The 55,375-nt window shown below is 75.1% G+C and carries 55 protein-coding genes, 1 tRNA gene and 1 other RNA gene; 33 read left to right on the forward strand and 24 right to left on the reverse strand.

The features are described from left to right. From GSF02_RS18590 to GSF02_RS08725, 6 genes are all read right to left on the reverse strand, one after another. The coding region (locus GSF02_RS18590; RefSeq protein ID WP_201308854.1) for a choice-of-anchor G family protein at nucleotides 1-2,061 on the reverse strand (2,061 nt) is incomplete at its 3' end. Between the two features lie 293 nt (nucleotides 2,062-2,354). Continuing rightward, nucleotides 2,355-3,599: a beta-ketoacyl-ACP synthase II gene (fabF, locus tag GSF02_RS08705; protein WP_159794785.1), complete on the reverse strand. Its 1,245-nt coding sequence runs from the start codon at nucleotides 3,597-3,599 to the stop codon at nucleotides 2,355-2,357. A gap of 164 nt (nucleotides 3,600-3,763) precedes the next feature. Further along, nucleotides 3,764-4,012, reverse strand: a complete 249-nt coding sequence (locus GSF02_RS08710) for an acyl carrier protein (protein ID WP_159794787.1) — start codon at nucleotides 4,010-4,012, stop codon at nucleotides 3,764-3,766. Between the two features lie 95 nt (nucleotides 4,013-4,107). Continuing rightward, the gene (locus tag GSF02_RS08715) at nucleotides 4,108-5,112 is read right to left on the reverse strand and encodes a beta-ketoacyl-ACP synthase III (RefSeq protein WP_159794789.1); all 1,005 of its coding nucleotides are present in this window, start codon (nucleotides 5,110-5,112) and stop codon (nucleotides 4,108-4,110) included. Between the two features lie 44 nt (nucleotides 5,113-5,156). After that, the gene (locus GSF02_RS08720; protein ID WP_159794791.1) at nucleotides 5,157-6,125 is read right to left on the reverse strand and encodes an ACP S-malonyltransferase; all 969 of its coding nucleotides are present in this window, start codon (nucleotides 6,123-6,125) and stop codon (nucleotides 5,157-5,159) included. Nucleotides 6,126-6,217: 92 nt separating this feature from the next. Beyond that, nucleotides 6,218-7,438 (reverse strand): PucR family transcriptional regulator, encoded by a 1,221-nt coding sequence (locus tag GSF02_RS08725; protein ID WP_159794793.1) that lies wholly within the window; start codon nucleotides 7,436-7,438, stop codon nucleotides 6,218-6,220. Between the two features lie 160 nt (nucleotides 7,439-7,598). On the opposite strand from GSF02_RS08725, the gene GSF02_RS08730 reads away from it, so the two are divergent. Further along, nucleotides 7,599-8,327: a hypothetical protein gene (locus tag GSF02_RS08730; RefSeq protein WP_159794795.1), complete on the forward strand. Its 729-nt coding sequence runs from the start codon at nucleotides 7,599-7,601 to the stop codon at nucleotides 8,325-8,327. Between the two features lie 106 nt (nucleotides 8,328-8,433). On the opposite strand, the gene aceE is transcribed toward GSF02_RS08730, so the two are convergent. Further along, nucleotides 8,434-11,184: a pyruvate dehydrogenase (acetyl-transferring), homodimeric type gene (gene aceE, locus GSF02_RS08735; RefSeq protein WP_159794797.1), complete on the reverse strand. Its 2,751-nt coding sequence runs from the start codon at nucleotides 11,182-11,184 to the stop codon at nucleotides 8,434-8,436. Nucleotides 11,185-11,635: 451 nt separating this feature from the next. On the opposite strand from aceE, the gene GSF02_RS08740 reads away from it, so the two are divergent. The 4 genes from GSF02_RS08740 (at nucleotide 11,636) to GSF02_RS08755 (ending at nucleotide 13,389) form a co-directional block, all read left to right on the forward strand. Next, nucleotides 11,636-12,046, forward strand: coding sequence for a DUF3052 domain-containing protein (locus tag GSF02_RS08740; RefSeq protein WP_159794799.1), 411 nt, complete (start codon nucleotides 11,636-11,638; stop codon nucleotides 12,044-12,046). A gap of 28 nt (nucleotides 12,047-12,074) precedes the next feature. After that, nucleotides 12,075-12,560, forward strand: coding sequence for a peroxiredoxin (locus tag GSF02_RS08745; RefSeq protein WP_159794801.1), 486 nt, complete (start codon nucleotides 12,075-12,077; stop codon nucleotides 12,558-12,560). Between the two features lie 92 nt (nucleotides 12,561-12,652). Beyond that, a tRNA-Val gene (locus tag GSF02_RS08750) sits at nucleotides 12,653-12,729 on the forward strand. A gap of 303 nt (nucleotides 12,730-13,032) precedes the next feature. Continuing rightward, nucleotides 13,033-13,389, forward strand: coding sequence for a hypothetical protein (locus tag GSF02_RS08755; protein WP_159794803.1), 357 nt, complete (start codon nucleotides 13,033-13,035; stop codon nucleotides 13,387-13,389). Between the two features lie 124 nt (nucleotides 13,390-13,513). Here GSF02_RS08755 and GSF02_RS08760 read toward each other — a convergent pair whose 3' ends face one another. Continuing rightward, complete coding sequence (locus GSF02_RS08760; RefSeq protein WP_159794805.1) at nucleotides 13,514-13,936, reverse strand: hypothetical protein; 423 nt, start codon at nucleotides 13,934-13,936, stop codon at nucleotides 13,514-13,516. 646 nt (nucleotides 13,937-14,582) lie between these two features. On the opposite strand from GSF02_RS08760, the gene GSF02_RS08765 reads away from it, so the two are divergent. Beyond that, nucleotides 14,583-15,299, forward strand: a complete 717-nt coding sequence (locus GSF02_RS08765; RefSeq protein ID WP_159794807.1) for a GAF and ANTAR domain-containing protein — start codon at nucleotides 14,583-14,585, stop codon at nucleotides 15,297-15,299. Nucleotides 15,300-15,301: 2 nt separating this feature from the next. Then, the gene (locus GSF02_RS08770; protein ID WP_159794809.1) at nucleotides 15,302-16,786 is read left to right on the forward strand and encodes a PP2C family protein-serine/threonine phosphatase; all 1,485 of its coding nucleotides are present in this window, start codon (nucleotides 15,302-15,304) and stop codon (nucleotides 16,784-16,786) included. A gap of 22 nt (nucleotides 16,787-16,808) precedes the next feature. Here the strand turns inward: GSF02_RS08770 and GSF02_RS08775 are convergent, their stop codons facing one another. Then, nucleotides 16,809-17,387 (reverse strand): mycothiol transferase, encoded by a 579-nt coding sequence (locus tag GSF02_RS08775; RefSeq protein WP_159794811.1) that lies wholly within the window; start codon nucleotides 17,385-17,387, stop codon nucleotides 16,809-16,811. A 119-nt stretch (nucleotides 17,388-17,506) separates the two neighbouring features. Between GSF02_RS08775 and GSF02_RS08780 the strand changes: the two genes are divergently transcribed. Then, nucleotides 17,507-18,034, forward strand: a complete 528-nt coding sequence (locus tag GSF02_RS08780; RefSeq protein ID WP_159794813.1) for a YcxB family protein — start codon at nucleotides 17,507-17,509, stop codon at nucleotides 18,032-18,034. A 28-nt stretch (nucleotides 18,035-18,062) separates the two neighbouring features. Beyond that, nucleotides 18,063-18,707, forward strand: a complete 645-nt coding sequence (locus tag GSF02_RS08785) for an SDR family oxidoreductase (RefSeq protein WP_159794815.1) — start codon at nucleotides 18,063-18,065, stop codon at nucleotides 18,705-18,707. 24 nt (nucleotides 18,708-18,731) lie between these two features. Here GSF02_RS08785 and GSF02_RS08790 read toward each other — a convergent pair whose 3' ends face one another. Together GSF02_RS08790 and GSF02_RS08795 are read right to left on the reverse strand one after the other, a co-directional pair. Beyond that, nucleotides 18,732-19,331, reverse strand: a complete 600-nt coding sequence (locus GSF02_RS08790) for an NADPH-dependent FMN reductase (RefSeq protein WP_159794817.1) — start codon at nucleotides 19,329-19,331, stop codon at nucleotides 18,732-18,734. A gap of 95 nt (nucleotides 19,332-19,426) precedes the next feature. Further along, nucleotides 19,427-20,557, reverse strand: coding sequence for an FUSC family protein (locus GSF02_RS08795; RefSeq protein ID WP_159794819.1), 1,131 nt, complete (start codon nucleotides 20,555-20,557; stop codon nucleotides 19,427-19,429). Between the two features lie 82 nt (nucleotides 20,558-20,639). Between GSF02_RS08795 and GSF02_RS08800 the strand changes: the two genes are divergently transcribed. The 7 genes from GSF02_RS08800 (at nucleotide 20,640) to GSF02_RS08830 (ending at nucleotide 26,936) form a co-directional block, all read left to right on the forward strand. Then, nucleotides 20,640-22,514, forward strand: coding sequence for a bifunctional 3'-5' exonuclease/DNA polymerase (locus GSF02_RS08800; RefSeq protein WP_235915462.1), 1,875 nt, complete (start codon nucleotides 20,640-20,642; stop codon nucleotides 22,512-22,514). A 92-nt stretch (nucleotides 22,515-22,606) separates the two neighbouring features. Next, entirely contained in the window at nucleotides 22,607-22,855 is a 249-nt protein-coding gene (locus tag GSF02_RS08805) for a hypothetical protein (protein WP_159794821.1), read from the forward strand. 14 nt (nucleotides 22,856-22,869) lie between these two features. Further along, nucleotides 22,870-23,442: a M23 family metallopeptidase gene (locus GSF02_RS19150; RefSeq protein ID WP_408003879.1), complete on the forward strand. Its 573-nt coding sequence runs from the start codon at nucleotides 22,870-22,872 to the stop codon at nucleotides 23,440-23,442. Next, nucleotides 23,364-23,933, forward strand: coding sequence for an NADPH-dependent FMN reductase (locus GSF02_RS08815; RefSeq protein ID WP_159794825.1), 570 nt, complete (start codon nucleotides 23,364-23,366; stop codon nucleotides 23,931-23,933). The genes GSF02_RS19150 and GSF02_RS08815 overlap by 79 nt, the downstream gene beginning before the upstream one ends. A 66-nt stretch (nucleotides 23,934-23,999) precedes the next feature. Continuing rightward, nucleotides 24,000-24,935: a Nif3-like dinuclear metal center hexameric protein gene (locus tag GSF02_RS08820; RefSeq protein WP_159794827.1), complete on the forward strand. Its 936-nt coding sequence runs from the start codon at nucleotides 24,000-24,002 to the stop codon at nucleotides 24,933-24,935. Between the two features lie 61 nt (nucleotides 24,936-24,996). Beyond that, a complete protein-coding gene (locus GSF02_RS08825; RefSeq protein ID WP_159794829.1) occupies nucleotides 24,997-25,743 on the forward strand; it encodes a zinc ribbon domain-containing protein in 747 nt (248 codons plus the stop codon). Further along, nucleotides 25,743-26,936, forward strand: a complete 1,194-nt coding sequence (locus GSF02_RS08830; protein WP_159794831.1) for a bifunctional RNase H/acid phosphatase — start codon at nucleotides 25,743-25,745, stop codon at nucleotides 26,934-26,936. The genes GSF02_RS08825 and GSF02_RS08830 overlap by 1 nt, the downstream gene beginning before the upstream one ends. Before the next feature lie 2 nt (nucleotides 26,937-26,938). Here the strand turns inward: GSF02_RS08830 and GSF02_RS08835 are convergent, their stop codons facing one another. Beyond that, nucleotides 26,939-27,772: a YaaA family protein gene (locus tag GSF02_RS08835; protein ID WP_159794833.1), complete on the reverse strand. Its 834-nt coding sequence runs from the start codon at nucleotides 27,770-27,772 to the stop codon at nucleotides 26,939-26,941. Nucleotides 27,773-27,825: 53 nt separating this feature from the next. Continuing rightward, nucleotides 27,826-29,268, reverse strand: a complete 1,443-nt coding sequence (locus GSF02_RS08840) for an MFS transporter (protein WP_235915463.1) — start codon at nucleotides 29,266-29,268, stop codon at nucleotides 27,826-27,828. A 109-nt stretch (nucleotides 29,269-29,377) separates the two neighbouring features. Here GSF02_RS08840 and rnpB point away from each other — a divergent pair. The 3 genes from rnpB (at nucleotide 29,378) to GSF02_RS08855 (ending at nucleotide 31,926) form a co-directional block, all read left to right on the forward strand. Beyond that, nucleotides 29,378-29,776, forward strand: an RNA gene (rnpB, locus tag GSF02_RS08845) — RNase P RNA component class A. Between the two features lie 54 nt (nucleotides 29,777-29,830). Beyond that, nucleotides 29,831-31,360: a carboxylesterase/lipase family protein gene (locus tag GSF02_RS08850; protein ID WP_159794835.1), complete on the forward strand. Its 1,530-nt coding sequence runs from the start codon at nucleotides 29,831-29,833 to the stop codon at nucleotides 31,358-31,360. A 206-nt stretch (nucleotides 31,361-31,566) separates the two neighbouring features. Then, the gene (locus tag GSF02_RS08855) at nucleotides 31,567-31,926 is read left to right on the forward strand and encodes an STAS domain-containing protein (RefSeq protein WP_159794837.1); all 360 of its coding nucleotides are present in this window, start codon (nucleotides 31,567-31,569) and stop codon (nucleotides 31,924-31,926) included. 31 nt (nucleotides 31,927-31,957) lie between these two features. On the opposite strand, the gene ppgK is transcribed toward GSF02_RS08855, so the two are convergent. Continuing rightward, nucleotides 31,958-32,743: a polyphosphate--glucose phosphotransferase gene (gene ppgK, locus GSF02_RS08860; RefSeq protein ID WP_159794839.1), complete on the reverse strand. Its 786-nt coding sequence runs from the start codon at nucleotides 32,741-32,743 to the stop codon at nucleotides 31,958-31,960. 27 nt (nucleotides 32,744-32,770) lie between these two features. Here ppgK and GSF02_RS08865 point away from each other — a divergent pair, with 27 nt between their 5' ends. From GSF02_RS08865 to GSF02_RS08875, 3 genes are all read left to right on the forward strand, one after another. Next, nucleotides 32,771-32,971 (forward strand): SPOR domain-containing protein, encoded by a 201-nt coding sequence (locus GSF02_RS08865; RefSeq protein ID WP_408003877.1) that lies wholly within the window; start codon nucleotides 32,771-32,773, stop codon nucleotides 32,969-32,971. An 86-nt stretch (nucleotides 32,972-33,057) separates the two neighbouring features. Continuing rightward, nucleotides 33,058-34,395: a type I glutamate--ammonia ligase gene (glnA, locus tag GSF02_RS08870; protein ID WP_159794841.1), complete on the forward strand. Its 1,338-nt coding sequence runs from the start codon at nucleotides 33,058-33,060 to the stop codon at nucleotides 34,393-34,395. A gap of 65 nt (nucleotides 34,396-34,460) precedes the next feature. Beyond that, nucleotides 34,461-37,619: a bifunctional [glutamine synthetase] adenylyltransferase/[glutamine synthetase]-adenylyl-L-tyrosine phosphorylase gene (locus GSF02_RS08875; protein ID WP_235915464.1), complete on the forward strand. Its 3,159-nt coding sequence runs from the start codon at nucleotides 34,461-34,463 to the stop codon at nucleotides 37,617-37,619. Nucleotides 37,620-37,629: 10 nt separating this feature from the next. Here the strand turns inward: GSF02_RS08875 and GSF02_RS08880 are convergent, their stop codons facing one another. From GSF02_RS08880 to GSF02_RS08895, 4 genes are all read right to left on the reverse strand, one after another. Beyond that, entirely contained in the window at nucleotides 37,630-37,917 is a 288-nt protein-coding gene (locus GSF02_RS08880; protein WP_159794843.1) for a hypothetical protein, read from the reverse strand. Further along, complete coding sequence (locus GSF02_RS08885) at nucleotides 37,914-38,318, reverse strand: DUF1622 domain-containing protein (protein WP_159794845.1); 405 nt, start codon at nucleotides 38,316-38,318, stop codon at nucleotides 37,914-37,916. Before GSF02_RS08885 ends, GSF02_RS08880 begins: the two co-directional genes overlap by 4 nt. Before the next feature lie 63 nt (nucleotides 38,319-38,381). Then, nucleotides 38,382-39,677 (reverse strand): alpha/beta hydrolase family protein, encoded by a 1,296-nt coding sequence (locus tag GSF02_RS08890; protein ID WP_159794847.1) that lies wholly within the window; start codon nucleotides 39,675-39,677, stop codon nucleotides 38,382-38,384. A 46-nt stretch (nucleotides 39,678-39,723) separates the two neighbouring features. Further along, complete coding sequence (locus GSF02_RS08895; RefSeq protein WP_159794849.1) at nucleotides 39,724-40,359, reverse strand: TMEM175 family protein; 636 nt, start codon at nucleotides 40,357-40,359, stop codon at nucleotides 39,724-39,726. Nucleotides 40,360-40,454: 95 nt separating this feature from the next. On the opposite strand from GSF02_RS08895, the gene GSF02_RS08900 reads away from it, so the two are divergent. Continuing rightward, nucleotides 40,455-40,958 (forward strand): metallophosphoesterase family protein, encoded by a 504-nt coding sequence (locus GSF02_RS08900; protein WP_159794851.1) that lies wholly within the window; start codon nucleotides 40,455-40,457, stop codon nucleotides 40,956-40,958. Between the two features lie 18 nt (nucleotides 40,959-40,976). Here the strand turns inward: GSF02_RS08900 and GSF02_RS08905 are convergent, their stop codons facing one another. Beyond that, nucleotides 40,977-41,768 (reverse strand): hypothetical protein, encoded by a 792-nt coding sequence (locus GSF02_RS08905; RefSeq protein WP_159794853.1) that lies wholly within the window; start codon nucleotides 41,766-41,768, stop codon nucleotides 40,977-40,979. 209 nt (nucleotides 41,769-41,977) lie between these two features. Here GSF02_RS08905 and GSF02_RS08910 point away from each other — a divergent pair, with 209 nt between their 5' ends. Together GSF02_RS08910 and GSF02_RS08915 are read left to right on the forward strand one after the other, a co-directional pair. Next, nucleotides 41,978-42,394 carry a PadR family transcriptional regulator gene (locus tag GSF02_RS08910; protein ID WP_159794855.1) on the forward strand — a complete coding sequence of 139 codons (417 nt, stop codon included), beginning with the start codon at nucleotides 41,978-41,980 and terminating at the stop codon, nucleotides 42,392-42,394. Then, nucleotides 42,391-43,440 (forward strand): hypothetical protein, encoded by a 1,050-nt coding sequence (locus tag GSF02_RS08915; RefSeq protein ID WP_159794857.1) that lies wholly within the window; start codon nucleotides 42,391-42,393, stop codon nucleotides 43,438-43,440. Before GSF02_RS08910 ends, GSF02_RS08915 begins: the two co-directional genes overlap by 4 nt. A 25-nt stretch (nucleotides 43,441-43,465) precedes the next feature. On the opposite strand, the gene GSF02_RS08920 is transcribed toward GSF02_RS08915, so the two are convergent. After that, nucleotides 43,466-44,164: a hypothetical protein gene (locus GSF02_RS08920; RefSeq protein WP_159794859.1), complete on the reverse strand. Its 699-nt coding sequence runs from the start codon at nucleotides 44,162-44,164 to the stop codon at nucleotides 43,466-43,468. Between the two features lie 324 nt (nucleotides 44,165-44,488). Here GSF02_RS08920 and GSF02_RS08925 point away from each other — a divergent pair, with 324 nt between their 5' ends. From GSF02_RS08925 to GSF02_RS08950, 6 genes are all read left to right on the forward strand, one after another. After that, complete coding sequence (locus GSF02_RS08925; protein WP_159794861.1) at nucleotides 44,489-45,370, forward strand: helix-turn-helix transcriptional regulator; 882 nt, start codon at nucleotides 44,489-44,491, stop codon at nucleotides 45,368-45,370. Between the two features lie 219 nt (nucleotides 45,371-45,589). Beyond that, the gene (locus tag GSF02_RS08930) at nucleotides 45,590-45,781 is read left to right on the forward strand and encodes a hypothetical protein (protein ID WP_159794862.1); all 192 of its coding nucleotides are present in this window, start codon (nucleotides 45,590-45,592) and stop codon (nucleotides 45,779-45,781) included. Further along, the gene (locus tag GSF02_RS08935) at nucleotides 45,778-46,161 is read left to right on the forward strand and encodes a DUF2255 family protein (RefSeq protein WP_159794864.1); all 384 of its coding nucleotides are present in this window, start codon (nucleotides 45,778-45,780) and stop codon (nucleotides 46,159-46,161) included. Before GSF02_RS08930 ends, GSF02_RS08935 begins: the two co-directional genes overlap by 4 nt. Nucleotides 46,162-46,189: 28 nt before the next feature. Further along, entirely contained in the window at nucleotides 46,190-47,176 is a 987-nt protein-coding gene (locus tag GSF02_RS08940; RefSeq protein WP_159794866.1) for an aldo/keto reductase, read from the forward strand. A gap of 51 nt (nucleotides 47,177-47,227) precedes the next feature. Continuing rightward, nucleotides 47,228-47,560, forward strand: coding sequence for a carboxymuconolactone decarboxylase family protein (locus GSF02_RS08945; RefSeq protein WP_159794868.1), 333 nt, complete (start codon nucleotides 47,228-47,230; stop codon nucleotides 47,558-47,560). A gap of 69 nt (nucleotides 47,561-47,629) precedes the next feature. After that, complete coding sequence (locus tag GSF02_RS08950) at nucleotides 47,630-47,836, forward strand: hypothetical protein (RefSeq protein WP_159794870.1); 207 nt, start codon at nucleotides 47,630-47,632, stop codon at nucleotides 47,834-47,836. Between the two features lie 244 nt (nucleotides 47,837-48,080). Here GSF02_RS08950 and GSF02_RS08955 read toward each other — a convergent pair whose 3' ends face one another. Continuing rightward, the gene (locus tag GSF02_RS08955) at nucleotides 48,081-48,770 is read right to left on the reverse strand and encodes a flavin reductase family protein (RefSeq protein ID WP_159794872.1); all 690 of its coding nucleotides are present in this window, start codon (nucleotides 48,768-48,770) and stop codon (nucleotides 48,081-48,083) included. 459 nt (nucleotides 48,771-49,229) lie between these two features. Between GSF02_RS08955 and GSF02_RS08960 the strand changes: the two genes are divergently transcribed. Next, the gene (locus GSF02_RS08960; protein WP_159794874.1) at nucleotides 49,230-50,009 is read left to right on the forward strand and encodes a hypothetical protein; all 780 of its coding nucleotides are present in this window, start codon (nucleotides 49,230-49,232) and stop codon (nucleotides 50,007-50,009) included. Between the two features lie 209 nt (nucleotides 50,010-50,218). On the opposite strand, the gene GSF02_RS08965 is transcribed toward GSF02_RS08960, so the two are convergent. The 3 genes from GSF02_RS08965 to glnA (GSF02_RS08975) form a co-directional block, all read right to left on the reverse strand. Beyond that, nucleotides 50,219-51,298 carry an NAD(P)/FAD-dependent oxidoreductase gene (locus tag GSF02_RS08965; RefSeq protein ID WP_159794876.1) on the reverse strand — a complete coding sequence of 360 codons (1,080 nt, stop codon included), beginning with the start codon at nucleotides 51,296-51,298 and terminating at the stop codon, nucleotides 50,219-50,221. Nucleotides 51,299-51,512: 214 nt separating this feature from the next. Then, nucleotides 51,513-52,904, reverse strand: a complete 1,392-nt coding sequence (locus tag GSF02_RS08970; protein ID WP_159794878.1) for a DNA polymerase IV — start codon at nucleotides 52,902-52,904, stop codon at nucleotides 51,513-51,515. A 191-nt stretch (nucleotides 52,905-53,095) separates the two neighbouring features. After that, nucleotides 53,096-54,520, reverse strand: coding sequence for a type I glutamate--ammonia ligase (gene glnA / locus GSF02_RS08975; RefSeq protein WP_159794880.1), 1,425 nt, complete (start codon nucleotides 54,518-54,520; stop codon nucleotides 53,096-53,098). 233 nt (nucleotides 54,521-54,753) lie between these two features. Between glnA (GSF02_RS08975) and GSF02_RS08980 the strand changes: the two genes are divergently transcribed. Then, nucleotides 54,754-55,209 carry an RDD family protein gene (locus tag GSF02_RS08980; RefSeq protein WP_159794882.1) on the forward strand — a complete coding sequence of 152 codons (456 nt, stop codon included), beginning with the start codon at nucleotides 54,754-54,756 and terminating at the stop codon, nucleotides 55,207-55,209. Nucleotides 55,210-55,375 lie beyond the last annotated feature (166 nt).

The following is a 55,375-nucleotide window of genomic DNA, read 5'->3' on the forward strand; positions in this document are numbered from 1 at the left end:
GATGCTGCCCGTCAGATCGCCGTCCTCGGCGTCGCTCGCGGTGACGCCGGCGAGCGGGTCGAACGCGGCGCCCTGGGGCACCTCGGCGTCGTCCGCGCCGGTGATGACCGGGGCGGCGTCGTCCGGCTCGGGGTCGCTGCCCCCGTCGCCGGGGTCGCTGCCCCCGTCGCCGGGGTCGCTGCCGGTGGTCTCGGTGACGGTGACGGTGCGGGTGACGGTGGTGGTCTGGCCGGCGGTGTCGGTGACGGTGTAGGTCAGCTCGTAGGTGCCGGGCGTGGTGGTGTCGACGGTGCCGCCGACCTCGATGCTGCCCGTCAGATCGCCGTCCTCGGCGTCGCTCGCGGTGACGCCGGCGAGCGGGTCGAACGCGGCGCCCTGGGGCACCTCGGCGTCGTCCGCGCCGGTGATGACCGGGGCGGCGTCGTCCGGCGCGGGCGCGGCGAGCGGCTGCACCCGGACCGACGAGGTGGCCAGGGGGACGTCGACGGCGTCGATCGCCGGGAGCACCGTGACCCTGAGCGCCGTGACGCTGAACGTCTCGCCCGGCGCCGGGTCCGGGTTCGGCTGGCTGTTGACCGTCAGGCTCAGGATCTGGGAGAGGACACCCTCGAGGACCGGGTCCAGGGTGGTGAGCACGCTGCGGACGGCGCCGCCGAGGACGTCGTCGACGACCGTGCCGCCGGCGGAGAGGACCGGCGAGAGCGCCCCGCCGATCGCGGGCACGAGCTCGGTCAGCAGCGGCTCCGTCACGGCACCGACGATGTCGTCGGTGGGGATCGACAGGCCGAGGAGGCGGATCGACCCGCTCACGTCGACCTCGGGCTCCGTCCCGGTCTGGCCCAGAAAGTCCCCGAGCGTGCCGTGCAGGCTCACCGCGACGTCGCTGCTGACGAGCCCGATGCCGCCGAGGAGCCGCACGGTGGGCGTGAGCGACACGTCGACTGTGGTGTTGCGCAGGGCGGTGTCGACGGCGGCGGTGGTTCGGTCGACGAGCTCGCCGAGGAGCTCGGCGATCGTGTCGGTGATCCGGGTGATCTCGGAGGCGGTCAGCAGCTCGGTGTTCGGCGCCAGGCCGTTGAGATCACCGCCGTGGAGCATCGCCAGGTCGACGGTGATGTCGCCGCTGGCGAGGTCGATGCTGACGAGCCCGTTCTCGCTCACGAGCGGGGTGGCGAGCAGCTCGTCGCTGACCGCGCTGAGGTCGACGGTCGCGGTCAGGCGCGGGGAGCCGAGGTCGAGCGCCACCAGGCCGAGAACGTCGACCGAGACCACGTCCAGCGTGCCGAGGGTCTGCTGGACAGCGCCGTTCGGCCCGAGCAGGCCCCCGACCGTGGACTCCACCTCGTCCGTGGTCGCGCCCAGCGTGTCGGCGAGGGTGCCCACGAGCGGGCTCGAGACCTTCAGGTCCGCGCCGGCGACGACGTAGTCGCTGCTCGTTCCGGTCGCGGTCGTCTGGGTCGCGGAGGACGCGAGCGCGCCGAGCCCGAGGCTGACCTCGTCGACGACCTGGTCGGTGAGCCCGGCCACCCCGAGGCGGTCGAGCAGCGCGGTGGCGTCGAGCCGAGCGAGGTCGGTGCCCGGGTGGTCCCGGACGGCGCCGAGGTTGATCGCGCCGTCGTCGGTCACGGCACCCGATGCGGCCGTGGCGTTGTCGCCGTCGGGCGCGTGGGCGTACCCGTTGAGGAGACCGGCGCCGGCGGCCGGCCCCAGGTCGAGCAGCCCGGCGTTGGTGCCGTCGCCGATCACGGGGATGCCGAGGGTGCCGAGCCCGACGCCGACGAGCCGCTCCAGCAGCCCGACGTCGATGCTCGCCGTGTCGGCCTCGGGCGACCCGATCGAGGCGGACCGGGCGCCGACGAGCTCGGCGAGGCTCAGGCCCAGCAGGTCCGCGTCGAGGAACTCGGCGGTCGCCCGCGCCTCCTCCTGCGGCGCTCCGTCGGCGGCGCTCGCTCCGCCGACCGAGGCGGTGACGGCGACCGCCGCCGCTCCGGCGGCCGCGACCGCTCGCTTCGCCCACAGGCGCGCCCCCAGGCGCGCGCGGACGGACTTCCGTTCTGACATGCGTTCCCCCCACACGACGTCACGCCGGAGGGAAGGGCGTACCGCCCCGCCCCCGGCCCGCCCGCACACCCGCGGGCGAGCGCCCAGGGTGGGGGAGCCGGTGCGGCGTCGCCGGGGGATGCGTGCGCGAGCGGCCAGAAATTCACCCCGCGATTCACCTCAACTTCGAGGCGAACCGGACGAAAAGGGGAAACGAAGAATACCCATCACCCGGCGACCGGCGCGCGCCTCCGGGAACGCACCGAGCCCCCCGGACGGGACGTCCGGGGGGCTCGGGGGAGCGGTGCGGCGGCTCAGGCGCTGGCCACGACCAGCGCCACGTTGTGGCCGCCGAAGCCGAAGGAGTTGTTGACCGCGACGATGTCGCCGTCGGGCAGCTTCTCCGGCGTGTTGCGCACGAGCGGCACCTGCAGCTCCGGGTCGGGGTTGTCGACGTTGATCGTCGGCGGGGCGAGGCGCTCCTGGACCGCCTTGACCGCGAAGAGCGTCTCCAGCGCGCCGGCGCCGCCCAGCAGGTGCCCGGTCATCGACTTGGTGGCCGACAGCTGCACGTGGTCGGCCTCGGCCCCGAGCAGGGTACGGATCGACTTGGTCTCGGTGAGGTCGCCGACCTTGGTCGAGGTGGCGTGGGCGTTGACGTGCACGACGTCGGCCCCGGTCACCTGGGCGTCCTCGAGCGCGCGGCGCATCGCGGCGACCTGGCCCTTGCCCTCGGGGTCGGGGGAGGTGATGTGGTACGCGTCGGACGACAGGCCGACGCCGGCGATCTTGGCGTAGACGCGGGCGCCGCGGGCGGCGGCGTGCTCGGCCGACTCCAGCACCAGCACGGCCGCGCCCTCGCCGATCACGAAGCCGTCGCGGTCGACGTCGTACGGGCGCGAGGCGCGCTGCGGGTCGTCGTTGCGCAGCGACAGCGTGCGCGAGGCGGCGAACGCGGCGATCGGCATCGGGTGGATGGTCGCCTCCGTGCCGCCGGCCACGACGACGTCGGCCCGGCCGGTGCGGATCATGTCGACGGCGTAGCCAATGGCCTCCGCACCGGACGCGCACGCCGAGACGAGCGCGTGCGCGCCGGCCTGGGCGCCGAGCTCGAGCGACACGTACGCGACGGGGGAGTTCGGCATGAGCATCGGCACCGTCATCGGCAGCATGCGCCGGGCGCCGCGCTCCTTGAGGGTGTCCCAGCCGTCCAGCGTGGTCCAGATGCCGCCGATGCCCGAGGACACGACCGCGCCGAGCCGCTCGCCGTCGACCTCGGGGGAGCCGGCGTCGGCCCACGCCTCGCGCGCCGCGACCATCGCGTACTGCGTGGACGGGTCCATGCGCTTGATCTCCGGCCGGGAGAGCACCTCGGAGGGGGCGACCTTGATGGTCGCCGCGAACGTCACGGGCAGCTCGTACTTCTCGGCCCAGTCGTTGTCGAGGGTGCGCGCACCCGACTCGCCCGCCAGCGCCGCTGCCCAGGTGGAGGGCGCGTCGCCGCCCAGGGGCGTGGTGGCGCCGAGTCCGGTGACGACGACGTCGCGTGCTGCGGTCATGAGACTGCTCCCGTGGTCGAAGGAAGGTGAGGGTGCGTCAGCGGCGGGCGGGCGTGCGGCGCCGCGCGGAGAGCGCGACGGCGGCGGGCCGGGGTCACCGGCCCTGCCGCCGTCGGCGTGCCCGCGCGAGTGGATGCCGCACGGGCCGTGCGTGAGGCGAGGGCTCAGCCCTGGGCGCCGGCGATGAACTTCACGGCGTCGCCGACGGTCGTGAGGTTCTTGACCTCCTCGTCGGGGATGCGGACGCCGAACTTGTCCTCCGCGTGGGTCACGATCGTCATCATCGACAGCGAGTCGATGTCGAGGTCGTCGGTGAACGACTTCTCGGGCACGACGGCGTCGGTGGGCAGACCGGTCTCCTCGGCGACGATCTCGGCGAGGCCCTCGAGGATCTCCTGCTCGGTGTTAGCCATGATGTTCCTTCTCTTCGGTGGGTCCGGAGCCGTCGGCACCGGGACGGGCGGGTGGGCGGCCGGCCGGGAGGGCCGGGCCGCCCGCGGGGGCGAGACTACGGCAGCACGACGACCTGGGCGGCGTACACCAGACCGGCCCCGAAGCCGATCTGCAGGGCGATGTCGCCGGACTTCGCCTGGCCCTCGGCGAGCAGGCGCTCGGCGGCCAGCGGCACGGACGCGGCCGACGTGTTGCCCGTCTCGGCGATGTCGCGGCCCACGACGACGTCGTCGCGCAGGCCGAGCTGCTTGATCATCTGGTCGATGATCCGCATGTTCGCCTGGTGCGGGACGAACACGTCGATGTCCTCGGGCTTCACGCCCGCGGCGGCCATCGCCTGCTGGGCGAACTGGCCCACCTGGAAGCTCGCCCACTTGAACACGGTCGGGCCGTCCTGGCGCAGCGTCGGCCAGCCCAGCGAGGGGTCCTCGCGCAGCTCGGACCAGGAGTGCGTCTGGCGGATGGTCGTGGCCTTGGAGCCGTCGGAGCCCCAGACGGTCGGGCCGATGCCGGGGAAGTCGGACGGGCCGACCACCGCGGCGCCGGCGCCGTCGCCCAGCAGGAACGAGATCGAGCGGTCGGTCGGGTCGATGAAGTCCGACAGCTTCTCGGCGCCGACCACCAGCACGTGGCGCGCGACGCCGGAGCGCACGAGCGCGTCGGCCTGGCCGACGGCGTAGCAGTAGCCGGCGCAGGCGGCCGAGACGTCGTAGGCGGCGGCGGGGTTCGCGCCGATGCGGTCGGCGAGGATGGCCGCGGCCGACGGCGTCTGGGCGAAGTAGGTGACGGTCGAGACGATGACCGCGTCGACGTCGGCCGGCGCGATGCCGGCGGCGGCGAGGGCCTTGACCGAGGCGGCCTCGGCGAGGTCGAGCACGTCGCGGTCGGCGCCCGCGCGGCGGCGGGTGACGATGCCCGTGCGCTGGCGGATCCACTCGTCGGACGAGTCGATCGGCCCGGCGATGTCGTCGTTGGTGACGACGTTCTCGCCGCGCTCGGCGCCCAGGCCGAGGATGCGCGAGTACCGGACGGGCTCGGCCTGCTGGAGGCGGACGGTCATGCGGAGGGTCTCCTGTCGTGTCGAGACGGCGCGGCGGCGCGGGCTCAGCGGGCGGCGGCGTCGGAGTGCCGGGCGACGAGGTCGCGCGCGGCCTCGACGTCGTCCGGCGACTTCACGGCCACCAGCTCCACGCCCTTGAGCGCGCGCTTGGCCAGGCCGGTGAGCACGCCGCCGGGGGCGAGCTCGAGGATCGCGGTGACGCCGCGCGCCGCGAGCGTCTCCATGCACAGGTCCCAGCGCACCGGGGCGGTGACCTGGGCGGCGAGGCGGCCCAGCACGTCGGCGGCGGCGCCGTGGCCGTGCTCGCCGGCCTCGCGGGAGCCGTACTCGGCGCCGTCGGCGTTCGACAGCAGCGGCAGGCGCGGGTCGGCCGCGGGCCAGGCGGTGGCGACCGGCTCGAAGACCTCGCGCGCGGGGTCCATGAAGGGCGTGTGGAAGGCGCCGGCGACCTGCAGCGGGATGACGCGGGCGCGCGCCGGCGGGTTCTCCGCCAGCTTGGCGAGGTTCTCCAGCGCGCCGGCGGCCACGGTCTGGCCGCCGCCGTTGACGTTGGCCGGCCACAGCCCGGCGGCCTCGATCGCCGCGAGCACCTCGGCGGGGTCGCCGCCGACGACGGCGCTCATGCCCGACGGCGCGGCGGCCGCGGCGTCGCCCATGGCGCGGGCGCGGCGCGAGACCAGCCCCACGGCGTCGGCGTCGTCGAGGACGCCCGCGACGGCGGCCGCGGCGAGCTCACCGACGGAGTGGCCGGCGGTCACGTCGACCACCGCGGCGGCGTCCCGCCCGTCGAGGATCACGCGCAGCGCCACCAGTGACGAGGCGACGATGAGCGGCTGGGCGACCGCGGTGTCCCGGATCGTGTCGGCGTCCGACGTCGTGCCGTGGGCGACGAGGTCGGTGCCGGCGGCCTGGGACCAGGCGGCGAGGTGGTCAGCGACGCCCGGCAGGTCGAGCCAGGGCGCGAGCATCCCGGGGGTCTGAGAGCCCTGTCCAGGGCAGACGACGGCGAGCACGGGTCCACGGTGTCATGCCGCCCCGGCCGTGAGCCGTGGCGACCCGCACCATCCTCCCTCGGGGCGGTTGTGGGATTCCGACAAGGCGCGGGTTAGCGCCGCGACTCGAGCTGCCCGAGCGCCAGGGCCACCTGGAGCACGAAGGACTCGCGGGCGTCGAGCGGGTCCCACCCGGTGATCTCGGAGACCTTGCGCAGGCGGTAGCGCACGGTGTTGGGGTGGACGTAGAGGCGGCGGGCGGCGGCCTCGAGGGAACGACCCGTGCCGAGGTAGGCGGACAGGGTCTCCAGGACGGCGCCCGACGCCTCGCGCAGCGGCTCGTACGCCTGCGCCACCAGCGTGCGCCGGGCGCTCTCGTCGCCGGTCAGGACGCGCTCGGGCAGCAGGTCGTCGGCCATCACCGGGCGCGGCGCCTGCGGCCAGGCCGGCGCCGCGGCGAGCCCGGCCAGCGCCGCCGCCGCGGAGCGGGACGCCTCGGCCACGCTCGGCACCACCGCGCCGATCACCACGGGTCCCGGCCCGAACCGGCCGAGCAGGCCGGTCGCCGCCGCGACCAGGTCGCCCTCGCCGCCGAGCAGCAGCACGAGCCGGTCGCCGTGGATGCCCACCAGGGCGTCGCCGGCCGCGCGGCGCGCGACGCGGCGCAGGTCGGCGGTGCGCACGTCGTCCAGGCCCGACGTGGCCTCGCCGACCACGACGAGGGCCTTGCCGCGCCCGCTCCAGCCCAGCGCCGACACGCGCGAGCGCACGGAGTCGTCGCCGTCGCCGCGCACGAGCGCGTCCACGACCAGGGCCTCCAGCCGCGCGTCCCACGCGCCGCGGACCTCGGCGGCGCGCGCGTAGACCTCGGCGGCCGAGAACGCGACCTCCCGCGAGTAGCGCAGCACGGCCTCGCGCAGCTCCCGCTCGGTGCCGGGCGCGGCGATCTGGTCGGAGTGCGTCTCGACGACGTCGACGACGATCCGCACCAGCTGCAGCGTGTGCTGCAGGGAGATCGACCGGGTCAGCTCCGGCGGCGCGGCGGCGAACATCTCGCCGACGCCGTGCGGGGGCGCCGAGGGGTCGGCGAACCAGGAGACGAACGCCTTGATGCCGGCCTGGGCGACGAGCCCGACGTACGAGCGGTCCTCGGCGGGCAGCTCGCGGTACCAGGACAGCTTCTCGTCGAGGTGGCGCAGGGCCGCGGCGGCGAGGAAGCCGGTGCCCTCCCGGATCCGCTGGACGGTGGCGGCGCGGTCGTCGGCGCGTGTGTCCGGGGTGCGCGGGCTGCCGGGGGAGGCGCCCGAGGTGGCGGGCTCGGTGGAGGTCGGCACCCGACGAGGATACGTGCGCACCGCCGCGTGCGCCGTCGCCGGTTGTCGAGAGTCCACAAAGCCCGGTGCGGGGACCGGCGCACCCCGCCGACGTGCGGGGCCACATGTGCGCCGAGGCGCGCGCCTGCCGGGGTCACGGCTTTGTGGTTATGGTCGGGGCATGGCTCTGATGCCCCGGCTCCGTCACCTTCTCCGTCGGCCCTTCTCCGCCTCCACCGTGGGAGCGCGGCGGCCGACGTCGGCGGCGCGGCGCCTGGGCGACACCGTGCACGAGGACGCGCTGCGCGCGATGCTCGTCGACGACCCGAACGACGTGCGGGCCTTCCAGGCCCTCGCCGAGATCGTCCGCCGCCGGGCCGCGGAGCCCGCCCAGGAGGACCCGCTGACGGCCGCGGACGAGGAGACGGTGGCCGAGCAGCGCGAGCGCGCCGCCGACCTCGCCGTCTGGTCGCTCGCCGAGGAGCTCGCCGGGCACCCGCGCGGCTGGTACCCCCTGCTGGAGCTGGGCCGCCTGTCCCTGCAGTCCGACCCGGACGGCGCGGTGCGCCGGCTCGCGACCGCCGCCGAGCGCGACCCTCAGGGGCGGGCGCTCGCCGAGGGGCTGGAGATTTTGCGCGAGGCGGGCATGCCCGTCGAGGCGCTCGGCCTCGGCGTCGGGCACTGGCGGGCGCGCGAGCACACCCCCGAGGTGGGCCGCCACCTCGTCCTGGCCGCGCTCGAGGCCGGCCGGCCGTTCGACGCCCGGCAGCACCTCGCGAGCCTGGACCTGTACCCCGACGCCGAGGCCGTCGCGCGGATCAAGGCGGAGCTGCGCCCGGTGATGGAGGCGTACGAGGCGGGCGACGCCGCGGTGACCGCCTCGCCGTCCGACGCCGACCCGCGCCCGTAGGGACACCCGAAGCACGACGGCGGCCGGCCACCCCGCGAGGGGTGACCGGCCGCCGTCGTGCTGCGCGGGCCGGGTCAGGCCGTCGGCACCGTCGTCGGCACCGCCGTCAGCTCTCGCCGCCGGCGTTGCCGGACGTGCCGGCGTTGACGTCGAGCAGGCGGTACTTCTCGATCGCCTTGGCCACGACGTCGGCCGGGACCTCGCCGCGGCGGGCGAGGACCTGCAGCGTCTTGACGACCATCGACGGGCCGTCGATGAGGAAGTGGCGGCGGGCGGCGGCGCGGGTGTCGGAGAACCCGAAGCCGTCGGCGCCGAGCACCTCGTAGTCGCCCGGGACCCACTTGCGGATCTGGTCGGGGACCAGGTGGTCGTAGTCGCTGGTGGCCACGAACGGGCCCTGCGCGCCCGAGAGCTTCTCGGTCACGTACGGCGTGCGCGCCGGGGCGGTCGGGTCGACGAACACCGCCTTCTCCGCCTCGAGCGCGTCGCGGCGCAGCTCGTTCCAGCTCGTCACCGACCACACGTCGGCCGCCACGCCCCAGTCCTCCTTGAGCAGCTGCTGCGCCTCGAGCGCCCACGGCACGCCCACGCCGGAGGCGAGGAGCTGCGCCTTGGGGCCCTCGACGTCGGACGTCGCGATGCGGTGGATGCCGCGCAGGATGCCCTCGACGTCGACGTCCTCCGGCTCCGCCGGCTGGACCATCGGCTCGTTGTACACCGTGAGGTAGTACATGACGTTCTGGTCGCGGCCGTCCGAGCCGTCGCCGTACATGCGCTCGATGCCGTCGCGCACGATGTGGCGGATCTCGTAGCCGTAGGCCGGGTCGTACTGGACGAACGCCGTGTTGGTGCCCGCCAGCAGCGGCGAGTGGCCGTCGGCGTGCTGCAGGCCCTCACCCGTGAGGGTGGTGCGCCCGGCGGTCGCGCCGATGACGAAGCCGCGCGCCATCTGGTCGCCGGCAGCCCAGAACTGGTCGCCGGTCCGCTGGAACCCGAACATCGAGTAGAAGATGTACACGGGCACCATGGCCTCGCCGTGCGTGGCGTACGCCGTGCCGACGGCCTGGAACGCGGCGGCGGAGCCGGCCTCGTTGATGCCCGTGTGCATGATCTGCCCGGACTCGGACTCCTTGTAGCTCAGCATCAGCTCGCGGTCGACCGCGAGGTAGTGCTGGCCCTGGGTGTTGAAGATCTTCGCGCTCGGGAAGATCGAGTCCAGGCCGAACGTGCGCGCCTCGTCCGGGATGATCGGCACGATGCGCTTGCCGAACTCCTTGTCCTTGATGAGGTCCTTGAGCAGGCGGACGAACGCCATGGTGGTGGCGACCTCCTGCGTGCCCGAGCCCTTCTTGAGCAGCTCGTAGGACTTCTCCTGCGGCAGGGTCAGGGCCTTGGCCGCGTTGCCGCGGCGCTCCGGCACGAACCCGCCGAGGTTGCGGCGGCGCTCCAGCATGTACTGGATCGCCGGGTCGTCGGCCCCGGGGTGGAAGTACGGCGGCTGGTACGGGTCGGCGTCGATCTGCTCGTCGGAGATCGGGATGTGCAGGGAGTCGCGCAGGGCCTTGAGCTCGTCGGCCTTGAGCTTCTTCATCTGGTGGGTGGCGTTGCGCCCGGCGAAGCCGGCGCCCAGGCCGTAGCCCTTGACGGTCTGCGCGAGGATCACGGTCGGCTGGCCCTCGTGGGCGCGGGCCGCCGAGTACGCCGCGTAGATCTTGCGGTAGTCGTGGCCACCGCGCTTCATGTTCCAGATGTCCTCGTCGGTCATGTTCTCGACGAGCGCCTTGGTGCGCGGGTCGCGACCGAAGAAGTGCTCGCGGATGAACGCGCCCGACTCCGCCCGGTAGGTCTGGTAGTCGCCGTCGGGCGTGCTGCTCATCAGGTTGACCAGCGCGTGGTCCTTGTCCGCGTTGAGCAGGGCGTCCCACTCGCGACCCCAGATCACCTTGATGACGTTCCAGCCGGCGCCCTTGAACTGGGCCTCCAGCTCCTGGATGATCTGGCCGTTGCCGCGCACGGGGCCGTCGAGGCGCTGCAGGTTGCAGTTCACGACGAACGTCAGGTTGTCGAGCTTCTGGTGCGCCGCGAGCTGCAGCATGCCGCGCGACTCGGGCTCGTCCATCTCGCCGTCGCCGAGGAACGCCCAGACGTCCTGCTGGCTGGTGTCCTTGATGCCGCGGTTGTGCAGGTACTTGTTGGTCCACGCCTGGTAGATCGCCGACGCCGGGCCGAGGCCCATGGAGACGGTCGGGAACTCCCAGAAGTCCGGCATGAGGCGCGGGTGCGGGTAGGACGGCAGGCCGCCGCCCGCGTGCGACTTCTCCTGGCGGAACCCGTCGAGCTGCTCGGCGCTGAGCCGGCCCTCGAGGAAGGCGCGGGCGTACATGCCGGGGGAGGAGTGGCCCTGGAAGTAGACCTGGTCGCCGCCGCCCGGGTGGCTCTTGCCGCGGAAGAAGTGGTTGAGGCCCACCTCGGTGAGCGTCGCCACGGAGGCGTAGGAGGAGATGTGGCCGCCGACGCCGAGACCCGGGCGCTGGGCGCGCGTCACCATGACGGCGGCGTTCCAGCGGATCCACGAGCGGTACTTGCGCTCGAGGGCCTCGTCGCCCGGGAAGTACGGCTCGTCCTGCACGTCGATGGTGTTGACGTACGGCGTGGCGAACGAGGCGGGGATGTGCACGCCGCGCTCACGGGCGCGGCGCAGCAGGTTGAGCATGACGTAGCGGGCGCGCGGACCGCCCTTGTCGTCGATCAGGCCGTCGAGGGACTCGACCCACTCGGCCGTCTCGGCCTGGTCGATGTCGGGGACCGAGCTGAGCAGACCGTTGATCAGCGGTCCGGTCTCGTCGTACGAAGCCACCAGCAACCTCTCTCTTGTCAGGCCGGGCCGGTGGGTCAGCACCGGGCCCGCCCTGTCGTCGTCCCGTGCGCGCCGGCCTCCCGCTGGCCCGGTGCAGGTCGCCGTGACCGTGTCCGTGGCGGGTGCGCCGCGCTGCGCGCACAGGTGGTGATCCCACCTATTGTGTCCCCTCATCTTCCCGGGTCGCACCAGGCCGGGGTCAAGAGAGAGTGATGTGCGTCATGCGTCGGCCGGGTGCGGTGTGGCGGCGGCCCGCGGCGGCGGCGCGGGGCGGTGGTGGCGGTGTCCGACGGCGGCGCCCGGGGCCGCGTCCGACGACGCCCGCCGGGCCGGTGGGTGAAGTAGTGAGGCACGAGGGGCCGCCGTGGACTACGTTTGCGCACACGGGATGCGCCTGGCGCCGCCCGGGAGACTCGGACGAGCGAAGACGACGGAAGGAACGACGAACCACGTGGGACAGCAGACCGATCCACTGGCGGCTCGCCTCGGGTTCGGGCCCGGCCAGGTGGTGCAGGAGTTCGGCTGGGGCGATGACGTCGACGAGGGCCTGCGCGCCGCGATCGAGGACGTCGTCGGTTCCGAGCTCGTCGACGAGGACTACGACGACGTCACCGACGGCGTGATCGTCTGGTGGCGCGACGGCGACGGCGACCTCACCGACATGCTGGTCGACGCGCTGACCGTGCTGGACGACGGCGGCCTGGTGTGGCTGCTGACGCCGAAGCCCGGGCGGGACGGCCACGTCGGCCACAACGAGATCCAGGAGGCCGCGACGACGGCGGGCCTGCATGCGATGACGACTCTCGCCGTCGCGTCCGACTGGTCGGCCACGAAGCTGGCCAACCGGGGGCGCGGGCGCTGACCGGCGCACCGTGGGGCACGATGGGCGCATGACCGACGCGCCTGCCGTGGACCTCGTCGCCGTCCCGGGAGCGGGGGACCCCGCGCCCGACTTCACCCTGCCCGACACGCACGGCACGCCCGTACACCTGGCCGACCTGCGCGGCGAGCCGGTGCTCGTCGTGTTCTACCCCTTCGCCTTCTCGCGCGTGTGCACCGGGGAGCTGTGCGAGCTGCGCGACAACATCGAGGACTTCGAGAGCGCCGGGGTGCGGCTCCTGGCGGTCTCCACCGATCCGGTCTACACGCTCAAGGCGTGGCAGCAGCACGAGGGCTTCGGCTTCGACCTGCTCAGCGACTTCTGGCCGCACGGCGACGTCGCCCGGGCCTACGGCGTCTTCGACGACGCCACCGGCCACGCGCTGCGCGGCACCTTCCTGATCGACGCCGACGGCGTGGTGCGCTGGAACGTCGTCAGCCCCCGCGGGCGGGCCCGCGACCTGCAGGCGTACCGGGAGGCTGTCGCGCGGCTGTGACGGCGCGGCGGCGCGCAGGGGCCCGGACACCGCGGCCGGAGCGCCCCTCCTGGCCGGTATCCTTGCCGTTCGCACTCGCACAGTGCGTCTCAGGGCCTGTAGCTCAGCTGGTCAGAGCGCCACGCTTACACCGTGGATGTCGTCGGTTCGAACCCGGCCGGGCCCACCACCAGCGGATTTCTGCCGCTGACCTGCACCTTTGCTGACCGCTGTCGAGGACACGCGGGGACGCAGATACCCAGACTGGCAACTCGTGGCCCCGCTGTGGCCCCGCTGCGGCTTTGCCACGGCCCCACGGTCACGGAGTGCAGGGATTGCGCCTCGATGACACCCCGGCTCCCGGGGTGATCGCGGCCCGTATCCTGCAGCCTCAGGTACGGGCCGGCGAGGGAGCCTGATGTCTGCGGAGAGTCGGCCGGTTCGGACCACGGGGACCAGCGGGGGGTCTGGAAGGCGGCTCCGCAGGTTCTTGGTGCCGACGCTGACGGTTGCAGGGGTGATCGGCGCGGTCGTCCTGAGCGTCCTCGTGTGGCGGATGGTGGACGAGGGAGCGACGCCGACGGTCTCGGACGTCCCCCTGCCGGAGACTGCCGCGGTGATGGACACCGGCAAGGAGTGCGGTTCCGGTGGCTGCTGGCGGACGGTCTCGGTCGCTGTACCCCCGTCGTCGACGGTCGAGGAGCTGGCCGAGGCGATGGGTGCGGCGACGGACCATGGGGAGCGATGTGTCTTCCGGGTCCCCGAGTTCAGAGAAGTGTGCTGGTCGGTGGAGGTGGAGTCGGAACGCCGTGTCGCTCTGGACGTCTGGTACGGCGACATCTTCGGATAGCCAGGACCGAGACGCGGGAGGGGTGACCGCATGATCGTCATGCTGATGGCGTTGGTCGGTGTGGGGCTCGCGGCAGGGCTCGTAGCTGCGCACCCGCACCGGAAGAGCCTCGCTGGCTTCCGCATCACGGCAGCGGCGGTCTTCCTGCTGCCGACGACGTCCCGACGCCGTGAGCCGGTTGCTCCAGGCCCTTCTGCGCACGAGATCGTGTGACCCGCGCCAGGGCCAGGCCCCAGCCCGCGACTGCGACGATCACCGCGGCGGACCACCAGCCCACGATCTGGCGGGACAGATCGACGCATGCGGGCGGGTTCATCGAGTCGGCGCCCATCGACAGGTCCGGTACCAGGCCGTCACTGGCGCTACCGACGCAGTAGACGCCGTCGATCACCACCGGCGCCGCGAGGAACCAGCAAGCCCCGAGCACAACGACGAACGCGACGGAGCTGGCCGTGGCCGTGAGCGGGGTGTGGCGGCGACTGACTGCCAGCACGATCGCCACACCGAGCACGAGCAGGCCGACGGCGAGCGCGGCGAACAGGATCACCGCGCCCACCGTCAGGCCGCGCATCGGGCCTCGACGACGTACGCGCGCTCCGGCGTGATCACAGGCATGTGTGTCCGTTCTGAGGACGTTCGACTGGCCGGCTCGAGGCGATGACCATACTGCCCGGCCCGGCAGGGGGAGCGGCGTCCGCGCCGGCCCAGGTGCTCGGCGAGGTCTCGGTCGCCGACGTCGCCGCGTGGCGTGCGCGCGGCAAGGCGGACCTCCGCGAGCGCGCCCGGGCGACCGGCCGCACGGACGGACGGGGAATCCGGGGACATGCTGTCCAGCCTCGACGCCGACGGTGCGAGGCTGGCCGAGCGCCTGGGCACGCCGTGGTGGTCCCCCCGACCCTTGGCGCGCTCATGGCCCTGATCGTCGGCAGGCAGGCGTTGCCGTTCCCGGAGCGCTCATCGGGCTGCCGGCACTGATGGGGGTGTTCCCGCTCGGCTTCGCCGCCGCACTCGTCATCAAGTACGCCGGGATCCAGTACTGGTGGGTGCTGCCACCCGCCGCTGTCGGACTTGTCGCGTCGGTCGTGCCGGGCCCGCGGCGGGCGCGTGGGGCAGTCCCCGCCGGACCGGTGTCATGGGCTCCGGTCCGGCGTAGCGTGGGGGTGGGCGACGGACGCCTGGGTGGTGATGGCACCATGGACAGTGAGCTGCCGGGCGGGGATCTCGGGGCGGTGGTCGCGCGCGCCTCGGGACTGCTGCTCTCGGACGAGGTCGCCGAGGCGGTGCTAAGCCTGCTGACCTCGACCGCCGTGCGGATCTTCCCGGCCTCCTACGGTGCGGGGATCAGCACGACCGCGCCGGACGGGGCCCGGATCACGGCCGCCGCCACGGACGCTGTGGTGCAGCGGGTCGACGACCTGCAGTACGAGCTGGACGAAGGGCCGTGCCTGACCGCGTGGCGCACGCGCCAGATCATCCGGGTCGACGACGTGGCGACCGACACCCGCTGGCCCGTCTGGGGCCCGGCGGCGGCGGAGCTGGGCGTCGGGTCGACGCTGAGCGCGCCCGCGGCCGTCGGCGAGACGGCCGTCGGCGCGCTGAAGCTGTATGCCCCCGCCCCGGGGACGTTCGGCGAGCGGCACGAGACGACGCTGGCGATGTTCGCCGCGCAGGTGGCGATCCTGGTGTCCAACGCCCAGCACTTCCGGCGCGCGGGTGACCTCAGCGCCGACGTCCAGGCGCTGCTCGCTCAGCGGGACCTGGTCACGCTGGCCACGGGCGTGGTCATGGGCCGTGACAACGTCTCCCAGCAGGCCGCCTTCGCACACCTCGTGAGCCTGGCGCAGCACGACGGCGGCGGCGTGCACCAGGTGGCAGCTCGGATCGTCGCGGCCAACCGGTCGCGGTGGTGACCATGACGCCCGAGCGGCAGCGGCGGATGATCCGCGCCGCACAGGCCCGCACGCACCTGAGCGTGGACGCGCTGTGGACGCGGTACTTCGCCCTGGGCGGGACCGCGGGACCGGTCGAGCTCGACGCCTTCCTCAACGGGGCCCTCGACCTGCCCGCCGACCAGCGCGACCACGTCGCGCTGGCGGTCAACGAGTACCTCGACAGCCTGGTCGGGGACAACCGCGCGCCCTACTCCCGCACGATCCGCACCTTCGAGCCGGAGGAGGGGCCGCTGGGCGCGCTGACCTCCCTGCTGGACCGCGCTCACCTGGTGCCCCCGGACGCCGCGCCCGCCGCGGTCGACGAGGCCGCCCGGCGCCTGGGCGTCCGCGCGGTCATCTACCTGGCGGACTACGGCAAGCAGACCCTCGTGCCGATGCCGGGCGCGCACGGCCGCGACCGGACCCGCCTGAGCATCGACTCGACCCTGCCCGGGCTGGCGTTCCGTACGCTGCAGGCCCAGTCCACCGTCGCGGACGACGGCCAGGCGCGCCTGTGGGTGCCGATCCTGGGCGGCGTCGAGCGTCTCGGCGTGCTGGACGTCATGGTCGACGACGAGCCCGACCTGCGGGACCTTACCCTGCTGCGCCAGTGCTGGTGGCTGACCCACTACCTGGGTCATCTGCTGGTGGCGCTGGACCAGTACGGCGACGCGATCGACGCCGTGCGCCGCTCGCACCCGCGCAGCACCGAGGCGGAGCTGATCTGGCACGTGCTGCCACCCCTGACGGCCGGCACCGACCGGGTCATCGTCACGGGCCGGGTCGAGCCGGCCTACGACATGGGTGGCGACGCGTTCGACTACGCCCTGTCGGCGACGGCCGCGCAGTTCGCGGTGTTCGACGCCACCGGCCACGACCTGGGCGCGGGGCTGGCCGCGGCGACGGCGGTGGCCGCCTACCGCAACGCCCGCCGCGGTGGCGCGGGCCTGTTCCAGCAGGCCGAGGCGGTCCACGAGGCGATCGCCCGGCAGTTCGACGGGCGCCTCTACGCCACCGGGGTGCTGGCCGAGCTCGACGTGGCCAACGGGCGGCTGCGCTACGTCACCGCGGGGCACCTGTCGCCCCTGCTCGTGCGGGCGGGGCGAGTGGTCAGGTCCCTCGAGGGCGGCCGGCGCCCGCTGCTCGGCCTCGACGTCAGCGACATGACCGTCGGCGAGGAGGACCTGCAGCCCGGCGACACCATCGTGCTCTACACCGACGGGATCACGGAGGCCCGGGACGACCACCACCGCGAGTTCGGCCTGGACCACCTGACCGACGCGCTGCACCGTGTCTTCGTCGAGCCCGTGCCCCTGCCGGAGGTCGTCCGGCGGGTGTTCGGCGCCCTCCTCGAGCACCGGCGCGGGAGCCTGCACGACGACGCCACCCTCGTGCTGGTCCAGTGGACCACCACCGGCCAGCAGGACCTCGACCCCCAGGTCCTGGCCCGCGCGGTGCCGGGCTAGCGGCCCAGGAGCGCGCCGGCCGCTATGCCACCGGGGCGAACTCGCGGTCGGCCGCGGCGCTCGCGCCGAGCTCGGCCTCCGCGTCGATCGCCTCGCGCAGCACCGCCGCGTAGCCGTTCTCGCGGGCGTACTCCTCGAGCAGGTGCAGCAGCACCCACCGTAGGGAGCACACCGGCCGCCCGTGCGCCGCCATCGTGTCGAGCCCGTCCGGCCCGGCGAGCATCTCGTCGGTGAGCCGGTCCGACGCCGCCACCGCCTCGTCGTACATCGCGCGCAGGGCAGCAGGCGTGTCGGCGGACGCGCTGCGCCACTCCCACTCGGGGTCGTCGTCCCACGGCGCGGCGTCGAACGGCGCCCTGCGCGCAGCACCCCGCAGCACGTACGACATCCAGTAGTCCTCCACGTGCGCGGAGTGCTTGAGCATGCCGCCCAGCGACAGGTACCCGGTGGTCGCCCCGCACGCCAGGGGCGTGGCGAGCTGTGCCGCGCTCAGGCCCGCGGTCTTCCAGCGCAGGGCCTGGCGGTGGTGGTCGAGGAAGCCGCGCAGCATGGTCGCCTCGTCGCCGTGGGTGGGCGCGTTGCCGGGGGTGTCGGGCTCCATCGCTCGACGCTATGCCCGCCCCGCGGGACCCACACCTCAGGAGCGGGCCGCATATCAAACCGCACCGTGGCGTGCCGGGGGTCACCCGGTTCGGGTGACGTCGGCCCAGGCGGGCGCACGTGCCGGGGTGCGGTCGCGACTTCACCCCGGGGCGTGGACGGTCGCAGGCGCGGCCTCTGCGGACGCAGGCGGCCCGCACGCGTGCCGGCGGCGCCGTCCTGGTCGCCGCCCTCCCGGTCCTGCTGACCGGCGTCCTGCGGCAGGACTGGGTCGGGGGCGCGGCCGCGGGCGTGGTGGCGGCCGCGGCCTGGCGGTTCGCCTTCCCGCGCCTCAACGGGTGGGTCCTGGGCCGGACGCTCCGGCGGCTCGCCGCGCACGACGGCCTCGGCTTCGTCGGCACGGTCCGCCTGACGATCGACGACGCCGGGCTGCGCGAGGAGCTGGCCGGGACCACGAGCTCGGCGGGCTGGGACCGCGTGGACCGGATCGAGGAGACGGACGCGCACGCCTTCGTCTTCGTCGGTCCGCTGGCGGCCTCGATCCTGCCGAAGCGTGACGCCCAGGCCGCCCGCGCGCTCGACGCGATCCGGTCCGGGGCGGCCGGCGCCGGCGTCCTGGCCTGCGCGAGCCGGCCGGCACCTTCGTAGGCTGGCGGCAGTCGACGAAGGAGAGCAGATGTCACGCGTCCTGATCGTCGGTGGCCACGGCAAGGTCGCGCTGCGGCTCGCACCCCTCCTGGTGGAGCGGGGCGACGAGGTGACCAGCGTGTTCCGCAACCCCGAGCACGAGGCCGACGTCGCCGCCACGGGAGCCACGCCCGTGGTCGCGGACGTCCAGCAGCTCGACGTCGAGGGGCTGGCCGAGCTGCTGCGCGGGCACGACGCCGTGGTGTGGTCGGCGGGGGCGGGCGGCGGCGCCCCCGAGCGGACGTTCGCGGTCGACCGGGACGCCGCGATCCGCTCCATGGACGCCGCCGCGGCGGCGGGGGTGCGCCGCTACGTCATGGTGTCGTACCTCGGCGCCCGGCCGGACCACGGCGTGCCGGAGTCCAACTCGTTCTTCGCCTACGCGGAGTCGAAGGCCGCCGCGGACGAGCACCTGCGCGCCTCGGGCCTCGACTACACGATCCTCGGGCCCGGCCGCCTCACCCTGGACGAGCCGACCGGCCGCATCGAGGTCGACCCGGACGGCGACGGCGCGGTGAGCCGCGCGGACGTCGCCGCGGTGGTCGCGGCCGTGCTCGCCGACCCGTCGACGGTCGGGCGCATGATCGAGTTCGGCAACGGCGGCACGCCGATCGCCGAGGCGGTCGCCGGCTAGGCCGGCGGCGCGGTGGCGCCGCCGTCACTTGGCCGACGCGGGGTCCTCGTCGCCGATGTGCCCGGGAGCGTTGGCGGCGAGCACGCGCTGGACGAAGGCGCAGTACTCGTCCATGTAGTGCCGCAGGAAGCCGGCCGTCTCCTCGTTGCGCACCTCGCCGTCGGCGCCGAAGTCCTCCGGGACGAACCGGATGTAGGCCTCGGGGGCGTTGAGCTGCGGGGCGTCGAGGAAGCTGAGCACCGCGCGCATCGACGACTGCATCACCGCGGTGCCGATGCCGCCCGGCGAGGCGCCGATGATGCCGGTGGGCTTGCGGGCGAACGAGTTGCTGCCCCACGGCCGCGAGCCCCAGTCGATGGCGTTCTTCAGGGCCCCCGGGATGGAGCGGTTGTACTCGGGCGAGACGAACAGGATCCCGTCGGAGGCCTCGACGGCCTGCTTGAACGCCCGGCCCTCGGGCGGGAAGTCGTCGTCGTAGTCCCAGCTGTACAGCGGCAGGTCCCCGATGGGGATCTCGGTGAACTCCAGGTCGTCCGGCGCTACCTTGATGAGCGCCTGCGACAGGGTGCGGTTGATCGAGCCCTTGGCGAGGCTGCCGACCAGGTAGCCGATCTTGTGCGTCATGGTGTCTCCCGTGCCTCGCGCCGCCGACCCGGCGCCGGCGGGTCACTGTCCACGGTCCTCGGGCTGCGGGTCACTGGCGAGCGGGGACGTGCGGCTCAGCGGGCGTCGCCGACCGAGGCGACCTCCGTGGCCAGGGCGCTGCGCGCGCGCCGCAGCGCCAGCACGATCGCGCCGGCCACGAAGTAGTCCTGGTTGCTGCGCCCGCGCGTCTCGCGCACGGCGTCGTGGTAGGCGTCGGTGGCGTCGGCGAGGGCGGCCAGCGCCTCGGGGTCGGTGCCCTCGGGGTCGAGCGAGCGCACCGCGTCGGCGAGCGCGGTGAGCGCGCGGGCGGCCGGCGGCCGCAGCGGGGGGCCGAGGGCGACGTCGTCGCGCTCGCGCGTCTCCCACTCGGCCACCGAGCGCGTGACGTCGTCGACGACGTCGGCCAGCGTGTGCAGCAGGCCGCCCCGGCGCACCTGCGACGTCGTCCACTCGCGGTAGCGGCGGGCGCGGCGGTTGGCCCGCACCGCCTCCTTGCTGCGGCTCACGGCCTCCTGCGCCTGGGCGAGGGTAGGGGCGACCTCCCGGCGGCGCTGCGCCCACTCGTCCTGCGACGGCAGCTCCTCCGCGCCGAGCCCGTCGGCGAGGGCGTCGAGCTGGTCAGCGAGCGCGTCGCGGGCCCGGTCGAGCACCATCTCCGACGGCGTGAGCGGCAGCGGCGGGAACGCGAAGTTGACCGCGACGCCGATGAGCGCGCCGGCGACGACGAGCCCGGCGTAGGCGCTGACGAAGGCGTCGGGGTCGTGGTCGCCGAGGATCAGCACGAAGAGCGCCGAGGTGACCGTCCAGCTGCCCATGCTGCCCAGCACGCGCCACCCCGAGCAGAGCAGCGCGATGCCGACGGTGACCGCGATGGCGGGCGCGCCGGGGTCGAGCACGACGTCGATGCCGCGCGCGATGCCCGCGCCGAGGAGGATGGCGCCGATCGCCTGCGCCGACTCCCGGGCCGACCGGGACAGCGTGCCGGTCGTGGCCACGACGGCGCCCATCGGCGCGTAGTACGGGTACGCGTTGAGCGGCGCCGGCGCGAGCAGCCCCACGAACCAGGCGATCGCGGCGGCCACCGCCCCCTTCGTGGCGAGGGCCCAGGCGGGATGCAGCACCCACTGCCGGTAGGCGCGCTCCGCCAGCCGGCCGACGCGTGACCGCCGAGCCCCGCCGGTGACGCGTGCCAGTCGTCCCTCCACGCCCGCCACCGTACGAGGCGGCGCCGGGTTCCGCGCCCCGGCGCTGGTCACCGGCGTGGGCGGCAGGGGGAAGGATGGGTGCGTGCACCTGGTCCTCGCCCGCGCCCCCGGCGCGTCGCCCCGCACCGCACCCGTGCGCCTCCAGCAGGTGAGCGGCGACGGCGGGGCGCCGCAGGAGCGGCAGGCGCCCGCGGCGGGCCTGGCCGCCGTCGTCCGCGAGATGGAGGCCGGCGCGGCGGCGGACGGCGCCGCCGGGGCGCCGCCGCGGTGGACGTGGGACGACACCAACCGCTGGTACCCCGGCCTGCTCGGCGACGGCGTCCGGGTGGACCGCGCGCACGACCTGCGGCTCGCCCACGTGATCCTGCGCCGGTCGCCCCTGACGAGCGGCTCGCGCCTGGCCGCCGCGCCGCCGGGCCCGTGGGACGCCCTGGAGCCGGCGCCGGCCGGCGCCCCGGCGACCGCAGCCGGCGCGGACGCGCTGTTCGACCTCGGGGCGATCGCCGCCGGTCCCGCCGCGTCCCCGGACCTCGACCCCGTCGCCGAGCTCGCCGTGCAGCAGGCCGCCGTCGCCGGGAGCGCCGACCCCGGCCGGCTGCGCCTGCTGCTCGCCGCGGAGTCGGCCGGTGCGCTCGTGGCCGCGGAGATGCACCACGCGGGGCTGCCGTGGCGCGCGGACGTGCACGACGCGATCCTCACGGAGCGGCTCGGCCCGCGGCCGGCCGAGGGCCACCGCCCGGAGCGGCTCGAGGCGCTCGCGGAGCGGGTCCGCGCGGCACTGGACGCGCCCGCGAGCCTCAACCCCGACTCCCACCCGGACCTGCTCAAGGCCATGCAGTACGCCGGCGTCGGCGCCCGCAGCCTGCGCAAGTGGGAGCTGGAGCGGCTCGACCACCCGGTGATCGCGCCGCTGCTGGAGTACAAGAAGCTCCAGCGGCTGCTCAGCGCCAACGGCTGGCACTGGCTGGACACCTGGGTCCGCGGGGGCCGGTTCCGCACCGAGTACCTGGTGGGTGGCGTCGTCACGGGGCGGTGGTCCAGCGTGGGCGGCGGGGCGCTGCAGCTGCCCAAGGACGTGCGCCGCGCCGTCGTGGCCGACCCGGGGTGGACCTTCGTGGTGGCCGACGTCGCCCAGCTCGAGCCGCGCGTGCTGGCCGCGATGAGCCGGGACGAGGCGATGGCGGCGGCCGGGACGGCGCCGGGCGGGGGAGCGGCGGGCGCCGCCCCGGGCGGCGCCGACATGTACGCCGGCATCGTGGCGACCGGCGCGGTGCCCACCCGCGAGCTGGCCAAGGTGGGCATGCTCGGCGCGATGTACGGCGGCACCACCGGCGCCAGCGCCCAGGTGCTCCCGCGGCTGGCCCGGGCGTTCCCGCGCGCCGTCGCGCTGGTCGAGGAGGCGGCGCGCGCCGGCGAGCGGGGCGAGGTGGTGTCCACGTGGCTCGGGCGCGGCTCGCCGCGGCCGGGCCAGGAGTGGGACCGCGCGCAGGCGGGTGCCTACGCCGCCGAGGGCGGCGACGGCGGCGGAGCGACTGACGGCGCGGGCGGCAGCGCGGGCGGCGGGGCGGGCGGCGGGGCGGGCGGCGAGGGGGACGCCGCGGCCCGGGCGCGGTCGGTCACGCGGTCGTGGGGCCGGTTCACCCGGAACTTCGTGGTGCAGGGCACCGCCGCCGAGTGGGCGCTGGCCTGGTTGGCGTCCGCGCGCCGCCGGCTGTGGGAGCTGGGGGAGTCCGGCGGCCCGCCGGGCGCGGCGCCAGCGCCGTTCGACCGGCGCCCGCACCTCGTGTTCTTCCTGCACGACGAGGTGGTCGTGCACGCCCCGCAGGAGCGGGCCGACGCCGTGGCCCACGCGCTGCGCGAGGCGGCCGCCGAGGCGGGGCGGCTGCTGTTCGGCGACTTCCCGGTGGCCTTCCCGCTCACGGTCGCGACGGTCCGCAGCTACGCCGACGCGAAGTAGCCCCCGCGCCGCGGCTGGGCGCTGCGCGTGCGCGGCGGCGGCCGCTACGAGGTGCCGGCCGAGCGCGTGGTGCCGACAGCCCATGATCCCGCGTGCCGGCCCACGGCACCCGGGCGTACGGGCAGGCCTACGCCGTCGACGTCCTGGTGCCGGCCGCGGTCGAGCCGGCGAAGGCCGCGCACGCCACGCCGGCGGTCGGCTGGGGCGTCGGCGCTCGTCCGCAGGAGCTCGCCGCGTTCGGCGCCCCCGTGCTCGCGGCCGCGGCCGGCACCGTCGTGGCGGCCGGGGCGCGTCAGCGCACCACCGGGCGCGCAACACCTGGGCCGGGCTGCTGTCCTTGACCTTCGAGGGCCTCGTGCGGGAGGTCGGCGGGGTCCGGTTCGTCCTCGGCAGCCACGTGGTCGTGGACCACGGCGACGGGGTGTGGGCCGTCTACGCCCACCTGCGCCGCGGCTCGGTCCGGGTGGCGCCGGGTGACGTCGTCGCGGCCGGACAGCAGCTCGGCGAGGTCGGCAGCTCCGGCAACACCTCCGACCCCACCTGCACTTCCAGGTCATGGACCGTCCCCGCCTCGTCGAGGCGGCCGGCGTGCCGTTCCGCTGGCGCGGGATCGAGGTCGACCACGACGTCGTCGCGCCGCGCCACGGCCTGCCGCGCGCCGGCGCGGGCGAGCCGGGTCTGCCCGCGAACGGCCAGGTCTTCGGCGCCGACCTGGGCCGACGTCCGACGGCGGTCCGTCCGGTCGTGCGTCTGCGCGCGCGTGCGGACACTGGTGCGAGGGGGGCACCCGGCGCCGGGCCCGCCGCCCGGCCCGCTGCCGGGGGACGGACGCGTCGGAAGGAGAGCACTGTGCGCACCTATCAGGTCGGCTACTTCGTCGGCAGCCTGTCGTCGACGTCGATCAACCGGGTCCTCAGCCGGGCGCTGATCCGCCTCGCGCCGGAGAACCTGGAGTTCACGGAGATCCCGATCGGCGGCCTGCCGCTGTACAGCCCCGACTACGACAGCGCCTACCCGCCCGAGGCGACGGCGCTCAAGGAGGCCGTCGGGCGGTCGGACGCGGTGCTGTTCGTGACGCCGGAGTACAACCGCTCGATCCCCGGCGCCCTGAAGAACGCCATCGACTGGGCGTCCCGGCCGTGGGGCGAGAACTCGTTCGACCACGTGCCCGCGGCGGTGATCGGCGCGTCCATCGGGCAGATCGGCACCGCCGTCGCGCAGCAGAGCCTGCGCGCCGTCCTGAGCTTCTGCAACGCCCGCCAGATGACCGCGCCGGAGGCGTACATCCACTACCGGCCCGAGGTCTTCGGGGACGACGGCGAGGTCACCGACGACTCGACAGCGACGTTCCTCGCGGGGTTCATGCAGGAGTTCGCCGTGCACGTGGAGCGGGTGCTCACCGTGCTGCCGCGTGGCTGAGCCCCGGGGCGCGCCGCCTCGCGCCCGGCTGGGAGCGCGGCGCGGGGCGGCACTAGGGTCGGGCGCATGGCAGCACCCGCCCAGCCCGCCGCCGGTGACCTCGCCGGCGGCGCGCGCCTCGCCGACGTCGTCGCCGTGCTCGAGGACCTCTATCCGCCGTCGACCGCCGAGGGGTGGGACGCCGTCGGCCTGGTGGCCGGCGACCCCGCCGCGGCGGTGCGCAAGGTGCTCTTCGCCGTCGACCCGGTGACCGCCGTCGTCGACGAGGCCGTCGCGTGGGGCGCCGACCTCGTCGTCACGCACCACCCGCTGTTCCTGCGCGGCGTGCACTCGGTGGCGGCCACGACCTTCAAGGGCGCGGCGGTGCACCGGCTGCTCGCCGCCGGCTGCGCGCTGTACTGCGCGCACACCAACGCCGACGCGGCGCCGCGCGGCGTCGCCGACGCGCTCGCGGACCTGCTGGGCATCATCGACCGTGGCCCGCTCGTGGCGCCGGCCGGGGGGCCGGGCGACGGCGCCGTGCGCGGCATCGGCCGCGTCGGGCGCCTGGCCGAGCCGGTCACGCTCGGCACCTTCGCCGAGCGCGTCGCCGCCGCGCTGCCCGCCACGGCGCAGGGCGTGCGGGTCGCGGGCGACCTCGCGGCGCCCGTCGCGACGGCCGCGGTCGTCGGGGGCGCGGGGGACTCGCTGTTCGACGCCGTGCGCGCCGCCGCCGTCGACGTCTACGTCACCGCCGACCTGCGCCACCACCCGGCCTCGGAGCTGCGCGAGCGGGCCGAGTTCGAGGCGCCCGCCGGGCGGCGGGCCGCCGGCACGCCGTTCCTGGTGGACGTGGCGCACTTCGCCTCGGAGTGGCCCTGGCTGCGCTACGCCGCGCAGGACGTGGCCGCGGGCGTGTCCCGGCTGCTCGCCCAGCGCGGCGAGGACGGTACGGTGACCACCAGGATCAGCACGCTCGTCAGCGACCCGTGGACCGCGCGGGTCGCCAGCCCCGGCCGCTGACGCCGCGGCGCCCCGGCGCCCGCCGCGCAGGGCCGGCCCGCCACACATGGGAGGACCCACGGTGACCACTGCACCGCCCGAGGACCAGCTCCGGCTGCTGGAGGTCCAGGCGCTGGACACCCGCGCCCAGCAGCTCGCCCACCAGCGCCGGACGCACCCGGCGCTCGCCCGGATCGCCGAGCTGGAGAAGCAGATCGCCGACCTGCACGGGTCCCTCGTCGACTCCCGCACGGCCGTGAGCGACCTCGAGCGCGAGCTCGCGAAGGCCGAGGCCGACGTGGAGCAGGTGCGCGCCCGCGCCGCCCGCGACCAGCAGCGGCTGGACAACGGCGCCCTCGGCGCCAAGGACGCGCAGGCCGTCTCCAGCGAGCTGGAGTCGCTCGCGCGCCGGCAGGCCACGCTCGAGGACGCCGAGATCGAGGTGATGGAGCGGCTCGAGGCGCACCAGGACGCCCTGGCCAAGGTCGAGGCGGCGCACGCCGAGCTCGACGCCGCGCGGCGGGCCGCCGAGGAGGAGCGCGACGCGGCGTGGGCGCAGATCGACGCCCAGGCGCAGGCGCTGGCCGCCGAGCGGGCCACCGCCGTCGAGGGCCTCGACCCCGGCCTCGTGGCGCTGTACGACCGGCTGCGCGGCCAGCTCGGCGGCCTCGGCGCCGCCGCGCTGCGCGGCACCCGGTGCGAGGGCTGCCGTCTCGAGCTCAACCCGGGCGACCTCGCCGCGGCGCGGACCGCCGCGCCCGAGCAGGTCGTGCGGTGCGAGGAGTGCGGCCGCATCCTCGTGCGCGTGCCCGAGCCCTCCGCCGCCTGATGGCCCGCGTCCTCGTCGTCGAGGCCGACGGCGGCTCGCGCGGCAACCCCGGGCCGGCCGGCTACGGGGCGCTGGTGCGGGAGGCCGCCACCGGCCACGTGCTGGCCGAGCGGGCCGGGTACCTCGGGGTGAGCACCAACAACGTCGCCGAGTACACCGGCCTGCTGGAGGGCCTGCGCGCCGCCGTCGCGATCGACCCCGACGCAGACGTGCAGGTGCGCATGGACTCCAAGCTGGTCGTGGAGCAGATGAGCGGCAGGTGGCAGGTCAAGCACGAGGCGCTGCGCGCCATCGCCCGCCAGGCGGCCGCCCTGCTCCCGGCCGGCCGGGTGACGTACACGTGGGTGCCGCGCGCCGAGAACGCCGCGGCCGACCGGCTCGCGAACGAGGCCATGGACACCGGCTCGACCATCGCCCGCGACTTCCCGGTCGCCGCGGCGGCTACCGGCATCGCGGGCGCGCCCGGCCCGGCGGACGACGACGAGGCCGACGCCGCCCCGGGCCGCGACACGCACCTGCGCCCGTCGGGCTCGATCGCCCGGTACGACGGCGCCGAGGCGCTCACCGTGGTGCTCGTGCGCCACGGGCAGACGCCGCTCACGGTCGCCGGCGGATACTCCGGCGGCGGCGTGCCCGGCCCGTCGCTCACCACGCACGGGCGCACCCAGGCCGCGCGCGCCGCCGACGCCGTGCACCGGGTGGGCAAGGAGCTGTGGTCCGACCTGCCGCCCGCCACGGAGGTCGTCGCGTCGCCCATGGTCCGCACGCAGGAGACCGCCGCCGCGATCGGCCGCCGCCTCGGCGTGCACGTGCGTACCGACGACCGGTTCCGCGAGTGCGAGTTCGGCGACTGGGAGTCCCTCACGGCCGCCGAGATCGAGCGCCGCTGGCCGGGCGAGCTCGGCCGCTGGCACGCCGACGGCACCACGCCCGCGCCGGGCGGCGAGTCCTACGCCGACGTCGGCGCGCGCGTCTGGGCCGGGCTGACGGACCTGGCCGCCGGGGGCGTCGGGCGCACGGTGGTGGTCGTGGGGCACGCGATCGTGGTGCGCACCGCCGTCGGGCAGGCGGCCGGCGCGCCGCCGTCGCACTGGTACCGGCTGCGGGTGCCGCCGTGCTCGCTGTCGATCGTGCGGCTGTGGCCGGACGGTGCCGCGGAGGTCACCACGTCGGGGTTCCCGACCGGGGACTGAGGTCAGCCGACCACGAGCTCGAGGGTCTGCGGGCCGCTGCGGCCGGTGGCGGCGTGCAGCGTCGCCTCGAGCACCCGGTAGCTCAGGCCGCTGCCCACCTCGGTGCCGACCACCTCGCCGACCAGCTCCTCGGCGGCCTTGAGCAGCTCGGCGGCGCTGGTCGGCTCGCCCGCGCGGCGCAGCAGGTGCCCGGTGAGCACGCCGCGCGTGTGCTTGGCGTTGTGCGAGACCACCGAGCGCCGGCCGGCCGCCTCGCGCACCACCCGCACGGTCACCCAGTCCGCGGCGCCGTCGCCCGTGGTGCGGGGCTTCCACGCCGCGAGGTAGGCGGCCGAGCGGCAGTCGACGACGACGTCGCCCGCGGCGCGCGCGTCGAGCGCGGCGCCCAGCGGCGCACGCCAGGCGCTCGCCAGCCTCCCGACGCCGGGCAGGTCCACGCCCATGGACAGCCGATAGGCGGGCACGCGGTCGGCCGGGGCGACGACGCCCCACAGGCCCGAGAACACGCGCACCGTGCGGGCCGCGCGCGCCGCGGCGCCGCCGGGCAGCGACGCCAGGCCGGCGGCCGCGTACAGCACGCCGGTGTACACCTGCGCGGCGGGTGCGGCCGGCTCGGTGCGCAGCCGCGTGTTGCGCGCGATCTCCTCGCCGAGGGACGCGCCGACGCCGAGCAGCTGCGCGGCGTCGGGGCGCGCGCTGACGGCGCCGAGCGCGTCGAGGACCTCGGTGCGCCGCGCGGTGAGCGCGTCGGCCGCGGTCAGGGTGGCGAGGTCCGCCGGGGCGGCGTCGGCGGGCGCGGGCGTCTTGCCCTCGGAGGGCGGCAGGAGCAGGAGCACCCGTCCAGGGTAGGTGGCGCCCGGCACCGCCGGGCGCCACCCTCGGGGCGGGCTCAGCCCCGCCTGGCGCGGCGGGGCAGGGCGAACACCAGCGCGAAGGCGGCGACGGCGAACGCCGCGCTGACCGCCATGGCCATCCCGGCCGCGTGCCCGAACCCGGCCGCGAGGTCGGCCGGGCGGCCCGAGGCGACCGTGAGGGACCCGAAGAGGACCGAGCCGATGACCGCGATCCCGGCCGCCGACCCGATGCGCTGCGCCGTGCCGATGACGCCCGACGCCGCCCCGGCCTCCTCGGGGTCCACGGTGGCCACGATGAACTGCTGGTTCGGGGCGATGAACATGCCCGAGCCCAGGCCGGCCACGGCGAGCGAGGGCAGCAGCGTCCAGTGCGTCAGCGAGGCGGTGTCGACCAGCACAAGGATCAGCCACAGCGAGACCAGCCCGGCGGCGACCATGCCCGTGCCCAGCACCAGCACGGCGCGCCCGAGGCGCTCGGCCAGGCGCGCCGACTGCGAGGCGCCGACGATGCTGCCGAGGGCGAAGGGGATCGACACGAGCCCGGAGGCCAGCGCGCTGTGCCCCAGGCCGGTCTGCCACAGGATCGAGATGGTGAAGAAGATCGAGGTGAACGCCGCGAAGTAGACCAGGGCGAGGATCACGCCGCCGGTGAACGCGCGGTGGCTGAACAGGTGCGGCGGCACGAGCGGGCTGACGCGGTCGCGCCGGGCGACGCCGAGCTCGAACGCCCCGAAGACCACCAGCAGCAGCGCCCCGCCGGCGAGGCAGAGCCACGTCCACAGCGGCCAGCCCGAGCTCTCGCCCTGGATCAGCGGCACGAGCAGGGCCACGAGCGCCGCGGTGAGCAGCGCCAGCCCGCCGAGATCCGTGCCCGTGCGGGCGGCGAACTGCCGACGGGCGGCGCCGCGGGGCAGCAGCAGCAGCGCGCCGAGCACGGCCAGGGCGCCGAACGGCAGGTTCACGTAGAAGATCGAGCGCCAGGCGTCGTCGTCCGCGCCCTGCTCGATGAGCACGCCGCCGACCAGCGGCCCGGCCGCCGAGGCGACGCCGATGACGGCGCCGAGGGCGCCGAAGGCCTTGCCGCGGTCCCGGCCGGTGAAGAGCACCTGGATGGTGGCGCCCACGGCGGGGAAGAAGATCCCGCCGAACAGGCCCTGGACCACGCGGGCGACGACGAGCTCGGTGGCGCCGCCGGCCTGGGCGCACCACCACGAGGCGAGGGTGAAGCCGGCGATGCCGACCAGGTACACCCAGCGGTGCCCGACGCGGTCGCCGACGCGGCCGGCCGGGATGAGCGCCAGGCCGTAGGCGAGGGCGTAGCCGGAGATGATCCACTGCAGGGTGGCCTCGGGGGCCTGCAGCGAGGTGCGGATCGTGGGCAGGGCGACGTTGACGATGGTGGTGTCGAGCAGGGCGATGGCCGCGCCGAGCATGAGCACGGCCACGGCGAGCCAGCGGCGGCGCGACGAGAGGGTCACGGCCGGCTGCGGGGCCGTCGCCGTCGGGTGGGAAGGAGGCACGCTCCTCACTATGGCAGGCCCCTGGGACACCGGCGCGCCACCCGGACGGTAGACTCCGGGGCGCGGACGAGTCGGTCGGACGGTCGCGTCACCAGGGTCTTCGGGCCCCGGTGCCGAGGAACGTCCGGGCTCCGAAGGGCGAGGTGGTGGCTAACGGCCACCCGGGGCGACCCGCGGGACAGTGCCACAGAAAGCAGACCGCCTCCCCGTCCGGTCCTCGGGCCGGACGGGGCGGTAAGGGTGAAACGGTGGTGCAAGAGACCACCAGCGCACCTGGTGACAGGTGCGGCTCGGTAAACCCCACCTGGAGCAAGGTCAGACAGGGAGCGTTCGAGGGCGGCCCGCCCGAGCTCCCGGGTAGACCGCTCGAGGCCTGCGGCGACGCAGGTCCTAGATGGATGACCGTCACCCGCGCCGGGGCAACCGGGCGCGGGCACAGAACCCGGCGTACAGACCGGCTCGTCCGCCCACCACGTCCAGCCCCCGCGCACCCGTGGTCCGGCGCCGCTACCGTCGCCCCATGAGCGAGGCGACCGGCGCGGCCCGGGGTACCCAGGCCCCCGGCGGTGCGCTCGTCGAGGTGCGCACGGCGGCCGGGCGCGTGCGCGGCCGCTGGCGCGGCACCCCCGGCACGCCCGGTGCGTCGGCCGCCTTCCTCGGCATCCCGTTCGCCGAGCCGCCCGTGGGCGACCTGCGCTTCGCCGCGCCGGTCCCGCACCGCCCGTGGGCCGGCGTGCGCGACGCCCTGCGCCACGGCGCCACGCCTCAGCGCGGGGACACCGGCGTCACGTTCATCCCCGAGCCCAGCGTGCCCGGCCCCTCGACGCTCAACGTCGACGTCTTCACGCCCGCGCCCGAGCCCGCCGCCGACGGTGGCCTGCCGGTGCTGGTGTGGATCCACGGCGGCGCGTACGTCGCCGGGTCGCCGGCGAGCCCCTGGTACGACGGCGCCCGGTTCAACCGCGACGGCGTCGTCACGGTCACGGTGTCGTACCGCCTGGGGTTCGACGGGTTCGGCTGGATCGCCGACGCACCGGCCAACCGCGGCGTGCGCGACTGGCTGCTGGCGCTGCGCTGGGTGCAGGACAACGTCGCCGCGTTCGGCGGCGACCCGCGACGCGTGACGGTCGCCGGGCAGTCCGCGGGCGGCGGGGCGGTGCTCACGCTGCTGGGGATTCCCGCCGCGCGCGGCCTGTTCCACGGCGTGCACGCGCTGTCCGGCGTCACCAAGAACGTCGCCGCCGGGCGCGCCGAGCGCACGGGCCGGCGCCTGGCCGCCCTCGCCGGGGTGTCGCCCACGCGTGCGGGGCTGGCGACGCTGACCGAGGAGCGCGTGCTGCGGCTGCAGGCGCGGGTCACCCGGCCCTCGCGCCTGCGCCCGCTGGCCGCCGCGACCCGGCTGTTCGACGAGGGCCTCGACTTCGCCCCCGTGGTGGACGGCGACCTGCTGCCGCAGCCCACGCTCGACGCCCTGGCGGCCGGCGTGGGCGCCGAGGTGCCGCTGGTGCTCGGCGCCACCGACGACGAGTTCGCCATGGTGTTCGACGACGCCCGCCCGTTCCTGCGCCTGCTGCCGGTCCGCCCGGCGCTGCGCGCGCTCGGCGCGCCGCGGGCGGCGGCGCCCGCCTGGCTCGCCGCCAACGCCGACGTCCGCCGCCGCGGCACCGCCGCCGTCCTGGGCCGGTACGTCAGCGACCGCGTCTTCCGCGCGGCCGTGCTGGAGGTCGCCGCCCTGCGCGGCGACGCCCCGACGTGGCTGTACCGGTTCGCCTGGCGCTCGCCGGTGTCCGGCCGCGCGCTGCACTGCCTGGACGTGCCGTTCTTCTTCGACCGGCTCGACCACCCGCGGGTCGCCGACGTCGCCGGTCCCCGCCCGCCCCAGGAGCTGGCCGACGCCGTCCACGGCGCGGCGGTCGCCTTCGTCCGCGACGGCGACCCGGGCTGGCCCCGGCACCGGCCCGCCACCCGCCTGGCGCGGGTGCTCGACGTGCCGGTGCGCGACGTCCCGGACGCCTACGCGTCCGCCGCGGCGCTGGTCGAGCTCCGGTAGCGGACGCCCCGCCTGGCCAGTGGGGACGCCCCCGTAGTCTCATGAGGCAATTGTTGAAGGGGAAAACAAGGGTCAAGGACCGTTCCGCCGACAGCAATATCGGTGTACCGTTCTGGACCAGGCGACGAGGCCGTCGCCTGGTCCCCGGGGTTCGGCACCAAGAATCGGCGCCGGTCGTGCGCCGGAGCACGGGAAGAAGAACGACGATGACTCTCACGAGCGCGAGGACGGGCGGCATCGAGCTGGTGGCCAAGCAGGGCGTCAGCGTGGTGTCGATGTGGGGCGACATCGACGCGGCCCTGCGGGCCGAGGCGAGCACCGCGCTCGCCGGAGCGTTCGAGCGGGACGTCCCGGTCGTGGTCGACGCCTCGAAGGTGACGTTCATCGACTCCGCCGGGGTCGCCTTCCTCGTCCAGCTGTGCGCCATCGGCCGCGACGAGGGGCTCCAGGTCTCGCTCCGCAACCCGCCCGCGGTGGTGGCCGACGTGCTGCGCATGGTGGGCATCGACGACGTCATCGCCGACGGCGAGTCGGCGACGGGCCCGGCGGGCCCCCAGGTGCTCTGAGCGCTGCTTCTCGAGCGCTACTTCTCGAGCCCTACTTCTTGGCCTTCTTGCCCTTGTGGTGCTTGGCGGCCGACGCGGCCAGCGCGGCGGCGCCCACGATGCCGGCCTTGTTCCGCAGCGTCGCGGGGATGATCGGGGCGCGCAGGTCGAGCAGCGGCAGGAACTGCTCGTGGTGCTTGCTCACGCCGCCGCCGACGACGATGAGCTCGGGGGACAGCAGCATCTCGACGGTCTCGAAGTAGCGCTGCAGGCGCTTGGCCCACTGGGCGAAGTCGAGGCCCTCGCGCTCGCGGGCGGAGTCGGCGGCCCGCGACTCGGCGTCGTGCCCGTCGATCTCGAGGTGGCCCAGCTCGGTGTTGGGCACCAGGACGCCGTCGACCAGGAGCGCCGAGCCGATGCCCGTGCCGAGGGTGGCCACCAGGACGACGCCGTCCTTGCCCTTCGCGGCGCCGTAGCGCTGCTCGCCGACGCCCGCGGCGTCGGCGTCGTTGACGGCGACCACGGGCCGGCCCGTGGCGGCGGTGACGGCGGCGGGCAGGTCCACGCCCTTCCACGAGGGGTGCAGGTTCGCGATGAACCGCACGACGCCGTGGTCCAGCGGCGCCGGGAACGCCACGCCGACGGGCACGTCCTTGGGCAGGTCGAAGGACTCCACCAGCTCCGCGAGCACCGCGGTCACCGCCTCGGGGGTCGACTCCCCGGGCGTCGGGATGCGCACGCGGTCGGCGGCGAACTCGCCGGTCTCCAGGTCCACGGGCGCACCCTTGATGCCCGAGCCGCCGATGTCGATGCCGAATGCCAGCTCATGCTTCGCCATGTGCACATCCTGCGGCAGGATCGATCCATGAGCGAGGAGAACGCGGCGGCGATGACGCAGTACTGGTACAACACGGCGACCGGCGAGGTGGAGGAGGGGCACCGCTCCGGCTGGACGCACCTCATGGGGCCGTACGCCACGCGCGAGGAGGCGCAGGCGGCGCTCGACAAGGCGCGCGCCCGCTCCGAGGCGTGGGACGCCGACGACGACCGGTGGCGCCGCGGCTGACGCGCGCGCCGCTGCTCACCGACCCGCCGCCGTCCGGTGCGCGGGACGTCACCCGCCGGTAACAGTCGTGGGGCAAGATGTGCTCCATGGACAGGCAGCAGGAGTTCGTGCTCCGCACGGTCGAGGAGCGCGACATCCGCTTCATCCGGCTCTGGTTCACCGACGTGCTGGGCGTGCTGAAGTCCGTCGCGGTCGCCCCGGCGGAGCTCGAGCAGGCGTTCGCCGAGGGCATCGGGTTCGACGGCAGCTCGATCGAGGGCCTCACCCGCGTGTACGAGGCCGACATGATCGCCAAGCCGGACCCGACCACGTTCCAGGTGCTGCCCTGGCGCGGGGAGCGGCACGGCACGGCCCGCATGTTCTGCGACATCCTCACGCCGGACGGCGAGCCGTCGCTGGCGGACTCCCGCAACGTGCTCAAGCGGGCCCTGGCCAAGGCCAGCGACAAGGGGTTCACCTTCTACACGCACCCCGAGGTCGAGTTCTACCTGTTCGAGCAGCTCGCCTCGCCGGACGCGCCGCTGGTGCCGGTCGACCGCGGCGGCTACTTCGACCACCTGGCGCGCGGCTCCACGCACGACTTCCGCCGCGCCGCGATCACCATGCTCGAGTCGATGGGCATCTCGGTGGAGTTCTCCCACCACGAGGCCGGCCCCGGCCAGAACGAGATCGACCTGCGCTACGCCGACGCGCTGACCACCGCGGACAACCTCATGACCTTCCGCACCGTGGTCAAGGAGGTGGCGCTCGAGCAGGGCGTGTTCGCCACGTTCATGCCCAAGCCGCTCACCGAGGAGCCGGGCTCGGGCATGCACACCCACCTGTCGCTGTTCGAGGGCGACCGCAACGCCTTCCACGAGCCGGGCGCGCAGTTCGAGCTGTCCAAGACCGCCCGCCAGTTCATCGCGGGCCTGCTGGTGCACGCCGCGGAGATCACCGCGATCACCAACCAGTACGTCAACTCGTACAAGCGCCTGTGGGGCGGCTCCGAGGCGCCCAGCTACGTGTGCTGGGGCCACAACAACCGCTCCGCGCTGGTGCGCGTGCCGATGTACAAGCCGGGCAAGGGCAACTCCTCGCGCGTGGAGTACCGCGCGCTCGACTCGGCGACCAACCCGTACCTCGCGTTCGCCGTCCTGCTCGCCGCCGGCCTCAAGGGCATCGAGGAGGGCTACGAGCTGCCGGAGGCCACCGACGACGACGTGTGGGAGCTCACCGACGCCGAGCGCCGCGCGCTCGGCATCGCGCCGCTGCCGCAGTCGCTCGACGAGGCGATCGCCCTCATGGAGCGCTCCGAGCTCGTCGCCGAGACGCTCGGCGAGCACGTCTTCCGCTACGTGCTGAAGAACAAGAAGCAGGAGTGGGCGACCTACCGCCAGCAGGTCACGCCGTTCGAGCTGCAGCGGTTCCTGCAGTTCCTGTGACGACCGTCGTCGGACCGGGGCGGGCGGCTGGCCGCCCGCCCCGGGCCCGGGCGTAGGGTCGGCCCGTGGGAGCCACGACGACGTCCGGAGCCGACGAGCTGCCCCGCCCGCCCCGCGCGGCGGGCCGGCGCGAGACCGTCACCCGCCGCCTGCTGCGCGCGGGGTTCGCCGACCTCACCCGCTCGGCGCAGCTGTGGGCCGACCCCGCCCTGGAGGCGGTGCTGCCGACCGGCCCCGGCCCGGACGACGAGACGTCCGCGGCCGACGACCTGCTCGCCGCGCTCGGGGGCACCGCCGACCCCGACCTGGCCCTCCTGCAGCTCGTGCGCCTGGCGAGCACCCCGGCCGCCGCCGGGGCCCTCGCCGACGTCCTGGCGCACGACGGGGTGCCGCGCGCCCGCCTCCTGGCCGTGCTCGGGGCGTCGTCGGCCCTCGGCGACGAGGTGGTGCGCCGCCCCGAGCTGCTGGCGGTGCTGCGCGACGGGGACGGCGGCGTCGGCGTCGCGCCCGAGCGCGTGCGCGCCGAGCTGCTGGCCGCGGTCGGCGCGGACCCCGACGCGCCCGACCCCGTGGCGGGGACCGAGCCCGGCCGGTGGCCGGACGCCGAGGCCCGCACGGCCACGGACGCGCTGCGCCGCGCCTACCGCGCCCGCCTGCTGCGGATCGCTGCCACCGACCTGACCACCGACGAGCCGCTCGGCCTGCTGCCGGCCGTCGCCGCCGCGCTCGCCGACCTCGCCGCCGCCGCGCTCGAGGCCGCTCTCGCCGTCGCGCGCTCCCAGCACCTCGACCACGCGCAGGTGCGCCTCGCCGTGATCGGCATGGGCAAGACCGGCGGGCGCGAGCTGAACTACGTCTCGGACGTGGACGTCGTCTACGTCGCCGAGCCGGGGGTGGACGCCGACGGCCAGGAGGTCGCCGAGGCGCACGCCATGGCGGTGGGCGCGCGGCTGGCGTCGACGCTGCAGAAGGTCTGCGCCGGGGCGTCCGCCGAGCCGGCGCTGTGGCAGGTGGACGCCGCGCTGCGGCCGGAGGGCAAGCATGGCCCGCTGGTGCGCACCCTGTCCAGCCACCTCGCGTACTACGACCGGTGGGCCGCGACCTGGGAGTTCCAGGCCCTGCTCAAGGCGCGCCCCGTGGCGGGGGACCCCGAGCTCGGCCGGGCCTACCGCGCCGCCGTCGACCCGCTGGTGTGGAAGGCGGTCTCGCGCGAGAACTTCGTCGAGGACGCCCAGGCCATGCGCCGCCGGGTCGAGGAGCACGTGCCGCCCGCCGAGGCCGACCGGCAGATCAAGCTCGGCCGCGGCGGCCTGCGCGACGTCGAGTTCACCGTGCAGCTGCTGCAGCTCGTGCACGGCCGGATGGACCCGGGCATCCGTTCGCCCAACACGCTGCGGGCGCTGACGGCGCTGGCCTCCGCGGGCTTCGTGGGGCGCGACCACGCCGGCCGCATGGCCGTGTGCTACCGGTTCCTGCGGGCCCTGGAGCACCGCGTGCAGCTGTACCGGCTGCGCCGCACGCACCTGCTGCCCACCGGCGAGGAGGACCTGCGGCGCCTCGCCCGGTCGCTGGGCATGCGGGCCGAGGGCGCCGAGGGCCTCACCGAGCGGTGGAAGGCCACGCGCCGCGAGGTGCGCTCCCTGCACGAGGCGGTCTTCTACCGGCCGCTGCTGCCGGCGACGGCGCAGCTGTCCGAGGCGGAGGTGTCGCTCGCGCCGGAGGCGGCCCGGCACCGGTTCGCCGCCATCGGCTACCGCGACCCCGACGGGGCGATGCGGCACGTGCTCGCGCTGACCGAGGGCACCTCCCGGCGCGCGGCGCTGCAGCGCCAGCTGCTGCCGGTGCTGCTGGGGTGGTTCGCCGAGGGCGCCGACCCCGACGCGGGCCTGCTCGCGTTCCGCCGGCTGTCCGAGGAGCTCGGCAGCACCCACTGGTACCTCAAGCTGCTGCGCGACTCCGGGTCCGCGGCGCAGAACCTGGCCCAGGTGCTGTCGTCGTCGCGCTACCTGGCGGACGCGCTGGCCCGCTCGCCCGAGTCGGTGCAGTGGCTCGCGGACCCCACCGGCCTCGAGCCGCGCGGCGCCGAGCGGCTCGACGCCGAGGCCGACGCGATCCTCACCCGCGCGGACGACCCGGCGACCGCGGCGGTGCTGCTGCGCGCCCTGCGCCGGCGCGAGCTGGCCCGCACCGGAGCGGCCGAGCTCCTGCGCCTGCTCGACCCCGTGAGCGCGGCCGCGGCGGTGAGCGACGCCGCCGACGTCGTGCTGCACGGCGGGCTGCGGGTGGCCGAGCACGTCGCGCGCGGCGAGCTGGGCCTGGACCAGGATCCGCAGGCGAACCCGACGCGCATGCTCGTGGTGGCCATGGGCCGGCTCGGCGGGCGCGAGATGGGCTACGGCTCGGACGCCGACGTGATGTTCGTGCACGAGCCGGTGGCGGGCGCGGACGGGCAGCTCGCGAACCGGTTCGCGCTCACCGTGGCGACGCGGCTGCGCGAGATGCTGGGCGCCGTCGGGCCCGAGCCGTCGCTGCCGGTCGACGCCGACCTGCGGCCCGAGGGGCGGCAGGGGCCGCTGGCGCGCACGCTGGCCTCCTACGCGGAGTACTACGAGCGGTGGTCGAGCGTGTGGGAGGCGCAGGCGCTGCTGCGCGCCCGGCCCGTGGCGACGTCGCCCGGCGCCGACGGGCTGGCCGAGCGGTTCACCGCCACGGTCGACCCGCGGCGCTACCCGGCCGGCGGCCTGGCGGCGGGCGATGTGCGCGAGGTGCGCCGCATCAAGGCGCGCGTGGAGTCCGAGCGGCTGCCGCGCGGCGTCGAGCCGGCGCGCCACCTCAAGCTGGGCCCGGGCGGCGTCTCCGACGTCGAGTGGACCGTGCAGCTGCTGCAGCTGCAGCACGCGCACACGGTGCCCGGGCTGCGGACCACGGGCACGGTCGCCGCGCTCGACGCCGCCGAGGACGCCGGCCTCGTGGGCCCGGTCGACGCCCAGCACCTGCGCGAGGCGTGGGTGCTGGCCTCCCGGCTGCGCTCGGCGGTGGTGCTGTGGTCCGGCCGGACCACGGGCAGCCACGCCGACGTGCTCCCGCACGACCGCCAGGCGCTCGCCGGCATCGCCCGGCTGATGGGCGACGTGGGGGGCGGGGCGGACCTCGAGGAGCTCTACCTGCGCACCGCCCGGCGCGCGCGGGCGGTCGTCGACCGCGTCTTCTACGAGGCGGGCTGACCGCCGCCGGTCACGGGCTCGGCGCGGGCGGCTCGGGCGCGGGCACGGCCAGCGCGGCGCGGGCGCGCCGCAGCCCCAGCCCCGCGACCTGCCGGACGGCGACGATCGCCGCCGCGGTGGCCAGCGCCGTCGGCGTGCCCGTGGCGCCGAGCCGCAGCAGCCCGGCCGCCAGGAGGAAGTCGAGCAGCCACTGCAGGCCCGCGAGCGGGGCGCGCGTCACGAGCGCGACGGCGGCGCCGCTGAGCAGGCCGGCGGCCACGACCCCGAGCGCGACGACGTCGCGCACCGCGTCGGTCACCCGGCCGCCTGGGCCGTGTCGCGCTGGGCCGTGTCGCGCTCTGCCGTGTCGCGGGCGATCTCCTCGCGCTCCTCGCGGATCTCGCGGGCGAGGAAGAAGTTGAGCGCGGTGCGGATCGCGGCGACGGCGGCGAGCTCGGCGATCTCGCGCAGGGTCGGCGCCACGGCCGTGCGCAGCACGTCGCTGGCCAGCTGGAACTCCAGGCCGAGCGCGAGCATGCGGCCCAGGTCCAGGCGCACCCGGGTGAAGGAGGACACCCGGCGCTCGCGGACCGCCAGGACCAGGAACCGCACGAACGCGATCACGCAGCCGCTGAAGATGATGACCGCCCCGGCCGTCTCGACCAGCCGGACCAGCACGTCGACGAACGTGGCGACGGCGTCCTCGCTCAGGAATCCCACCGGCCGAGTATGGGCACGCCCCGGCCCGGCCGCACGGGGCGGCTGCCGGTGGGGCCGGCCGGCTCAGGCGGTGCGCGAGGCGGCGGGGGCCTGCGCGCCGGTCGCGGCGCCCTGCCCGAGCCCGTCGATGCCGGCGAGCCAGTCGAACATCCGCTGCTCGGTGAGCGCGCGGGCCAGCGGCTGGCAGTGGTGGTTCGCCCCCTCGGCGGCCGTGAACCGCACGAGCGTGGAGACGCCGGGCGTCAGCCGGGCCAGCTCGGCGGGCTGGCCGGGCCAGAACTGCTCGTCCTCCGGGTCGGCGATCAGCAGGGGCGTGGTGATGCGGCCCGCGACGCCGCGCGCGTCGTACTGCCGCACGGCGCGCACCGTGGCGGCGTAGCCGTCGGTCCCGTACGGGCGCGCGCGGAAGCGCCACGTGCGCGCCGTGCCCGGGCTCAGGCGCATGCCGAGCGCCATCTCCTTGTCGAACCTGCGGTCGTCGCCGGCGTCGAGGTGCTTGAGCAGGCTGTGCGGCATCCGGCCGGTCCACGACGCCGCCACGTCCACCACGCCCGGGTCGACGACCGCCGCGGCGGGGCGGTGCTCGAACGCGAGCGCCCGGGTGACCCAGTACCCGCCCTGGCTGATGCCGTAGACGACGACCCGGTCGGCGTCGACGCCCGGGTAGGCCGTCGCCGCGTCCAGGACCGGCGTGAGCACCGCCTCGAAGTCGGGGCGGAACGGGACGCCCCGCTCGAAGAGCATCGACTGCTGCCCGGGTCCGTCGAAGACGAGCGCGTGGTAGCCGCGGGCCAGGGCCCCGTGCACGGCGGCCGCCCACAGCGAGGTCAGCGACCCGTCCGAGCCGTTGACGGCGACCAGCAGGGGCCGGGCGCCGGCGTCCCCGTCGGTGCGTCCGTCGGCGCCGGAGCCCGGGGCGCGGAAGAGGTACCCGGGCAGGGGAGTGCTCTCGTACGGGATCTCGACGCGCTCGACGTCGACGGCGGCGGTGTCGACCCAGCGGTCCCACGCGGCGCGGTGCTTGCGGAAGGTGGCCAGGAGGCGGTCGTCGTCGTCCAGGGCGGCGACCGCGTCGACCGCCACCCCGTAGTACCCGGAGGCGCGCAGCCAGGCCGACGCCGCGCTGGCCTCCCGGCCGGGGCCCGTCGCCGCCTCGGCGAGCGCGGCGACCCGGTCGCCGAGCCCGTCCCAGGCCGCGAACCAGGCCTCGTGGTCGTCGTCGCGCAGGCCCGAGACGGCTGCGAGGACCTCGCCGACGTCGGCGGCGCCGCTGTAGGCGTGGCCCAGGACGGTGCGGATCTCGAAGTCGTGGTCGGGGTCGCCGGCGAACCCGGCGGTGAACGGGTCGTGGTGGGACATCTGGGGGCTCCTCACGTCGGCGTGCGGTCCTCGGGCGATCCCCCCTCTACGCGGGCTGCCGGCCCGCCGCCCTGCGCCGGCGCTCGGCCGCCGCGCGCAGCGGGCGCTCGAGCAGCAGCACGAGCAGCCACGCCGCGCCGGCGCCCGGGAAGAGCAGCGCGAGCACGAACGCGAGACCGAACAGTCCTGAGACCAACCATCGCTCGAACGGGCCCTCGCGCGCCACGGTGGGCAGGAACCCGCCGCGGCGCAACGCCGTCTCCTCGGCGTGCAGGCACAGCGAGCCGAACAGCATCGTCCCGACGTAGACGCCGAGCGCCAGCCGGTCGTCGTCGGCCGCGACCACGACGTCCAGCACCGTCGCGACGGGCAGCGCGACGATCGAGGCGAGCCAGAACAGCTCGATCTGCAGGATCCGCGGGCTGTAGCCCGTCGCCCGGACGAAGAGCCAGTGGTGCTCGTGCCAGAAGATCCCGATCACCGCAAAGCTGATGGCGGCCGAGACGATGTCGGGCCAGCTGTCGGCGAAGAACCCCTGCGCGGACGAGGCGGCCATCGCCTGGTCGACGAGCGGCAGCATCACCAGCGTGAGGGCGATGGCGGCCACCGCGTCGGCGAACGCCAGGACGCGGTCCAACCCGTGCGCATCGCCGCGCCGACGGACAGGCTCGGGCTCGGCCATGGCTCCACGGTAGGGGTGGGCGCCAGGGATGGCACCGCGAGGCGGTCGCGGGGCCTCGCGGGCGGCGCCACGGAGGCGACGCCTATCGTGGCGGCGTGCCGACCCGCCTGCTGCTGCTCAGCGACACCCACGTGCCCGCCCGCGCCCGCGCCCTTCCCGAGCAGGTGTGGCGCGCCGTGGACGCTGCCGACGTGGTGGTGCACGCCGGGGACTGGGTGACCCTCGAGCTGCTCGACGCGCTCGCGGGGCGCGCCGCCAGGCTCGTCGGCGTCGCCGGCAACAACGACGGAGCCGAGCTGCACGACCGGCTGGGCGAGGTCGCCCGGGTGACGGTCGAGGGCGTGCGCCTGGCGGTCGTGCACGAGACGGGCCCCAAGCAGGGCCGGGAGGTCCGGGCGGACCGGGCGTTCCCGGACACCGACGTGCTCGTCTTCGGCCACAGCCACATCCCGTGGGACACGGTCAGCCCCGCCGGGATGCGGCTGCTCAACCCCGGGTCGCCGACCGACCGGCGGCGCCAGCCCGTGGGCACCTACCTCACCGCGACGGCCGCCGACGGGCGTCTCCACGACGTGGAGCTCGTGCCCGTCGCGCGCTGACGCTCGACCGCGCGGCGCTCAGGACGGCGGTGCCGGTGGGGTCGGTGCGCCGCCGAGGAGCGTGCGCACGCGCTGCTGGCGGGCCTGGTAGCGCGCGCCGAACCGCGCCTCGGCGCGGGCGCGCCGGCGGGGGCGGTCCGCGTACCGCCGTCGGGCCCAGGACGACGACGGCTTCGCCAGCCGTACCGCCCCCACCGCCGCCACGACGGGCACGACGATGCCCACCATCCCGGTGGCCACCTTGCCCTTGAGGAAGCACACGACCGCGCAGGCCATGTGCGCCACGACGGAGAGCGCGTAGGCCCGCAGGCCGCCCTCGACCTCGTCGGGCGTCTCGCCGACGGGCGAGGTGGCGACCAGGAGCGCCGCGCCGACGGCGGCGCCGACCAGCACCGCCTCGATCGACTTCTCGCCCTGCGGGCTCCAGTAGACGTCGTCGACGTAGAGCCACAGCGCGAACTCGTCGAGCGCCAGCGCGGCGCCGACGCCGAACATCAGCCCCAGGATCAAGGACGCCGGCTCGCCGGGGGAGTAGCGCAGCAGGAGCAGGCCGGTGACCAGGACCAGCAGGATGCCCCACACCTGGTGGTGCACGTGGACGCCGCCGATCGTGACGTCGCCGATCAGCCGGCGCCGGCGGCGTGCGGTCCCGCCGGCCGCGGGCGCGGTGTCCGCCCCCTCCGCGTGCGCACGCGCCCGGATGCGGCGCGTGACGGCACGCACGACGAGGAACGTCACGACGAAGCCCAGCAGCGCGACGAGGGTGGGTGCGCGCCCGGCGTCGACCACGTGGTGGGTGTACCAGGCCATGAGCCCCTCCGAGGCGTGTGCGTGGCCGGCCCGTCGTCGGGCGTTCCGCTGGGCCCTTCGCTGGGCCCTTCGCTGGGCCCGTGCCCTCGGTCAGTCCCTCGGTGCGTCTCGTCCCATGGTGGTCCCGCGGCGGCCGGAGGTCGAGGAGAGGGGACGAGGGTGGGCGTGTCGGCCGGGCATAAGTTCGTGGCGAGGGTATGTTCGCCGGCATGGCTTCCCAAGGGCTGCAGGAACCCGCCTTCCTCATCTTGTCGGCGCTGGCGCAGGGGCCGATGCACGGGTACGGGATCGTCAAGGACGTCGAGGCGAGCTCGGGCGGCCGGATCGCCCTGCGGACCGGCACGCTGTACGGGGCGATCGACCGGCTCGTGGTCGCCGGGCTGGTAGAGGTCGACCGCGAGGAGGTGGTGGACTCCCGGCTGCGGCGGTACTACCGCCTGACGCCCGAGGGGGGCGCGCGGCTCGCTGCCGAGGCGGAGCGTGCGCAGACGCAGGCGCAGCGGGCGCTCGAGCGGCTCCGGATGCGCGGCCAGGCGGCGCCCGCGCTCCCCACGGCGTCGTCGGGCGGGACGAGGCTGGGCGGGGCTGGGCTGGGCGGGGCGAACCTGGGAGGGGCGACGGCATGACCGGCGAGAAGGTGTTCGTGACCCCGGCGCTCGCGCGGGACTACCGGCGGCTGACGGCCCTCTTCCCGTACAGCTACCGGCGGGCTCACCAGGCCGAGATGCTCGGCCACCTGCTCGCCGCCGCGGCGCCCGGGCAGTCGCGGCCCGCCCCCGGCGAGCGGTCCGACCTCCTGCGTGCGGCGGCCCGCGAGTGGCTGCTCGCGCCGCTCGGGTCGACGCCGCGGCAGCGCAGGGGCGGGACGGAAGCGCTGCTGCTCCTCCTCCCGCTGCTCCTGGCCCTGCCGGCGGCGGCCGCTCTGGGCGGTGCTGCCCGGGCCCTCGGCACCGCCGACGGACCGGGGGCAGTGCTCGCGCTGGCGCCGATGACCGCCCCGTGGGTGCTCTGGGCCGCGGGTGCGCTCGCGCTGGTGGCGGCCTCCCTGCCGGTGGCCCGCGGCCTCTTCGTGGCCGCCGCCGTCATGGCCTGGCTCACGATCGCCCTGCTGATCGCGCGGGGCGAGCTGCTCGCCGCCTTCACGGCCGCGGGGTGGGCGGTCGGTCACACCGCGTGCGCCGTCGTGTCCGCCGAGCGTGCGGCCTGGGGGTCCGCGCCGGCGTGGTCGGTGGGGCGGCGGATCGGAGTGCTGGTGGCCGCGCTGGCCGCCGGCCTGCCGGTCATGGCGACGGCGCCCTACCCAGGCCTGGGCCCGCTCGGCGTCTCGCTCAGCGGTGGCGCCACCGTGGTCGTCATCGTGGTCGGCCTGATCGCCTTGGCGTGGTCGAGTCGCCTGCGCCAGTCCGTGCCGATCGTCCTCGGCGTCGTGTCCGCCGTCGTGCTCGGGCGCACGGGCATGTTCGGGTCACGGCTGGCGCCGCTCGAGGTCGTCGACCTCGGCAACGTCCTGGGCCTTCTCGCCGCATCGGCGATCCTGACGGCGCTGGCGCGGTGGGTCGTCAACCGCATCGACGAGCTCGCCGCGGCCCGGGCGCGCCTCGGCGACGACGTCGCCGGTTTGACCACGACGACCGCCCGTATGACCGTGAGCGACCGTGCCAGGGTGAGCTGACGTCGTCGCGGTCGTGGCGTCGCGGTCATCGCACGCGGTCGAGCGACGACTCCAGGGCCGTCCGCACGAGCCGCGGGCCCAGCGCCTCGTCGAGGTACGCGTCGCCGGAGGCGAGCACGACACCGGGCGCCGCCAGGTGCCACCACGTGCCGGCGACCGGGAGCAGGACGACGGCGCCGTCGAGGTCGCCCGGGTCGGCGCCGCGGCGCGCGACGATGTCGTCGACGATCGCGCGCTGGGCAAACCACGTCGCCCTGTCCGTCGGCAGCGCCGCGGCGATGCCGCGGTCCGACGGCGGGGGGTCGCGGTAGGCCGCCAGGGCCGCGCGGCGCAGCAGGGGCTCGGACGCCAGCCCGGCGAACTCCGGCCACGCCCCGACGGCGTGGCGCGCGGCGGCCCGGGCCCGCGCCCAGCGCTGCCACGCCTTGCCGACGCCCGAGGGCGGCGGGTCCCGCTGCTCCTCGACGATCAGGTCCACCACGGCGCTGTACCAGGCCAACCAGCCAGGACCGGCGGCGACCCGGTCGGCGGGGGAGAGGAGGTCGACGGGCGCGGGCGGCCGCCGCAGGGGCGGCGGGACGTCGGCGGGCGCGCCGCCGTCAGGTCCGGCGCCGTCGCCGGGCGGTACCACGATCCGCGCGGCGTCCCGCACGACGAGCGCCGTGGTCAGGTGCACGTCGTCGCCGACCGACAACCGCCAGGACCGCCCCTTCGCGAACCGCACACCGCCACGGTAGCGCGGCGTCGAGCGCGCCCCGGGGCGTCGAGACGGCCCCCAGCCGCGCTGCTGCGGGGTCAGGGGGCCGTCGCGGGCTGCGGCACCGATCAGATGTCGTCGTGGACAGCGATCCGTCGCTCCTCCTCCGTCACGCCGGACGGCCGGATCGCGCTGTCCGCCACCCTGCGTAGGACGGGAATAGCGTGCCAAGCGCGACGTCCGATGCCCCGCCTAGAACGGCAGCAGCAGCGGCCGGCGCGCTCGGCGCCCCTTCCTGAGGGGTACCGCCGGTGACTCCCACCGCGAGACGCGTCGACCTACGGTCGAGGCATGGACAACCGCAGCGAGGTGCGCGACTTCCTCACCACACGTCGGGCGCGGATCACGCCCGCGGAGGCAGGCGTGGTCGACGACGGCACGATGCGCCGCGTGCCCGGGCTGCGCCGCCGGGAGGTCGCCGAGCTCGCCGGGGTGAGCATCGAGTACTACACCCGGCTGGAGCGCGGCAACCTCGCAGGCGTGTCGGAGGCCGTGCTGGACTCGATCGCCCGTGCCCTGCACCTGGACGAAGCCGAGCGGGCGCACCTGCTCGACCTGGCCCGGGCGGCGCAGGGCGGCGCACGCCGGGCTCAGCCGCGGCGGGCGACGCGGATCCGCGCGGAGGTGCAGGCGACGCTGGACGCCTTCACCGGCGGGGCGGCGTTCGTGCGCAACGGGCGGATGGACCTGCTGGCGGCGAACCTGCTCGGGCGGGCGGTGTACTCCGAGGCGTTCGAGGCGCCGTCGCCGAACCTGGCCCGGTTCGCGTTCCTGGACGACCGGGCCCACCGGTTCTACCCGGACTGGGAGCGGGCGGCGCACGACACCGTGGCGATCCTGCGCACCGAGGCCGGCCGCGACCCGCACGACAAGGCGCTGAGCGAGCTGGTCGGGGAGCTGTCCACCCGGTCGCCCGAGTTCCGCACCCGGTGGGCGGCGCACCACGTCAAGCAGCACTACACCGGCAAGAAGCACTTCCACCACCCGGTCGTGGGGGACCTGTACCTGACCTACCAGGCCCTGGACCTGTTCGCCGAGCAGGGGTTGTCGATGCTGGTGTACACCCCGCAGCCGGGAACCGGCACGGACGACGCGCTGCGCCTCCTGGCGAGCTGGGCCGCCACCCACGCCGCGCCGACGGCCGCCGAGCGCGACGCCGTCGACGCCGGCTGAGGCCCCCGACGTCGGCACAGGGAGGCGGGCCAGCACCGCGGCGGCACGCCGGGCGCCTTGAGCGCGCACGCCGCGCGGTCACGACGACGCCCCGCGCCTGGCGCTGCTGTGAGGGGCACTGCCGGTACCCCTCACAGCGGAGACTCCCGCGGCGCGGCGGACCGGATGTCAGATGGCCTTGCCCGCATCGGCGGGCGAGTCTTCGAGCGAGGGATGAGTGTGACGATCACAGCAGTGGGAGTGACCGCTGATGGCGGCGACTTCGGGGCGCGGGGCGAGGACGTCTCTGCACGGGTCCGCGCCCTGGTCCCGGACGGTGTGGACGCCCAGGCGGCCGACGCGCACGCGCTGATGGACAAGGGTGGCGTGCGCGGCCGCCTGGTCCTGGACCTCGCCGGCGGTGCCGCATGAGCGCCGCGACGTGGGCGCGGACCGACCTGGACGCGCTCGGCGCCGCCTCGGAGATCCGCATCGCGACGATCCGGCGTGACGGCACGCCCCGCACGCCGCTGCCGATCTGGGTGGTACGGGTGGGCGACCAGCTGTACGTGCGGTCGTACAACGGCCCGGGCGGCAGCTGGTTCCGCCAGGTCGGCGCGCACCCGTACGCCCGGGTGCGCGGCGCCGGGCGCGCCGCCACGGTCCGGCTCGTGCCCGCCGACCCGGACGTGCGCGCCGCCGTCGACCGGGCCTACTGGGCCAAGTACGGCCGCGGCGGCTTCGGCGCCGCGATGACCACCCCGGGCGCGGCCGCCACCACCCTGCGCCTGGAGCCGGGCGCCCCCGCCTGACCCACCACCGGTACGAAGGAGGAGCACGATGCACGCACGCACGCTCGGACAGGGACTCGAGGTCTCCGCGGTCGGCCTGGGCGCCATGGGCATGTCGCAGAGCTACGGGCCCAACCCCGGCAGCCGCGAGGACATGATCGCGGTGCTGCGCGGCGCGGTGGACCTCGGGGTCACGTTCTTCGACACCGCCGAGGTCTACGGCCCGTACGTCAACGAGGAGCTGGTCGGGGAGGCTCTCGAGCCGGTGCGCGACCAGGTGGTCATCGCCACCAAGTTCGGCTGGCGGATCAAGGACGGCAAGAGCGTCGGCCTGGACTCCCGCCCCGAGCAGATCCGCCGGGTGGCCGAGGCGTCGCTGCGCCGGCTGCGCACCGACGTGATCGACCTGTTCTACCAGCACCGCGTCGACCCGGACGTGCCGATCGAGGACGTCGCCGGCACGGTGGGGGAGCTGGTGGCCGAGGGCAAGGTGCGCCACCTCGGGCTGTCCGAGGCCGCCGCCGGGACGATCCGCCGGGCGCACGCCGTGCACCCGGTCACCGCGGTGCAGAGCGAGTACTCGCTGTGGACCCGCGACCCCGAGCCGGAGGTGCTGCCCACGCTGGCCGAGCTGGGGATCGGGTTCGTCCCGTTCAGCCCGCTGGGCAAGGGCTTCCTCACCGGCACGGTGGACGCCTCCACCACGTTCACGCCCGGTGACATCCGCGAGCGGGTGCCGCGGTTCGCCGCCGAGAACCTGCAGGCCAACACCGCGCTGGTGGAGCACGTGCGCGGTCTGGCCGAGGTCAAGGGCGCCACCCCCGGGCAGGTCGCCCTGGCCTGGCTGCTGGCGCAGCAGCCGTGGATCGTGCCCATCCCGGGCACGCGGCGCATCGAGCGGGTGCAGGAGAACGCCGCCGCGACCCAGGTGGCGCTGTCCGCGGACGAGGTGGCCGACCTCGACCAGCTCGCCGTCCGCGTCGGCGTGCACGGCGATCGCTACAACGCCGAGCACATGGGCTACGTCAACCGCTGACCGCCCGCCCCCGACGCGCCCCAGCGCACCACAAGATCGGAAGGATCCCTGATGACCGACACCCAGCCCTCCGGCGCCGAGCGCATGTTCGGCGACTTCGCCCCCGCCCTGGTCGGCTACACCGACGACGTGCTGTTCGGCGACGTGTGGACCCGCCCCGAGCTCGCCCCGCGCGACCGCAGCCTGGTCACCGTGGCGGCGCTGCTGACCTCCGGCAACACCGACCAGCTCGTGTACCACCTGGGCCTGGCCAAGGACAACGGCCTGACCGAGACCGAGCTCATCGAGGCCGTCACCCACCTGGCGTTCTACGCCGGCTGGCCCAAGGCCATGTCCGCCATGGCCGTCGCCAAGCAGGTCTTCCGCGGTGACGACCACCGGTGAGCGAGGGTGGACATGCGTGACGATGCGACGGCGACTCCCGGCGCCACGGGTACCCGTACCTTCGCGGGCATGCCGCCCGGCGGGGCCGTGGACCTTGGGGCGGCGGCGTTCTCGGCCGGCGACAGCACCGCTGTCGTCGCCGCCATGGGTCGGCTGGTCGCGGGGGCGCTGCGCCGGCGCCACGAGCGACGCTGGCTCGAACGCCTGTACGCCGCACCCGCGTTCGTGGGTCTCAGGGAGCAGCAGCCCTACCGCGCCGGCGGGTGCCAGGGCTGACGTGGCTCGCTGACGTCTGGGCGCTCGAGCTCGCGGACGGCGACGTCGCCGTCGAGAGGCACGCCCTGCCATGGCGTGCTCCGGCGGAGCTGCACCCGGGGCGCGTCGACGACCCCGGCGGCAGGCTGCTTCTCGGTCGCTGAGGGCGGCGCCCCCTCGGGGATCGCCTCCTCTCCGGGCGTGCCGAGGACCATCGGCGCGCGCGCAGCACCTGGTGTGCTGTCGGGCCCGTACGCCGGCGCGACTACGGCGCGGGTGCTTCTGCTCGTCGTCCCGCCGGGGCCGGCACGCGGTACCGGTCCTCGTCGATGCTGGCCAGGCGGGACGGGTGGACGCGCGCTCCGAGCCCGTAGAAGTGCTGGAAGCTCATGATGAGCGGACGCCAGCGGTCGGGGTCGACGCGATCCGGATACCCGGCAAGACGCAGGTCGGGTGCGATCCATACCTTCGTCACCTGGGCCTCGACCACGAGCGTGCGCCGCCCCGCCGCGACGTCGTCCGCCTCGAGCTGGTGCAGCGCCCTGACCTGCGCCTCCAGGTGGACCGGAGCTTCGGCGACCCGCCGGGGACGCACCGTCGCGGACGCCACGGCGCTCAAGCCCGCTGCCCGGAACTTGTCGGGTTCGTGGACGTATCCCGCGTCTGCCTTCCACCGCGGGACGTCCGGACGGCCGGTGGTCAGGGCGAGCCGGTCGACATGCGACACCAGGTCGGCCGAGACGAGGTTCATCACGACCTCGGGGCGTCGTTCGATGTTGAGTGCGGTCTGGCTCTTGGCGCCGATCCCCAGAACGGCGCGCCGGCCGAGCCAGAACACGGACGACATCGGCATGAGGTTCGTCGTCCCGTCCTCGTTGAGAGAGCTGAGCAGGATGACCGGGGTGCCGAAATAAAGGATCGCAGGGTCGATGGCGACGTGCGGCGGGACTGTCATGGCGTGGACGTTATGGCGGCCCCAGCGGGGTTGTCTGGCAGGAATCGGACCGCCAATCGGGTGGGTGCGCCACGTGCCGGCGCGAAGGCAGAGCGCGTCAGCGGGACTCGCGCTTGCTGCGGTCCGTGCGCCGGGCGAGGGTGACGTCGCGGTCCGAGCGGCCCTGGAGGTAGCTCCGGGGGGAGTCGATGGTGGTGAGCAGGACGGCGGTGGTGCGGCGGATGAAGCGACGCCGCGGATCGGGGCTCGCCGAGCCTGCGGTCCGTACGAACCCGCACCGCCCAGCGGCTCTCGAGGACCAGCTCGGCCTCGTTGCGGATCGCCCACAGCGCGGGCTCGCCGGATCGCGCTGGTCGCGGCCCTGCCGACGGTGCCGCGGTGCTGCGGGCCTCGATGTGCGGGGGTCGGCTCGTTTGTCGAGACTGGGCCGCGGGCTGATCAGTTTCGACAGGAGGGACGATGGCAACCACGCCGACCATGAGCTCGGCAGCGATCCTCGACGCGCTGCGCCGCTCGACCGTGCGCACCCAGACCTACCGCGCCCTGGCCGGGCACGACGAGAGCGGTGCGGGCCTGCGCCGCTTCCGTGCGGAGCTCAAGGCCCCCGTCGACGTCCCGCCGGAGGTCGCCGCCCGGCACGCGTGGACGTCGCAGCACTCCTACCGGCACGTCACCCCTGACGAGGTCGAGTCGCTGCTGAGCGACGTCAGCCCGCTGCTGGCCGAGTGCGCGCTCGGGATCAGCCCGGGGGACGGACACCACGGCGTGGCCGTGACGCTGGCGTTCGTCGAGGGATCCGTGCTCAACCCGGTCCGGCTCGAGGGCGCAGAGCTGCACGACGTCCTGGACACGATCGACGAGGCGCACGCCCGGTTGTCCGCCGCGTTCGAGCAGCGGGGCGGACTGTGGCTGCCGGATGCGCGCCTTGGTCTCGAAACTGCGGCCGGCACCGCCGTCCTCCTGACGACCGTCGCCTCGGCGTCGTCCCTGGACCAGGTCGCGCCGGGCCTGGAGACGGCGCTGGTCGCGCAGGTGCTCGCGGACGTCTCCGACGGCGCCGCGTGCGTGCTCGCATCCGTCGGGAAGTCGGGCGACGACAGCGACGACCGGGAGCTCGACGAGTTCTGGGCGGGGCTGGCGTTCCGCGCCTGGGACGGCGAGATCTGGGTGGCCGACCCGAACAGCGCCGCGTTCCACGAGCCGGCGAGCCGGCTCGCGGGCATCCTCGCCGGTCGGTGACCCGCACGGCGGCGGCCGGGCGGGCATGGGGCCAGTCGGTCGGCAGGAGCAGGTGGCGCAGCTCCGGGTAGCCGGCAGCACCGTCGGGCAGGGGACATCGTGCCCGGCGCATCCCGCTCGTGCGGACGCGTGCGCGTGGCGCACCGGTGGCCGTCCTCCCGTGCCGCCGGCGACTCCCTGAGCGCGGCACCGGAAGGGTCACCGGGGGACTACTGCTGAGGTTCCCCGAGGCGCGCCTCGGGGGCGAGCTCGGGGGCGAGACCGTTGCCGGTCGCGGCCCGGGCGAGGGCGCGGCCCAGCGATGGTGCCTGCTTGAAGAGGTTGTGACCGGCGACGAAGAGGATTCGACCTGCCTCCCAGACGGCCACGCCGTCCTCGCTCCACGGCAGGTCGGTCACCCAGCAGTGGACGAACTCTCGCGGCACCGGGTCGAGGCCGGGCAGCGCCCGTGCCACATACTCGCGCGCTCGTTCGTCGAGCGATCGAACTGCCCCGGGGTCGATGAACGTCCCGTCGTCGCGGACGCCGACCGTCTCGCTGAGTCCGACCGCGTAGCGGCTGTTGCCCGGCAGCGGCGTCGCGTAGACGCCGACCTCGCCGAAGTCGCCGCTGCCGTCCTGCAAGCACGCGACCCGCGCCGGGGCGGCGGCTCGCACGGCGAACGTCAGCCGCACGTGTGCTGCGAGGCGGACCGGCAACGAGAGGCCGACGGTCCGTGCCAGGCGGGCGGTCTCGCGACCGGCGCACACGACCACGCTCGGGTAGACAGCGCGGTCGGTGACGCTACGCACCTCGACCGCGCTGTCGCCGCGGGGTTCGATCGAGACCACCTCGCCGGTCACGACGGCGTCCCCGAGCTGACCGGCCAGCGCCTCGATGGCGGCGCGCGTACGGATCGCGCCGCCCGCCTCGTCGAACATCGCAGGCCCGGAGTACCCAGCGAGCAGCGGCATCCGCTCGGCCAGCTCGTCCGAGTCGATCGCGCGCGCGGCCACGCCGCCGACACGCTCGAGCACAAGCAGCCGCTGGAGCGCGCTCTCGCCGATCGCCACCGCACCGTCCGGAGAGATGAGCTCGACGTCGAGCCGTTCGGCCCACTCGGCCCACACTCCGCGGCTCTCGCGCGCGAACGCGACGAGCCGCGGGTCGTCGTGCGCATGCCGGAAGATGCGCGACTCGCCGGCGGACTGGCCGTAGCCGGGGACGCCGGCCTCGTACAGGCGCACCGCGACGCCCTGCTCACGTAACGCGTACGCGGTCGAGAGGCCGACGATCCCGCCCCCGATCACCGCAACCTCTGGCGAACCCGTCATCGGACCCCACAGGCGCAGCTGGTGCCGCGGGGGGTGCCCATTCCTCGAGCGTCGTCCATCGCCCTGCACCGGTCAAGGCACGTCCAGCTCGAGACGCGGCGGCAACGGGAAGACGCCCCGCGAAGCCGGGGCCCGCAGCGGCCCGCGGCGCCCGCGGCGCTCGCGGGAGGGGGCCGTGCGGCCGGCGCGCTCAGGTCGCCGGCGCGCCGTCGGGCCCGAGCGGCGCCACCAGCTGCAGCTCGTCCATCTCGACGTTGAGCTGGCGCCCCGGGCCCGTGGCTGCCGTCTCGAACCGCACGGCGACGCGCCCGTCGTCGCGCACCCGCACCAGCCAGCCGCGCCCGTAGCGGGGGTGCTCGAGGTCGACGCCCGGGGCGCAGTCCTGCTCGCGCAGCGAACCGTGCGTGCGCCGGGCGCGCGACGGCGCGGCCGGCTCGTCGACGTCCGGCTCCTCCGACGCGTGCGACGCCTGCGGGGCGTCCGGCTCGTCGTCCAGCTGGATGTCCAGGGCGAGCTGGGCGTGCTCGGACAGCCCGTGGAAGGAGACTCCCAGCAGCCGCACCGGCGCGTCGGTCTCGACCAGGTCCAGGGCTCGGCGCGCGGCGTCGGTCAGGACCCGGCTGTCCGAGGAGGGGGAGGACAGCGTCACCGACCGCGAGACGGTCGTGAAGTCGGCGAAGCGCACCTTCACCGTGACGGTGCGGGCGGCGGCCGCACGCCGCGACAGGCGGGCCATCGCCTGCGCGGTGACGGCCGGGATCTGCGCGGCGACCTGCGCCCGGCCGTACAGGTCGGAGTCGAAGGTGCGCTCGGCGCCGGCGGACTTGCGCTCGCGCTGCACCGTCACCGGCCGGTCGTCCCAGCCGCGGGCCACCCGGTACAGGTTCGTGCCTGCCGCGTCCCCGACCAGGGCCACGAGCGTGTCCAGCGGCTGGGTGCGCAGGTCTTCGACGGTGCGCACCCCGATGCGCTCGAGCCGTTCGGCCGAGACCGGTCCGACGCCCCACAGCGACCGCACCGGCAGCGGCAGGAGGAACCTGTCCTCGCCGTCGGGCGCCACGACCAGGACACCGGCCGGCTTGGCGGCCGCCGAGGCGAGCTTGGCGACCAGCTTGGAGCGGCCCATCCCGACCGAGACCGGGACACCGGACAGCTCGACGGCCCGCGCGCGCAGGTCAGCGGCGACCCGGGTCCATCCGTCGGGGCCCGGGGACAGGTGCCCCAGGTCGGCGAAGGCCTCGTCGATGCTCAGGGGTTCGACGAGCTCGGTCCGCTCCCGCAGGGCCGCCATGACGGCTGCCGAGTACGCGCTGTACGCCGCGGGCCTCGGCACCAGCACGGTGGCCTGGGGGCACTTGCGCCGCGCGAGAGCCATCGACATGGCCGAGCGCACCCCGAACGCCCGGGCCTCGTAGGAGGCGGCCGCCACGACGCCGCGGGGGCCGCTGCCGCCCACCAGGACAGGCCTGCCCTTCAGCGAGGGCTTCTGGTGCTGCTCGACCGAGGCGAAGAACGCGTCCGCGTCCAGGTGGGCGATGCTCGGCTGCCCGCGCAGCACCCCCGGTCGCGGCTCCTGGCTCACAGGGTCCACTGTGCCGGATGCGGCGCGTCGAGCTGCCCCGCGGCGGCCGCCGGCCCGACGGCGCCCCGGTGCGGGCGGGCATCGGGGCGCGTCCTGCGGCACGACGTGCGGCACCCCCGCCGCCACGAGGGCGACGGGGGTGCCGTCTGCGCTGGTCGGAGTCTCACGGCCGCAGCCGTGGGCGAGACCGATCAGATGTCGTAGTACAGCTCGAACTCGTGCGGCGTCGGGCGCAGGCGGACCGGGTCCACCTCGTTGCGGCGCTTGTAGTCGATCCAGGTCGCGATGAGGTCCTCGGAGAACACGTCGCCCTGCGTGAGGAACTCGTGGTCCGCCTCGAGGTTGTCGAGCACGGCGTCGAGCGAGCCCGGGACCTGCGCGATCTGGGCGTGCTCCTCGGGGGGCAGCTCGTAGAGGTCCTTGTCGATCGGCGCGGCGGGCTCGATGCGGTTCTTGATGCCGTCGATGCCGGCGAGCAGCTGCGCCGAGAAGGCCAGGTACGGGTTGGCCGACGGGTCCGGCACGCGGAACTCGACGCGCTTGGCCTTCGGCGACGAGCCCGTCACCGGGATGCGGATGCAGGCCGAGCGGTTGCGGGCCGAGTAGACCAGGTTGACCGGGGCCTCGTAGCCCGGCACCAGGCGGCGGTAGGAGTTCACCGAGGGGTTGGTGAACGCCAGCAGCGACGGGGCGTGCTTGAGCAGGCCGCCGATGTACCAGCGGGCGATGTCCGAGAGGCCGCCGTAGCCCTTCTCGTCGTAGAACAGCGGGTCGCCGTTCTGCCACAGCGACTGGTGGGAGTGCATGCCCGAGCCGTTGTCGCCGAAGATCGGCTTCGGCATGAAGGTGACCGTCTTGCCCGCGTTGAACGCGACGTTGCGGATGACGTACTTGAACTTCATCAGGTCGTCGGCCGCGTGCAGCAGCGTGTTGAAGCGGTAGTTGATCTCCTGCTGGCCGGCGGTGCCCACCTCGTGGTGCGCACGCTCGACGTCGAGACCGACCTGGCCGAGCACGTTCACCATGTCGTCGCGCAGGTCAGCGAAGCGGTCCGACGGCGAGACGGGGAAGTAGCCGCCCTTGTAGCGCGTCTTGTAGCCGAGGTTGCCACCCTCCTCCTCGCGGCCCGTGTTCCACGCGGCCTCGACGGAGTCGATCGAGTAGTAGCTCTCGTGCTGGTTGGTGATGAACTTGACGTCGTCGAACAGGTAGAACTCCGCCTCCGGGGCGAAGAACGCGGTGTCCGCGATGCCGGTGGAGGCGAGGTAGGCCTCGGCCTTGGCGGCGATGGTGCGCGGGTCGCGCGAGTAGGCCTCGTCCGTGAACGGGTCCACGATCGAGAAGTTCATGACCAGCGTCTTGCGCTTGCGGAACGGGTCGATGAAGGCGGTCTGCACGTCCGGCACGAGCTTCATGTCGGACTCGTGGATCGCCTGGAAGCCGCGGATCGACGACCCGTCGAACATCAGGCCCTCGGTGAAGGAGTCCTCACCGAACTGCGACACCGGGATGTTGAAGTGCTGCCACACACCGGGCAGGTCCACGAACCGGACATCGATGAACTCCACCCCCTCGTTGCGGGTGAAGGCGATGGCCTCCTCGGCGTTCTTGAACATCCATGCGCTCCTTGGTCGTTCGGTGCCGGTCAGTCGGCTGCCCCGAACGTAGGGGCTCGGGGTTACCCGGGGGTGCCGGAGATGTTTCGTCCGTGTTACCGACGCGGCCTGAAAGTGAAGGTTCGCGGCACGCTGCCGCGCCGCGAGCGTGCCGCGAGAGCCGATGGGCGGACGCCGCCGTCCGGCATGCGAGACATTCCGGGCGGTGCCCGTGGCGCGCTTAGCCTGGGGGAATGGCATCGCGCGAGGACATCGGTTCGTGGCTCGAGGGCGGGTCGACCCCCGGCGGTGACCGGGACGACCGGCTCGGGCTGCCGCACGAGGGCAGTGGCTCGATGGCCTCCCTCGGGCGACGCGTCGTCGCCCTGTGCGTCGACTGGGTGATCGCGCTGGCGATCTCCGCGCTGGTGCCCGGGAGCAACGACTTCGTGCCCCTGGCGGTGCTCGCGGCGATGAACATCGTGCTGGTCGGCTCGGTCGGCTTCACGATCGGCCACCGGCTGCTCGGCCTGCAGGTGCGCGTGCTGGGCGCGCCGGGGACCGGGACGGTCGAGGGGGCGTTCGTCGGCTTCTGGCGCTCGGCCGTGCGCACGGTGCTGCTGTGCCTCGTGATCCCCGCGGTGATCTGGGACGGCGACGGGCGCGGCCTGCACGACCGCGCCGCCGGCACGGTCATCACCCGGCGCTGACGTCACCCGCTGCTGACATCGCCTGGCGCTGACCGTCCGGCGCTGACATCACCCGGCGCTGACCGCTCGGCCGCGCGACGGCGGACGGCTGGCACGCGCGGGCGGAGCCGTCTGTTCGGTGATTTGTTGGCTGTTCGGCGATCCGGATCACCGATCGGCCAACGAA

Origin of the sequence: Puerhibacterium puerhi (assembly GCF_009846865.1) — a bacterium.
In the GTDB taxonomy this organism is placed as follows: Bacteria; Actinomycetota; Actinomycetes; order Actinomycetales; family Cellulomonadaceae; genus Puerhibacterium; species Puerhibacterium puerhi.

Coding starts and splice junctions, on each gene's coding strand:
- GSF02_RS08905 (WP_159794853.1), bottom strand. CDS start 41,768: ATGGCCTGGTACACCCACCACGTGGTCGACGCCGGGCGCGCACCCACC.
- GSF02_RS08895 (WP_159794849.1), bottom strand. CDS start 40,359: ATGGCCGAGCCCGAGCCTGTCCGTCGGCGCGGCGATGCGCACGGGTTG.
- GSF02_RS08765 (WP_159794807.1), top strand. CDS start 14,583: ATGGACAGTGAGCTGCCGGGCGGGGATCTCGGGGCGGTGGTCGCGCGC.
- GSF02_RS08980 (WP_159794882.1), top strand. CDS start 54,754: ATGGCATCGCGCGAGGACATCGGTTCGTGGCTCGAGGGCGGGTCGACC.
- GSF02_RS08710 (WP_159794787.1), bottom strand. CDS start 4,012: ATGGCTAACACCGAGCAGGAGATCCTCGAGGGCCTCGCCGAGATCGTC.
- GSF02_RS08730 (WP_159794795.1), top strand. CDS start 7,599: ATGGCTCTGATGCCCCGGCTCCGTCACCTTCTCCGTCGGCCCTTCTCC.
- GSF02_RS08955 (WP_159794872.1), bottom strand. CDS start 48,770: ATGACAGTCCCGCCGCACGTCGCCATCGACCCTGCGATCCTTTATTTC.
- glnA (WP_159794880.1), bottom strand. CDS start 54,520: ATGTTCAAGAACGCCGAGGAGGCCATCGCCTTCACCCGCAACGAGGGG.
- GSF02_RS08910 (WP_159794855.1), top strand. CDS start 41,978: ATGGCTTCCCAAGGGCTGCAGGAACCCGCCTTCCTCATCTTGTCGGCG.
- fabF (WP_159794785.1), bottom strand. CDS start 3,599: ATGACCGCAGCACGCGACGTCGTCGTCACCGGACTCGGCGCCACCACG.
- GSF02_RS08915 (WP_159794857.1), top strand. CDS start 42,391: ATGACCGGCGAGAAGGTGTTCGTGACCCCGGCGCTCGCGCGGGACTAC.
- GSF02_RS08855 (WP_159794837.1), top strand. CDS start 31,567: ATGACTCTCACGAGCGCGAGGACGGGCGGCATCGAGCTGGTGGCCAAG.
- glnA (WP_159794841.1), top strand. CDS start 33,058: ATGGACAGGCAGCAGGAGTTCGTGCTCCGCACGGTCGAGGAGCGCGAC.
- GSF02_RS08770 (WP_159794809.1), top strand. CDS start 15,302: ATGACGCCCGAGCGGCAGCGGCGGATGATCCGCGCCGCACAGGCCCGC.
- GSF02_RS08820 (WP_159794827.1), top strand. CDS start 24,000: ATGGCAGCACCCGCCCAGCCCGCCGCCGGTGACCTCGCCGGCGGCGCG.
- GSF02_RS08830 (WP_159794831.1), top strand. CDS start 25,743: ATGGCCCGCGTCCTCGTCGTCGAGGCCGACGGCGGCTCGCGCGGCAAC.
- GSF02_RS08940 (WP_159794866.1), top strand. CDS start 46,190: ATGCACGCACGCACGCTCGGACAGGGACTCGAGGTCTCCGCGGTCGGC.
- GSF02_RS08960 (WP_159794874.1), top strand. CDS start 49,230: ATGGCAACCACGCCGACCATGAGCTCGGCAGCGATCCTCGACGCGCTG.
- GSF02_RS08745 (WP_159794801.1), top strand. CDS start 12,075: ATGACCGACGCGCCTGCCGTGGACCTCGTCGCCGTCCCGGGAGCGGGG.
- GSF02_RS08950 (WP_159794870.1), top strand. CDS start 47,630: ATGCCGCCCGGCGGGGCCGTGGACCTTGGGGCGGCGGCGTTCTCGGCC.
- GSF02_RS08715 (WP_159794789.1), bottom strand. CDS start 5,112: ATGACCGTCCGCCTCCAGCAGGCCGAGCCCGTCCGGTACTCGCGCATC.
- GSF02_RS08865 (WP_408003877.1), top strand. CDS start 32,771: ATGAGCGAGGAGAACGCGGCGGCGATGACGCAGTACTGGTACAACACG.
- GSF02_RS08890 (WP_159794847.1), bottom strand. CDS start 39,677: ATGTCCCACCACGACCCGTTCACCGCCGGGTTCGCCGGCGACCCCGAC.
- GSF02_RS08785 (WP_159794815.1), top strand. CDS start 18,063: ATGTCACGCGTCCTGATCGTCGGTGGCCACGGCAAGGTCGCGCTGCGG.
- GSF02_RS08775 (WP_159794811.1), bottom strand. CDS start 17,387: ATGGAGCCCGACACCCCCGGCAACGCGCCCACCCACGGCGACGAGGCG.
- GSF02_RS08945 (WP_159794868.1), top strand. CDS start 47,228: ATGACCGACACCCAGCCCTCCGGCGCCGAGCGCATGTTCGGCGACTTC.
- GSF02_RS08935 (WP_159794864.1), top strand. CDS start 45,778: ATGAGCGCCGCGACGTGGGCGCGGACCGACCTGGACGCGCTCGGCGCC.
- GSF02_RS08925 (WP_159794861.1), top strand. CDS start 44,489: ATGGACAACCGCAGCGAGGTGCGCGACTTCCTCACCACACGTCGGGCG.
- GSF02_RS08850 (WP_159794835.1), top strand. CDS start 29,831: ATGAGCGAGGCGACCGGCGCGGCCCGGGGTACCCAGGCCCCCGGCGGT.
- ppgK (WP_159794839.1), bottom strand. CDS start 32,743: ATGGCGAAGCATGAGCTGGCATTCGGCATCGACATCGGCGGCTCGGGC.
- GSF02_RS08790 (WP_159794817.1), bottom strand. CDS start 19,331: ATGACGCACAAGATCGGCTACCTGGTCGGCAGCCTCGCCAAGGGCTCG.